50 protein-coding genes and 1 tRNA gene (2 of these 51 cut by a window edge) are annotated in these 57671 nt (G+C 41.9%); 30 read left to right on the top strand and 21 right to left on the bottom strand.

Annotated elements, in window-relative coordinates:
- Nucleotides 1-733 carry the start of an SNF2-related protein gene (locus ACQ96U_RS06440; protein ID WP_431720418.1) on the bottom strand. It extends 2591 nt beyond the left edge of the window, so only the first 733 of its 3324 coding nucleotides appear in the window; it begins with the start codon at nt 731-733; its stop codon lies beyond the left edge, outside the window.
- A 403-nt stretch (nt 734-1136) separates the two neighbouring features.
- Nucleotides 1137-1227, bottom strand: a tRNA-Ser gene (locus ACQ96U_RS06435).
- A gap of 300 nt (nt 1228-1527) precedes the next feature.
- On the opposite strand from ACQ96U_RS06435, the gene ACQ96U_RS06430 reads away from it, so the two are divergent.
- The 5 genes from ACQ96U_RS06430 to ACQ96U_RS06410 all read left to right on the top strand — a co-directional run bounded on the left by ACQ96U_RS06430 (nt 1528) and on the right by ACQ96U_RS06410 (nt 3745).
- Complete coding sequence (locus ACQ96U_RS06430) at nt 1528-2211, top strand: Bax inhibitor-1/YccA family protein (protein WP_431720417.1); 684 nt, start codon at nt 1528-1530, stop codon at nt 2209-2211.
- A gap of 90 nt (nt 2212-2301) precedes the next feature.
- Complete coding sequence (tusD, locus tag ACQ96U_RS06425) at nt 2302-2694, top strand: sulfurtransferase complex subunit TusD (protein ID WP_431720416.1); 393 nt, start codon at nt 2302-2304, stop codon at nt 2692-2694.
- An 11-nt stretch (nt 2695-2705) separates the two neighbouring features.
- On the top strand, nt 2706-3098 hold the full coding sequence (gene tusC / locus ACQ96U_RS06420; protein ID WP_431720415.1) for a sulfurtransferase complex subunit TusC: 393 nt from the start codon (nt 2706-2708) through the stop codon (nt 3096-3098).
- Between the two features lie 2 nt (nt 3099-3100).
- Nucleotides 3101-3406: a sulfurtransferase complex subunit TusB gene (tusB, locus tag ACQ96U_RS06415; protein WP_431720414.1), complete on the top strand. Its 306-nt coding sequence runs from the start codon at nt 3101-3103 to the stop codon at nt 3404-3406.
- A gap of 3 nt (nt 3407-3409) precedes the next feature.
- Nucleotides 3410-3745, top strand: a complete 336-nt coding sequence (locus tag ACQ96U_RS06410; protein WP_431720413.1) for a TusE/DsrC/DsvC family sulfur relay protein — start codon at nt 3410-3412, stop codon at nt 3743-3745.
- Nucleotides 3746-3824: 79 nt separating this feature from the next.
- Here ACQ96U_RS06410 and cysG read toward each other — a convergent pair whose 3' ends face one another.
- From cysG to ACQ96U_RS06380, 6 genes are all read right to left on the bottom strand, one after another.
- The gene (gene cysG, locus ACQ96U_RS06405; RefSeq protein WP_431720412.1) at nt 3825-5231 is read right to left on the bottom strand and encodes a siroheme synthase CysG; all 1407 of its coding nucleotides are present in this window, start codon (nt 5229-5231) and stop codon (nt 3825-3827) included.
- A 40-nt stretch (nt 5232-5271) separates the two neighbouring features.
- Nucleotides 5272-6558, bottom strand: a complete 1287-nt coding sequence (gene serS / locus ACQ96U_RS06400; RefSeq protein ID WP_431720411.1) for a serine--tRNA ligase — start codon at nt 6556-6558, stop codon at nt 5272-5274.
- A 61-nt stretch (nt 6559-6619) separates the two neighbouring features.
- On the bottom strand, nt 6620-7000 hold the full coding sequence (gene crcB, locus ACQ96U_RS06395; protein ID WP_094787404.1) for a fluoride efflux transporter CrcB: 381 nt from the start codon (nt 6998-7000) through the stop codon (nt 6620-6622).
- 3 nt (nt 7001-7003) lie between these two features.
- Nucleotides 7004-8335 (bottom strand): replication-associated recombination protein A, encoded by a 1332-nt coding sequence (locus ACQ96U_RS06390; RefSeq protein ID WP_431720410.1) that lies wholly within the window; start codon nt 8333-8335, stop codon nt 7004-7006.
- A complete protein-coding gene (lolA, locus tag ACQ96U_RS06385) occupies nt 8336-8959 on the bottom strand; it encodes an outer membrane lipoprotein chaperone LolA (protein WP_431720409.1) in 624 nt (207 codons plus the stop codon). It abuts the gene before it with no gap.
- A 27-nt stretch (nt 8960-8986) separates the two neighbouring features.
- On the bottom strand, nt 8987-11407 hold the full coding sequence (locus ACQ96U_RS06380; RefSeq protein ID WP_431720408.1) for a DNA translocase FtsK: 2421 nt from the start codon (nt 11405-11407) through the stop codon (nt 8987-8989).
- Between the two features lie 291 nt (nt 11408-11698).
- On the opposite strand from ACQ96U_RS06380, the gene aat reads away from it, so the two are divergent.
- From aat to infA, 3 genes are all read left to right on the top strand, one after another.
- Entirely contained in the window at nt 11699-12397 is a 699-nt protein-coding gene (aat, locus tag ACQ96U_RS06375) for a leucyl/phenylalanyl-tRNA--protein transferase (protein ID WP_431720407.1), read from the top strand.
- Nucleotides 12398-12426: 29 nt separating this feature from the next.
- Complete coding sequence (locus tag ACQ96U_RS06370) at nt 12427-13134, top strand: arginyltransferase (RefSeq protein WP_431720406.1); 708 nt, start codon at nt 12427-12429, stop codon at nt 13132-13134.
- A 348-nt stretch (nt 13135-13482) separates the two neighbouring features.
- Nucleotides 13483-13701 carry a translation initiation factor IF-1 gene (gene infA, locus ACQ96U_RS06365; RefSeq protein ID WP_027706826.1) on the top strand — a complete coding sequence of 73 codons (219 nt, stop codon included), beginning with the start codon at nt 13483-13485 and terminating at the stop codon, nt 13699-13701.
- 399 nt (nt 13702-14100) lie between these two features.
- On the opposite strand, the gene clpA is transcribed toward infA, so the two are convergent.
- Nucleotides 14101-16359, bottom strand: a complete 2259-nt coding sequence (clpA, locus tag ACQ96U_RS06360; RefSeq protein ID WP_431720405.1) for an ATP-dependent Clp protease ATP-binding subunit ClpA — start codon at nt 16357-16359, stop codon at nt 14101-14103.
- Between the two features lie 37 nt (nt 16360-16396).
- On the bottom strand, nt 16397-16795 hold the full coding sequence (clpS, locus tag ACQ96U_RS06355; RefSeq protein ID WP_373687354.1) for an ATP-dependent Clp protease adapter ClpS: 399 nt from the start codon (nt 16793-16795) through the stop codon (nt 16397-16399).
- Between the two features lie 210 nt (nt 16796-17005).
- On the opposite strand from clpS, the gene cspD reads away from it, so the two are divergent.
- Nucleotides 17006-17287 (top strand): cold shock domain-containing protein CspD, encoded by a 282-nt coding sequence (gene cspD / locus ACQ96U_RS06350; protein WP_431720404.1) that lies wholly within the window; start codon nt 17006-17008, stop codon nt 17285-17287.
- Nucleotides 17288-17405: 118 nt separating this feature from the next.
- Here the strand turns inward: cspD and icd are convergent, their stop codons facing one another.
- From icd to moaC, 3 genes are all read right to left on the bottom strand, one after another.
- Nucleotides 17406-18662, bottom strand: a complete 1257-nt coding sequence (icd, locus tag ACQ96U_RS06345; RefSeq protein WP_431720403.1) for an NADP-dependent isocitrate dehydrogenase — start codon at nt 18660-18662, stop codon at nt 17406-17408.
- 316 nt (nt 18663-18978) lie between these two features.
- A complete protein-coding gene (locus ACQ96U_RS06340) occupies nt 18979-19434 on the bottom strand; it encodes a molybdenum cofactor biosynthesis protein MoaE (protein ID WP_431720402.1) in 456 nt (151 codons plus the stop codon).
- Entirely contained in the window at nt 19431-19919 is a 489-nt protein-coding gene (gene moaC / locus ACQ96U_RS06335; protein ID WP_431720401.1) for a cyclic pyranopterin monophosphate synthase MoaC, read from the bottom strand. The genes ACQ96U_RS06340 and moaC overlap by 4 nt, the downstream gene beginning before the upstream one ends.
- A gap of 296 nt (nt 19920-20215) precedes the next feature.
- On the opposite strand from moaC, the gene ACQ96U_RS06330 reads away from it, so the two are divergent.
- The 9 genes from ACQ96U_RS06330 to ACQ96U_RS06290 all read left to right on the top strand — a co-directional run bounded on the left by ACQ96U_RS06330 (nt 20216) and on the right by ACQ96U_RS06290 (nt 29001).
- The gene (locus tag ACQ96U_RS06330; protein ID WP_431720400.1) at nt 20216-20680 is read left to right on the top strand and encodes an NUDIX hydrolase; all 465 of its coding nucleotides are present in this window, start codon (nt 20216-20218) and stop codon (nt 20678-20680) included.
- A gap of 45 nt (nt 20681-20725) precedes the next feature.
- On the top strand, nt 20726-21853 hold the full coding sequence (gene mnmA, locus ACQ96U_RS06325) for a tRNA 2-thiouridine(34) synthase MnmA (protein ID WP_431720399.1): 1128 nt from the start codon (nt 20726-20728) through the stop codon (nt 21851-21853).
- A 20-nt stretch (nt 21854-21873) separates the two neighbouring features.
- Nucleotides 21874-22497 carry a high frequency lysogenization protein HflD gene (gene hflD / locus ACQ96U_RS06320; RefSeq protein ID WP_431720398.1) on the top strand — a complete coding sequence of 208 codons (624 nt, stop codon included), beginning with the start codon at nt 21874-21876 and terminating at the stop codon, nt 22495-22497.
- 55 nt (nt 22498-22552) lie between these two features.
- Nucleotides 22553-23920 carry an adenylosuccinate lyase gene (purB, locus tag ACQ96U_RS06315; protein ID WP_431720397.1) on the top strand — a complete coding sequence of 456 codons (1368 nt, stop codon included), beginning with the start codon at nt 22553-22555 and terminating at the stop codon, nt 23918-23920.
- Nucleotides 23921-23993: 73 nt separating this feature from the next.
- Nucleotides 23994-25157 carry a JmjC domain-containing protein gene (locus ACQ96U_RS06310; RefSeq protein WP_431720396.1) on the top strand — a complete coding sequence of 388 codons (1164 nt, stop codon included), beginning with the start codon at nt 23994-23996 and terminating at the stop codon, nt 25155-25157.
- Nucleotides 25144-26196, top strand: coding sequence for a hypothetical protein (locus ACQ96U_RS06305; RefSeq protein ID WP_431720395.1), 1053 nt, complete (start codon nt 25144-25146; stop codon nt 26194-26196). The genes ACQ96U_RS06310 and ACQ96U_RS06305 overlap by 14 nt, the downstream gene beginning before the upstream one ends.
- Nucleotides 26193-27014: a secretin N-terminal domain-containing protein gene (locus ACQ96U_RS06300; protein ID WP_431720394.1), complete on the top strand. Its 822-nt coding sequence runs from the start codon at nt 26193-26195 to the stop codon at nt 27012-27014. Before ACQ96U_RS06305 ends, ACQ96U_RS06300 begins: the two co-directional genes overlap by 4 nt.
- Before the next feature lie 132 nt (nt 27015-27146).
- Entirely contained in the window at nt 27147-27752 is a 606-nt protein-coding gene (locus tag ACQ96U_RS06295; RefSeq protein ID WP_431720393.1) for a hypothetical protein, read from the top strand.
- 472 nt (nt 27753-28224) lie between these two features.
- Nucleotides 28225-29001 carry a PEP-CTERM sorting domain-containing protein gene (locus tag ACQ96U_RS06290; RefSeq protein ID WP_431720392.1) on the top strand — a complete coding sequence of 259 codons (777 nt, stop codon included), beginning with the start codon at nt 28225-28227 and terminating at the stop codon, nt 28999-29001.
- Between the two features lie 203 nt (nt 29002-29204).
- Here ACQ96U_RS06290 and ACQ96U_RS06285 read toward each other — a convergent pair whose 3' ends face one another.
- Nucleotides 29205-29975 carry a substrate-binding periplasmic protein gene (locus ACQ96U_RS06285; RefSeq protein ID WP_431720391.1) on the bottom strand — a complete coding sequence of 257 codons (771 nt, stop codon included), beginning with the start codon at nt 29973-29975 and terminating at the stop codon, nt 29205-29207.
- A gap of 418 nt (nt 29976-30393) precedes the next feature.
- Between ACQ96U_RS06285 and ACQ96U_RS06280 the strand changes: the two genes are divergently transcribed.
- The 6 genes from ACQ96U_RS06280 (at nt 30394) to aceB (ending at nt 40601) form a co-directional block, all read left to right on the top strand.
- Nucleotides 30394-31104 (top strand): GDSL-type esterase/lipase family protein, encoded by a 711-nt coding sequence (locus ACQ96U_RS06280; protein ID WP_431720390.1) that lies wholly within the window; start codon nt 30394-30396, stop codon nt 31102-31104.
- 149 nt (nt 31105-31253) lie between these two features.
- Nucleotides 31254-32273, top strand: a complete 1020-nt coding sequence (locus ACQ96U_RS06275) for an acyltransferase family protein (protein WP_431720389.1) — start codon at nt 31254-31256, stop codon at nt 32271-32273.
- Nucleotides 32274-32839: 566 nt separating this feature from the next.
- Nucleotides 32840-33295 carry a hypothetical protein gene (locus ACQ96U_RS06270; RefSeq protein WP_431720388.1) on the top strand — a complete coding sequence of 152 codons (456 nt, stop codon included), beginning with the start codon at nt 32840-32842 and terminating at the stop codon, nt 33293-33295.
- Between the two features lie 259 nt (nt 33296-33554).
- On the top strand, nt 33555-34397 hold the full coding sequence (locus ACQ96U_RS06265; RefSeq protein ID WP_431720387.1) for a putative Ig domain-containing protein: 843 nt from the start codon (nt 33555-33557) through the stop codon (nt 34395-34397).
- Between the two features lie 12 nt (nt 34398-34409).
- Nucleotides 34410-38642 carry a family 16 glycoside hydrolase gene (locus ACQ96U_RS06260; protein WP_431720386.1) on the top strand — a complete coding sequence of 1411 codons (4233 nt, stop codon included), beginning with the start codon at nt 34410-34412 and terminating at the stop codon, nt 38640-38642.
- A 354-nt stretch (nt 38643-38996) separates the two neighbouring features.
- Nucleotides 38997-40601, top strand: coding sequence for a malate synthase A (gene aceB / locus ACQ96U_RS06255; protein WP_431720385.1), 1605 nt, complete (start codon nt 38997-38999; stop codon nt 40599-40601).
- Nucleotides 40602-40708: 107 nt separating this feature from the next.
- Here aceB and ACQ96U_RS06250 read toward each other — a convergent pair whose 3' ends face one another.
- Nucleotides 40709-41638 carry a LysR family transcriptional regulator gene (locus ACQ96U_RS06250; RefSeq protein ID WP_431720384.1) on the bottom strand — a complete coding sequence of 310 codons (930 nt, stop codon included), beginning with the start codon at nt 41636-41638 and terminating at the stop codon, nt 40709-40711.
- Between the two features lie 115 nt (nt 41639-41753).
- Between ACQ96U_RS06250 and aceA the strand changes: the two genes are divergently transcribed.
- The 3 genes from aceA (at nt 41754) to ACQ96U_RS06235 (ending at nt 45913) form a co-directional block, all read left to right on the top strand.
- Nucleotides 41754-43061: an isocitrate lyase gene (gene aceA / locus ACQ96U_RS06245; protein WP_431720383.1), complete on the top strand. Its 1308-nt coding sequence runs from the start codon at nt 41754-41756 to the stop codon at nt 43059-43061.
- Nucleotides 43062-43525: 464 nt separating this feature from the next.
- Nucleotides 43526-44983, top strand: coding sequence for a S8 family peptidase (locus tag ACQ96U_RS06240; protein WP_431720382.1), 1458 nt, complete (start codon nt 43526-43528; stop codon nt 44981-44983).
- Nucleotides 44984-45226: 243 nt separating this feature from the next.
- Nucleotides 45227-45913: an outer membrane beta-barrel protein gene (locus ACQ96U_RS06235; RefSeq protein ID WP_431720381.1), complete on the top strand. Its 687-nt coding sequence runs from the start codon at nt 45227-45229 to the stop codon at nt 45911-45913.
- Nucleotides 45914-46000: 87 nt separating this feature from the next.
- On the opposite strand, the gene ACQ96U_RS06230 is transcribed toward ACQ96U_RS06235, so the two are convergent.
- From ACQ96U_RS06230 to ACQ96U_RS06220, 3 genes are all read right to left on the bottom strand, one after another.
- On the bottom strand, nt 46001-46501 hold the full coding sequence (locus tag ACQ96U_RS06230) for a GNAT family N-acetyltransferase (protein ID WP_431720380.1): 501 nt from the start codon (nt 46499-46501) through the stop codon (nt 46001-46003).
- A gap of 327 nt (nt 46502-46828) precedes the next feature.
- Entirely contained in the window at nt 46829-48211 is a 1383-nt protein-coding gene (gene pntB / locus ACQ96U_RS06225) for a Re/Si-specific NAD(P)(+) transhydrogenase subunit beta (protein WP_431720604.1), read from the bottom strand.
- Between the two features lie 8 nt (nt 48212-48219).
- Nucleotides 48220-49761, bottom strand: coding sequence for a Re/Si-specific NAD(P)(+) transhydrogenase subunit alpha (locus tag ACQ96U_RS06220; protein WP_431720379.1), 1542 nt, complete (start codon nt 49759-49761; stop codon nt 48220-48222).
- Nucleotides 49762-50504: 743 nt separating this feature from the next.
- Here ACQ96U_RS06220 and dctP point away from each other — a divergent pair.
- A complete protein-coding gene (gene dctP, locus ACQ96U_RS06215) occupies nt 50505-51524 on the top strand; it encodes a TRAP transporter substrate-binding protein DctP (RefSeq protein ID WP_431720378.1) in 1020 nt (339 codons plus the stop codon).
- Between the two features lie 28 nt (nt 51525-51552).
- Here dctP and ACQ96U_RS06210 read toward each other — a convergent pair whose 3' ends face one another.
- The gene (locus ACQ96U_RS06210) at nt 51553-52554 is read right to left on the bottom strand and encodes an MDR/zinc-dependent alcohol dehydrogenase-like family protein (RefSeq protein ID WP_431720377.1); all 1002 of its coding nucleotides are present in this window, start codon (nt 52552-52554) and stop codon (nt 51553-51555) included.
- Nucleotides 52555-53035: 481 nt separating this feature from the next.
- On the opposite strand from ACQ96U_RS06210, the gene ACQ96U_RS06205 reads away from it, so the two are divergent.
- Complete coding sequence (locus ACQ96U_RS06205; protein ID WP_431720376.1) at nt 53036-53548, top strand: O-acetyl-ADP-ribose deacetylase; 513 nt, start codon at nt 53036-53038, stop codon at nt 53546-53548.
- A 69-nt stretch (nt 53549-53617) separates the two neighbouring features.
- Here ACQ96U_RS06205 and rraA read toward each other — a convergent pair whose 3' ends face one another.
- Nucleotides 53618-54109 carry a ribonuclease E activity regulator RraA gene (rraA, locus tag ACQ96U_RS06200; RefSeq protein WP_431720375.1) on the bottom strand — a complete coding sequence of 164 codons (492 nt, stop codon included), beginning with the start codon at nt 54107-54109 and terminating at the stop codon, nt 53618-53620.
- 168 nt (nt 54110-54277) lie between these two features.
- Nucleotides 54278-56656, bottom strand: coding sequence for a phosphoenolpyruvate synthase (ppsA, locus tag ACQ96U_RS06195; protein ID WP_431720374.1), 2379 nt, complete (start codon nt 56654-56656; stop codon nt 54278-54280).
- A gap of 716 nt (nt 56657-57372) precedes the next feature.
- Here ppsA and ppsR point away from each other — a divergent pair.
- A protein-coding gene (ppsR, locus tag ACQ96U_RS06190) for a posphoenolpyruvate synthetase regulatory kinase/phosphorylase PpsR (protein ID WP_431720373.1) crosses the window boundary here: on the top strand, nt 57373-57671 show its start. 520 nt of this gene lie beyond the right edge of the window; only the first 299 of its 819 coding nucleotides appear in the window; the start codon lies at nt 57373-57375; its stop codon lies beyond the right edge, outside the window.

Below are 57671 nucleotides of genomic sequence, written 5' to 3'. Positions count from 1 at the left end.
TCGTGATCAAGCGCTTAAGTAGTTCACTATTAATGGTTGGTTGCAGGCGTTTATCAAACGCATACATATCGGAAATAGGTTTTAATGCACTAATGATGACCTGGTCTTCTCGTGTCAAAGCGGGATGTGCGGTTACATTGCCTGTCAGTGGCTTGATTAATTTCCAACCATTCACAGTTTGTTGATACAGACCAATAGAGAAAAAAAGTTCAGTACTGGCGGCACTGGTTAAAGGTTGTAGTAGATACAGTACTGTTGGCTGACGAGGAATATCTGAAGCGGAGGGTAGTTCAATTGTTTTATAGGCTTCAGGTGTTGTTGGTTTTCGTCGTTGATATTGTTGATACCACACAGCCCACTGATTTTCAGGGACAGATGGTTGTTTTTCTGCTGCAGTTTGATCCTGTTTGAGTTGTTGCAATAAAGGTTGCTGCTGATACTCAATAAAGTGCAATAAGGCGGCTACAACATGTTTGCAATTAAAGCCTGTCGCGCATGTACAGTCGCCATTGATAGATGAGTGTCCGGTTTCTCTACGGATTATAATGTGCTGTTCATGAGGTGAGGCTTCATGATTATCAATATGGCTAATCAGTGATACCGCATTTTGATGCACCTGATCAATTCGGACACTGAGCACCTGTCCTGCTTTAAAGCAGTGTTTACCCCGGCCAAGTGTGGCATTGGAAAAAGCATGATGGAAATCTTGTTGTTTGAGAAAAGTATGGATCATGAGCTAGCAACCTAAGCAGATCAATCCTGTAGTAACCCAGAATAAATAGTTATTGCAAGCATGCATCAGGTAATTCGAAATGTATGACGGAATGATTAATGTGTTGATTCATAGTGAACGGCGAAGACCTATACCTTTCAAGCATTTTGTAATAGCCACTTGTATTTCAATGGATATTTAAGCTTCTCTTTTAATTACTTGGCCACATGTTGTGCTAATTCATGTTGTGTGCTGTTCGTATGAGAGCGCTAAGTTAAACCTCTATGGTACTCTGAATACTAAGACGCTGACCAGTGTCAGACACAGCAGAATAACGCTTTTGATGGATTGACAGGTATTAACTTGTCTTGTTAGACAATAAAAAAAGCCGTCTACAAGTAGACGGCTTTTTTAGATCTTAATTTGGCGGAGAGGCAGGGATTCGAACCCTGGGAGGGGTATTAGCCCTCGCCGGTTTTCAAGACCGGTGCTTTCAACCGCTCAGCCACCTCTCCGGAATTGAATTTCGGGTTGGATTATAACGACTTGGCATAACATTGCAACTTTTAATATTTTGATGCGTTAACCTAAGTTTAATACATCAGATATTGAGCGTTGCTGCCTCTATCTTACGAGGCCTGTTACATCTCGTCGGTTGCCAAAATATTGTTTGGCTGCCCCCGAAACACGAGGCGTATCTTACTGAATTTTTTTGGAGAGTCAACAGTCTAATTTCTTGATTTATATGAAGTACCAGGTATGATCATTTAAAAGATTCTCAATTGCACAAAATATCATCAAGCGAGGGTTTAGACGTGTTCGAGAATAAAGTGACAGCAGCTACTGCAACTACGCATACTATTGAGCGTGAGCGCTCAGTACTTGAAACTAACAAAGTGTTAAAAAACACTTATATATTGCTCAGTCTATCACTGGGCTTTTCTGCAGTGATGGCTTATGTGTTCCGCTTTTCTGCACCGATTAACCCTTGGGTCTTTTTAGGTGGCTTTATAGGTTTATCCTTTTTAGCTCAGATGCTTTGCCGAAGTGTTTGGGGTATTGCAGCCGTCTTTGCATTCACTGGATTTGTTGGGTACGCAATTGGCCCAATTATTGGTATGTTTTTACAAACAGCGGCTGGTACATCCATTGTTGCGAATGCGCTAGGTGGCACTGCAGCTATCTTCTTAGGCCTTTCTGGTTATGCACTAATGACGAAAAAGGACTTCTCTTTTCTAAGAGGGTTTATCACCGCAGGTGCAATTGTATTAATGATCGCTGTTGTGATGTCTCTGATATTCGATATTGGTGGTTTTAGCCTGGCTATTTCATGTGGTTTTATGTTGTTTGCCAGCGCACTGATCCTATTTCAAACAGGTCAGATTATTAATGGCGGTGAAACTAACTATATTTTAGCGACTATTACACTGTACGCTTCAATATATAACTTGTTTATTTCTTTATTACATATCTTTATGGCGCTAAGTGGTGATGACTAATCACTTGTGACCAGTCATTAGTTAATATAAGCTCAATAAAACCCTGCATATGCAGGGTTTTTTTATTAAAGGGGCTTAAGGAAGTCTGCCATGATTTTTTCATTAACGATTCTTGGTGCGCCAAATCATTCAGCCTCACCAAGTACAGCGCTTCGCTTTGTTAAAGCATTACTGGCTGAGGGACACCAAATTTATCGTATTTTCTTTTATGGTGAAGGTGTTCATACGGCCAGCCGAATTACCGTACCACCGCAAGATGAACAACAGTTGTCTCATGCTTGGCAAACCTTAATAGCGGAATACCAACTTGATGTTGTGGTTTGTATTGCTGCAGCACTTCGTCGAGGTATTATTGATGAGCAGGAGCAGCAACGTTATCAATTAGATGCGAATAACATGATAAAACATGCTGAATTATCTGGCTTAGGACAGTGGGTCGATGCTTGTCTACAAAGTGATCGGATGATCACCTTTGGTGAATAAGGAGTAACCAAATGGTAGTGCAAGTTGAAAGCAAAGAATCTAAAAAAGAAAAAAAAATTGCAGTCATTATTACCCAACCCCCCTACCAGTCTATAGCAGGTAAAGAAGGCTTAGACTTAGCGCTGGTAGCAGCTACCTTTGAGCAATCGGTAAGCCTGTTTTTTATTGGGGATGGGGTTTGGCAACTGGTTAAAGATCAGCAACCTGAACTGATAAACCAAAAAAATATCAGTGCCAGCTTTGGTGCTTTAGAGCTATATGGGATTGAAGACATTTACACTGATGTATCAGCACTTAAAAACTATAATCTGATCGAACAGGATCTAGTGATAACAACCCAAGTGATGGCCTTGGATAAGCTGGGGACTGTAATAGCATCTCACGATATTATTATTAATTTTTAATTATGGCGATATTACATACAGTTAATAAATCAGCAGCTTCACACCCTGCTCTTGAACAATGCCTGGCTACCATGCAAGCAGATAGTGCATTGTTGCTTATTGAAAATGGTGTGCTTAATGCTATCAATGAAGGTTTGATAGCGAATCAACTGGCTTTGCTTGCAGAGCAAAAACGATTATATGTTCTGGAAGTTGATGCTGCGGCTAGAGGAATCTCTCAACGGTTATTGGCCAATAGTCAGCTCATCAACGATAGTGAATTTGTTCAGTTATGTACGGTGTTTGATACGGTTCAGAGTTGGTATTGAGGTATGCAGCAGTTAGTGATGGGTGAAAGAAAAATTAGTCTGGATAAAGAAGGTTATCTGGTGGATCTTAAAGACTGGAGCCCTGAAGTGGCAAAGGTACTCGCTGAAAAAGAAGGCCTTGAGTTAAACGATCAACACTGGCAACTGATTGAGTGTATACGTAACTTTTATGAGCAGTTTCAACTGTCGCCAGCTATGAGGCCTTTGGTCAAATATATTGGTCAGCAGCTGGGAAAAGAAAAAGGTAACTCAATTTATTTAATGAGGTTATTTCCTGAAAGCCCCGCAAAACTAATGGCAAAAATAGCCGGCTTGCCTCGTCCAGATAATTGCTTATAGACGTATGTTTTTTGGGGGGAGCGATTTTTGAGTTGCCCTTTATTCCACTCTGTAAGCAACAAGCTAAAACTGATGTATGTTATTGAGGTGTAATGGTGGGTTGAGGCTCATACCAACTCAGCTTTTTATGCAGTTTAACCACATTGCCGACAATGATCAGTGTGGGAGGCTTGATGGTATGCTGTGTCACTAGGTCAGGCATTGTGGCGAGTGTGCCAGTAAAGACCAGCTGTTTTTCTGTTGTACCTTGTTGGACAAGGGCAATGGGTGTTTGAGAAGAGCGACCATGCTGAATGAGCTGCTGACAGATTTCTGGAAGCCCCATTAATCCCATATAGAATACTAATGTTTCATTGGGGACACATAGGTTTTGCCAGTCCAAGTCCAACTTGTCATGCTTACGGTGGCCTGTAATAAAACGCACAGACTGTGCGTAATCTCTGTGTGTCAGAGGAATTCCAGCATAGCAGGCACAACCTGATGCAGCGGTAATACCTGGCACCACTTGAAAGGGAATACCTGCTTCCGCCAAACGATCAATTTCCTCCCCTCCCCGACCAAAAATAAACGGGTCACCACCCTTCAGTCGTAGTACTCGTTTACCTTCTTTTGCAAGAGAAACTAATAGTTCATTGATTTGTGTTTGAGGTAACGCATGATTGGATCGAGCTTTACCCACATAAATCCGCTCAGCATCACGCCGGGTTAACTCAAGAATCGCGGGTGCAACGAGTCTGTCATAAAGGACCACATCAGCTTGCTGCATGAGACGAAGCGCTCTAAATGTCAGTAAATCAGGGTCACCAGGACCACCACCGACTAAATAAACCTCCCCTTGCGTGAAATGACTTGGATTTATCGTTTGTAGTTGCTGTTGAAGTTGGTTTTCTGCTTCTTCAGACTTGCCTGTTAAAACCAATTCTGCCGTACTGCTTGAAAAGAACTGCTCCCAGAAAACACGACGCTGGCGTACAGTTGGTAATGCAGCCTTAACTTGAGGGCGAAAACGTCCCACAAGTGCTGCCAGCTTACCGTATGCGGCTGGAATTAAGGTTTCTAACTTTCCCCGTAATAGCCTGGCCAGTACGGGTGCTGTGCCACCACTGGTCAGTGCAATAACTAAAGGGGAGCGATCAATAATCGCAGGGAAAATAACCGTTGATAATGAAGGGGAATCAACGACATTAACGGGTATGTTTTTTTGCTGCGCTAATTGTGAAATTTGCTCATTCGTTGCTGTGTTATTGGTACATGCAATAATAAGGTGAAATACGCCAATATCATTAGGTAAAAAACAGCGCGCAAGATGCGTACTTTGATGTTGCTTTAGTAGATCTTGAAGCTCAATGGTGCAATTAGGCGCGATAACGGTGAGTTGAGCACCCGCTTGCAGTAACAAGCGGGCTTTTCGGGTGGCGACATCGCCACCACCAACAATCAGGCAAGGTTGATCCTGTAACTGATGAAAAAGTGGTAAGTACTGCATCACCTTGCCCTGTGGGTTGAATTAAAAAGAGTCTGTAGCGTTATTCAATCACCGTCAGTCCACCCATATAAGGTTGGAGTACTTCAGGGATATGAATACGTCCAGCTTCATCCTGGTAGTTTTCCATGACCGCAATCAGGGTACGGCCAACTGCTAGACCAGAACCATTCAGTGTATTCAGTAGCTCAGGTTTATTGGATTCAGGATTCCGCCAGCGAGCTTGCATACGACGCGCCTGATAGTCCCGGGTATTACTGCAAGATGAAATCTCACGGTAGCGTTGCTGACCTGGTAGCCACACTTCAATATCATAGGTTTTAGCAGCAGAGAAACTCATATCGCCACCACACAGCACCATGACCCGGTAAGGTAAATTGAGCAGTTGCAGGATTTTTTCTGCATGGCCAGTCAGTGCTTCCAAAGCATTATCAGACTCTTCAGCTTTGACGATTTGCAAAAGCTCAACTTTGTCAAACTGGTGTTGGCGGATCATGCCACGGGTATCACGTCCAGCACTACCCGCTTCACTGCGGAAACATGGGGTATGGCAGACAAACTTTAAAGGAAGCTGATCAGCTGCCACGATTTCATCCCGAACCATATTAGTGACAGGTACTTCAGAGGTGGGAATGAGGTAGTAAGGCTGCAGAGTGTCATCACCACGATCCACTTTAAACAAATCTTCTTCAAACTTAGGCAGCTGACCCGTACCAAGCAAACTTTCTGTATTAACCATGTAAGGTACATAGATTTCCTGATAGCCATGCTCCTGGGTATGGGTATCCAGCATAAACTGTGCTAATGCACGATGGAGTCTGGCGATAGGCCCTTTCATGGTAATAAAGCGTGAGCCGGTGATTTTGGCAGCACGTTCAAAGTCCATACGCTGATGTTGTGCACCAAGATCAACGTGATCTTTGGCGGTAAACGCATAAGTCTTTGGTTCACCCCAGCGACGTATTTCCTGGTTATCGTCTTCAGTCTCACCGACAGGCACAGATTCATCAGGAATATTGGGGATTTGAAGTAACAGCTTATTAAACTCTTCCTGGACTTCAGCAAGCTCAGTTTCAGCAGCTTTAACCTCTTGGCTCAATTGATCCATTTTAGCCTTTAACGGAGCAACGTCTTCGCCACGTTTCTTTAGCTCGCCAAACTTTTTCGATTCAACTTTACGCTCATTTTGTAATTGTTGAGTACGGACCTGAATCGATTTACGACGACTTTCCAGTGACTGGATACTGGACACATCAAGCTCAAAGCCACGATTTTTGAGTTTTTCTGCTAGTTCTTCAGGGTTGGTTCGTACTAGTTTTGGGTCTAACATGAGCGTTTATAACCTTATTGAAAAAGCTCGCGCAATTTATTGTATTTACTAAAGTTCAATCTTACACAAGGAAGCGTTCAACAATCCAGAAACCAAGCCAGGTTGCGATTAAACACAATACAACACTGAGCAACAGGTAACCTAGTGCGATTGATAGCTCACCATTTTGCAGAATACGTAATGCATCCAGCGAGTAAGTTGAAAAAGTCGTGAACGCACCTAAAAAGCCTACAATTAATCCGTTACGCCAAACAGCCTGCAACTGCAAGCGTTCGACAATAGCGTAATAAGCAATGCCAATTAGGAATGAACCCACAACATTGACCACAAGTGTGGGTAAAGGAAATAGCTTACCGCCAGTTGTCGCATAAATAAAGTAAACTGAATATCGAGCCATAGCGCCAAGTGCGCCACCAAGGCCAATAATTAATAATTGTTGCATGGATTAATCCTGATAGCGCTTGTGGTCACTGTTTGCATTGAGCACGGCTAGGTGTGCCAGCTTATCACTGATCTTGTGTTCTAAACCACGAGGTACGGGATGGTAGTAATGACGTTGCTTGATCTCCTCAGGAAAGTAGCATTCGCCTGCCGCAAAAGCATCAGGCTCATCGTGTGCGTATCGGTAGCTATCCCCGTAACCGAGTGATTTCATAAGCTGGGTTGGTGCATTACGTAAGTGCTGTGGCACTTCATAGGAGGGGCTTTGCTTCACATCGGCCATGGCTGCTTTAAAGGCCTTGTACACCGCATTACTTTTTGCAGCACAGGCACAGTAAACAATGGCTTGAGCAATGGCCAGCTCCCCTTCTGGACTGCCCAGGCGCTCCTGTACTTGCCAAGCATTCAAGCTAACCTCTAACGCTCTGGGGTCAGCATTACCAATATCCTCACTGGCCATACGCACAACCCGGCGCGCAATATACAGAGGATCACAACCGCCGTCTAGCATTCGGGCAAACCAGTAAAGTGCCGCATCAGGATCTGAGCCTCGTACTGATTTGTGAAGGGCTGAGATTTGATCATAAAAAGCCTCACCACCTTTATCAAAACGTCGCAGGCTTTGACTAAGCACAGGCTTGATGATATCAGCAGTAAGCGTTTCCTGTGGTGAAATCAGGTCGGCCGCTATTTCTAATAAATTCAGTAGTCGGCGCGCATCACCATCAGCCGCTTGGCGTAACAGTTGATTAGCTTCATCGGTAATCTGGAGCTGTTGTTGCCCGAGTCCATGTTCTTTATCGGTCAATACACGATCGATTAGTTTACATAAACTATCATCACTAAGTGACTGTAATACATAGACTCTTGCCCTAGATAGCAAGGCATTATTCAGTTCAAAAGAAGGGTTCTCTGTGGTAGCACCAATAAAAATCAGCGTGCCGTCTTCTACATAAGGCAAAAAAGCATCTTGTTGGGCTTTGTTAAACCGATGTACTTCATCAACAAAGAGAATGGTTTTGCGCTGCTGCTGGCGAAGCATAAGAGCTTTATCAATGGCTGCACGAATCTCTTTTACGCCTGAGAGAACAGCAGACAGTGTCAGGAACTCGGCCTGAGCATGATGGGCTATCAGTTTGGCAAGAGTCGTTTTTCCAACACCAGGAGGCCCCCAGAAGATCATGGAGTGGATAACACCTTGGCTTATGGCATCGTATAATGGTTTGCCTGGTGTCAGCAGGTGTTCTTGTCCGAGGTAGTCGTTGAGCTGCTGGGGGCGCATGCGCGCCGCCAGTGGTTGATAAGGTGTTTCTTCTGAAAATAATGATAAAGTCATCTAACGCTCAATAACATCAACCCCTTCAGGGATATCCAGTTTGAATTGGCCTGACTCAATCTCAACATTGTTTTTAACATTGGAAAAGGTAATATCCGTCACTGAGCCTAGGGTGTCTTTAAGCATCATGCCAGTAATCTGCTCCCTCTTAAAGCTGATTTGTAAAGACTCAAATGCACTGTCTTCAGCTTTAGGTTTGAGTAAAAAGCTAGGCGTGTCACCTGATTTACTGGTTTGCGAAATATCAAAGTTATCTTTGAGTTTTTTGACATCACCACTTAACAGTAATGCAGGCGTGGAACTGAGCTGCTTATCCAGTTTCTGGATAGTCACCTGTTCCAGATCAGGATCATAAACCCATACCTTTTTACCATTGGAAATGACCAACTGTGGAAAGGGTCCTGTTACTTCCCAGCGAAACAAGTTTGGCCGTTGAACAGATAGTGTACCATTGGACTCTCTAGAGCGTGACTCTGCATCGTTTTGTGTTTTTTGCTGAAACTTAGCGGTGACTGTATTGGCTTTAGCCAATAAGCCATTTAACGCTTTGGCTGCTTCGGCATCTGCAAATAATGCCATGGGTAAACCCGTTAACACCAAAGCAAGAGAAAGTTTACGCAACATGTTTAACCCTTTTAATGTCAATGCAAATTATGGTTGAGGTGGTGCCGCGACCAACACTTCACGCGCGCCATTGCTACTCATGGGGCTAACCACACCTGCTGTTTCCATCGATTCAATAATTCGAGCTGCTCGGTTATAACCGATTTTAAGTTTCCGTTGTACAGCTGAAATTGAAGCACGGCGTGATTCTGTGACAAACGCCACTGCTTCGTCATAGAGCGGATCTTGTTCTGAATCGCCATCCAGACCTGCGCTAAAAGCACTACCTGCTCCGGCATCATCCACTGCCCCCGTTAGAATGTCATCCAGATAATCAGGTTCTGCACGCTGCTGCCAGTCATTAACGACTTGGTGCACTTCATTGTCAGCAACAAAGGCACCATGCACTCGAATGGGAACTGCAGTACCTGGTGGAAGGTACAACATATCACCTTGCCCTAATAACTGTTCTGCACCACCTTGATCAAGAATGGTGCGTGAGTCGACTTTAGACGACACTTGGAAGCTGATACGGGTTGGTATATTGGCTTTAATCAAACCGGTTATAACATCGACTGAGGGGCGCTGAGTTGCCAAAATCATGTGAATACCCGCCGCACGTGCTTTCTGAGCAAGGCGGGCAATCAGCTCTTCCACTTTTTTGCCCACAATCATCATCATGTCGGCAAATTCGTCAATCACGATGACAATGAAGGGTAATGTTTCCAAGATCAGAGGTTCTTCCCCTTCTATGTTCTCATGGAAGGGATCAAGTAAGGGTTCCCCTTTCGCCTTTGCCTCTCTTATCTTGCGGTTGAACCCGGCAATGTTACGGACACCCATCGCGGCCATAAGTTTGTAGCGACGTTCCATCTCAGCAACACACCAACGCAAGGCATTAGCAGCTTCTTTCATGTCCGTCACAACCGGAGCCAGCAAGTGTGGGATACCTTCATAAATAGATAATTCCAACATTTTGGGGTCAACCATGATCAGGCGAACTTCTTCTGGACTGGCTTTAAACAGCATACTGAGTATCATACTGTTAACCCCGACTGATTTACCTGAGCCAGTTGTTCCGGCTACCAACAGGTGAGGCATTTTAGCCAGGTCAACCACAACCGGCAGACCTGCGATATCATGACCAAGAGCCAGACTAAGTGGTGACTTGGCATCGGCATAGGCTTCAGAGTTAATCACTTCGCTAAAATGCACTACTTCCCGGTCTTCATTAGGAATTTCAATACCCACTACAGATTTGCCAGGAATAACCTCAACAACACGCACGCTGATAACGGCTAGTGAACGCGCCAGGTCTTTTGCCAGGTTGGAAATCTTGCTGACTTTAACACCGGGTGCAGGTTGAATTTCAAACCGTGTAATCACTGGACCTGGGTGTACGGCAACAACCTCAGCAATAACCCCAAAGTCTTTTAGCCGTTCTTCTAGCAAGCGAGATAATTGCTCTAGTGTTTCCGGTGAAAACCCTCGATCTGTTGACTTGTCTGGTTCGTTTAGTAGGGAAACTTCAGGTAATGAACCATCACTTTTTCCTTGATAACGCACTTGTCGACGCTGTTTGGGTTGAGATATTTTGGGTGGGCTTGAGGCTGGTACCTCATCTACTACAGGATCCTCTCCTACCATGTTTTGGGTTGAGGCTTCATAGACTAAATCAGCTTCAGGTGCTGAAAGTAATAATGGGTCTTGACGCTTTTGACTGGCTTTCTTGCGACGAGTGGGAGGACTAGAGGCCGTCTGCCTTTGTGCCCTCCCCTCCCAGTATCGTTGCCATTGGTTGACCATTAGTCGACCAACATGGGCTAGCGCACCAAAAAAATCCAATGTAATTTTTCCTAGCAAATCCATGAAAAGAAACCAGGAAAGATCCGTGACTATTGTGAAGCCAAATAAGAAAAGGGATAGCAGTAAAAGGGTCGAACCAATGGTATTCAACACCGGCATAGTTTCAGCAATCAACAGGTTGCCAAGAATACCCCCTGCTGTGGCAGGCATTTCAGCGGCATATTCGGTAAAGTGCAAGGTCGCTAAACCGGCACCACAGATAATGCTGATACCCAAACCCGTTAGCCTTAATGCCCAGATGGGTAGCCTGAATTGCAATGGATCATGACGCTTGCGTAATAGCTGTATCGCCATAAACCCAATAAAAAATGGAAATAGAAAAGCAAAATAACCAATAAACCAAAGTAATAGGTCTGCCACCCAAGCGCCACTCCGTCCAACCAGGTTGTGGATAGCACCATGAGTTTGCCCTGTATGAGACCAGCCTGGGTCTGCTGGACTATAAGAAAAGAGCGCCAGTATTAAGTAAATACAGCTGGCAATAAGGGCTATGAGCAAACCTTCACGAAGACGCATGCCAATATGGTGACGCGCCCGTGGTGGCGTACTTGGAGTAGATGGAGTTTTTCTGTTCCGCTTCGTAACTGTTTTTGAGCCTTTCAAATCAATGACCTTAACGCGATCTTACACTTACAGAGTATGACCAAGTTGACACACCTTAGAATTAAAAGTTCTTACATTGTACGGGTTTAGCACTTGGAAGCTAGCCGTGCAATCCCTTATGTTGTCGATTTTTTGACATCATGTTTTCATTAAACCGCAAATAACATACCAAGCTCAGTGTTAGCTGGGCTTGCAATGAGTATTGGTTTATCTGATTTTGTTAACCATAGTAATGACATTACGAATATGGTTTCATTCAAGAATAACGCCCATTAATAATACACGACACTCATGATTCGATTACCACTGTTGTTGCCTGGCAATGTTTGTTTTCCACCTGTGTCACAGGCCTTGAAAGAACCAAATGGACTGCTTGCCATGGGGGGGGATTTAGAGGTAAGTAGCTTGGTTAAAGCTTACCAGCAAGGTATTTTTCCCTGGTTTAATGAGGGAGAACCTATTCTGTGGTGGAGTCCAGACCCAAGACTTGTCTTATTTCCTAGTACTGTCCATATTAGTCGTAGCTTACAGAAGACATTTAACCGCAAAAATTTCAGCTTTACTTTTGATCAGTCATTTAATGACGTTATAACGGCTTGTGCTGCACCTCGAAGTAAACAGGCAGGCACCTGGATAACGCCAGCAATGTTATCCGCGTATCGTGCTTTGCATAAACAAGGTATCGCTCACTCCATTGAATGTTGGCAAGGTGATCAACTGGTGGGAGGGCTTTATGGGGTAGCTATTGGTCGAGTTTTTTTTGGTGAATCCATGTTTAGTAATGTGTCTGATGCTTCTAAGTGTGCTCTGATTGCCTTGGCCAAGCAGCTGCATGCATGGCAGTTTGGACTAATTGATTGTCAGGTAGAAAGTGACCATTTAATAAGCATGGGTGCTGAAACCCTTTCCCGAGAATCTTTTCTAAACTACTTAGAAAGATATTGTTCTTTACCAGGTCCTGAGCAATGGTCAATTACTGTAGATATCTGATTTAAACGCCTGTTGACTGTGAAAAGACTATGTCAGAGTTAAAGGAATTAAAGTTTTTTGCGACTCATCCTCATACCTGTAGCTATTTACCTGATCAGGAAGCAACCACATTGTTTCTTGACCCAAGTAAAGAGTTAAGTACTGCATTGTACAGCCAGTTGACCGACTTTGGCTTTCGACGCAGTGGTCAACACTTATACCGCCCACATTGTCGTTATTGTCAGGCGTGTATTCCGGCCAGAATTCCAGTGACTCGCTTTCAACGTAAACGGCGCTTTCAGCGCATCTGGAATAGAAATAAAGACTTGGTGGTTGAAGTGGTTAACCCTTATAGTGAGGATGAGATTTATCACCTTTATGAAAAGTATATCTTTCTTCGTCATCAGGATGGTGACATGTTTCCACCCAGTAAAGAGCAGTTTGAGTCTTTTTTGGTGGGGGGCTGGGACTTTGCCCAGTTTTACCTATTCTGGGAGCAGTCACGATTGATTGCTGTTGCAGTGACAGACCAGCTGGATAATGGCCTGTCAGCAATTTATACCTTTTATGATCCAGAGTATAGTCAGCGCAGCCTGGGTACTTTTGCTGTCTTATGGCAAGTAGAAGCATGCCAGTTACTGGGGCTGGATTATGTCTATTTGGGATACTGGATTAAATCTTGCCAGAAAATGCAGTATAAAGGCGAGTATCGTCCGCTGGAGGTTTTTGTAAATAACAAGTGGATCGAGTTGCAGTAATAGCCTTTACGCCTACAATTAAGATCTGATGACACTTAGGGAAGAGTTACTAATTTTAGCTAATCTTCTGTCGATATCACTTCAGTAATGCTGCCTTGCTTTGCCTTTTCGTTGTTGAGGCATAGCATGCTTAGTGGCTTTTCCTCCTGTGCCTTTCAATGTAAAGCGTTGTTATCTGAAATCATTTTTCTCGGCTCTGCTAAGAAAAATGTGGTCATAAAATACGATATTGTTATAGCAACCTTTACTTTTCTAGTTGTTTTCAGGCAGAATTCACCCCTATTTTGGGCTGGTCATGGCTAGGCCTGATACAGACTTGGTAAGTAACATGAAGAGGTAAAGCGCCGAATGGCAAAAGAAGATTCAATTGAAATGGAAGGTACGGTCATTGATACCCTTCCAAATACGATGTTTCGAGTTGAGTTGGAAAATGGGCATGTTGTTACAGCACATATTTCTGGCAAGATGCGTAAAAACTACATCCGTATTTTAACGGGTGATAAAGTGCGGGTTGAGTTAACTCCTTATGATTTAAGTAAAGGCCGTATTACTTATCGTGCTCGTTGATAAGTTTTAGACGACAGTATGCTGTTATAAGACTACTTATGTACGTTTGTTAAGTGATTAATAGGCTTAATTCTCGTCGTTTTAACGCTAACGCCTGATCGTATCATTCAACGGTAGGAATTAATTTTAACGCGATATGATGAAGTCGTGTTCATGGTGCTAGTATAAGTGCTGGAGGCTGCTAACGGCTAAGTATTATCGGAGACTTGGTAATATATCCGCCAGAGTTATGGGTGGCAGTGTGCGTTGAGCTTGTTCAGTCAAAAGTTTTAAACAGTTTATTGTATTGAAAGCATCCGAATAGCAGTTGGTTCTGTTATTCGGATGTTTTTGTTTGGGTATGTTTTACTGTTGAAACAAATATTACCTCAGCTAAGCGTTAACTGAGGTACATTTATGTTAGTGGTCTTCTAACTCAAAATTTAACTCATCTTCTTTGACAAAGACTTTGACAGTTCCGCCATTCCCTGCGAGTTTGCCGAATAGAATTTGCTCGGCTAAAGGTTTTTTCAAAACATCTTGAATGACCCGTACCATGGGTCGAGCACCCATTTGCTTGTCGTAACCTTTATCAGCCAACCACGCACGCGCTTCTTCATCCACTTCCAGCAGCACTTTTTTATCATCCAACTGGCTCTGCAGTTCGGTGAGAAATTTATCCACCACATGCTTGATGGTTTCTTCTGTAAGGGGTTGAAATTGAATGATGCCATCCAAACGGTTACGAAACTCGGGGGTGAAGGTTTTCTTGATGATCTCCATAGCATCTGTTGAGTGATCTTGTTCAGTAAAACCAATTGAGGCTCGACTGGTCTGCTCAGCTCCAGCATTGGTTGTCATCACTAAAATAATATTGCGAAAATCAGCTTTACGACCATTGTTGTCTGTGAGTGTGCCATGGTCCATGACCTGAAGGAGCAAATTAAATACTTCAGGATGCGCCTTTTCGATTTCATCCATAAGCAACACACAATGAGGTGATTTGTTAATAGCTTCCGTAAGTAAACCACCCTGATCGTAGCCGACATAACCCGGAGGTGCACCAATTAAACGAGAAACAGTATGGCGCTCCATATACTCAGACATATCAAAGCGAACCAGCTCAATACCAAGAATTTCAGCAAGCTGACGACTGACTTCGGTTTTACCCACTCCTGTGGGGCCTGCAAACAGAAATGAACCTACAGGCTTTTCTGGGGCTTTTAATCCTGCGCGTGACAATTTGATTGCAGTTGTCAGTGAGTCTATGGCTTCGCTTTGGCCAAAGACCACCATTTTTAAATTACGCTCTAAATTCTTAAGTACTTCTTTATCTGAAGCAGAAACACTTTTCGGTGGAATTCTCGCGATTTTAGCGACAATGGTTTCGATATCGGCAACACCAATCGTTTTTTTGCGTTTATTTTCAGGTTGTAAACGCTGAAATGCCCCTGCTTCATCAATGACGTCGATGGCTTTGTCAGGCATATGGCGATCATTAATGTAGCGATCGGCTAACTCAGAAGCCGCTTTTAAGGCAGTATCCGTATATTTAATGGCATGATGCTCTTCAAAACGAGATTTTAGCCCTTTGAGAATTTGGAATGTATCCTCCACAGAGGGTTCATTCACATCGACTTTTTGAAAGCGTCTAGCTAATGCACGATCTTTTTCAAAAATACCGCGGAATTCTTGAAAGGTAGTGGAACCGATACAGCGTAACTCTCCAGAGGTTAACATAGGCTTCAGTAAATTAGAGGCGTCCATTACGCCACCGGATGCTGCGCCTGCACCAATAATGGTATGAATTTCATCAATAAATAGAATGGCGTGACGCTTTTTGCGTAACTCAGCCAGTAAATGTTTAAAACGTTTTTCAAAGTCACCACGATATTTGGTTCCTGCTAGCAGGGCACCCATATCTAATGAATAAATAGTGGCATCTTGTAAAATATCAGGCACTTCACCGTCAACCACACGTTTTGCTAACCCTTCAGCGATGGCTGTTTTACCTACCCCCGCTTCCCCGACAAGTAGCGGGTTATTTTTACGCCGACGCGTCAGTATTTGCGAAACACGTTCTAATTCGCTGTCACGGCCCACGAGCGGGTCAATACGTCCCAGTCTGGCCTGTTCATTAAGGTTGGTTGCGTAGTTCTCTAGTGGGTTGCTAGACGTTGTTCCTTCAGCGACGCCCTCTTCCTCTTGCTCATGGCCCACATCATCCTGGTCAGAAGTGCCAGGCACTTTGGAAATACCATGAGCGATATAGTTGACGACATCGATACGTGCAATTGTTTGCTGTTTGAGAAAATAAACAGCCTGGCTTTCTTGTTCACTAAAAATAGCGACCAAAACATTTGCGCCAGTGACTTCTTTTTTGCCTGAGCTTTGAACATGAAATACAGCACGCTGTAATACCCGTTGAAAGCCCAGCGTAGGCTGTGTTTCGCGTTCTTGCTCGTTACTGGGAATCAGCGGCGTTGTTGAATCAACAAACTCGGTGAGATCTCTACGCAAACGATCCATATCTGCGCCACAAGCTCTCAACACCTTTAACGCGGCCTCATTGTCCAATAGTGCTAGTAGTAGGTGCTCCACGGTCATAAATTCATGCCGTTTTGCCCGAGCGTCCTTGAAAGCAAGGTTCAGGGTCACTTCGAGGTCTTTATTCAGCATACTGGTACCTTAAGCATTCGCCATTAACTTTTGCTATTTAATTAGCTTTTTCTATTGTGCAGAGCAGTGGATGTTGGTTCTCTCTAGAATATTGATTAACCTGCTCGGCTTTAGTTTCGGCAATGTCGCGGGTAAAGACCCCACAAATCCCTTTCCCTTCTGTGTGCACTTTCAACATCACCTGAGTTGCTTTCTCTCGGTTCATGTTAAAAAACACCTCTAAGACTTCGACCACAAAATCCATCGGGGTGTAGTCGTCATTGAGCAGGACCACCTTATACATTGACGGTGGCTTAAGTTTCGGCTTGGCTGGCGCAACAAGAAGTTGTCCGTCCTCATCGAAACTTTCTTGTCCGTCCTCATTTTCTAATGTTAGACGAAGTTCCTTTAGTTTACCCATTGCATACCAATCTGTTTTTTCGCGACCAAGATTCATAAAGTTAGTATAATACCTTGCTTATGCTACAAATGCAGTTGTTAAAAACTTGACAGAAACCTCTGCATGTTAAACACTAGTTTAAAAACCACGCGTTGGTTTAAGTGTCTTATGTGTGACAATGTGACGTGGAATATTGTGACGAGGGACAGTGTCGCATATTTGTTGTAGGAACTACTCCGCAAGGAGTTTTTGCAGAGGGAATAAAGCATGCCAACAGGTAAAGTTAAATGGTTTAATAACGCAAAAGGTTACGGATTTATTTTGCCTGAAGATAGTAATGAAGACCTGTTTGTGCACTATTCATCAATTGAGATGGATGGCTACAAAACATTAAAAGCGGGACAACAAGTGAACTTTGATATTTTACAGGGACCAAAAGGGTTACATGCCATCAATATTGTGCCCGTAGAAGATAAAAGTGAACATGATCAAAGGGACGCTGAATCCAACCATATTCACTCGGCAGATGATGTACATCTTCCAGCGTAAATAATGGGTGTCTGTTTGAGTGAAGAACCATAACAGGTTTTTTAAAGGGGCTAGCCAGCCCCTTTTCTTATATGTGTATTCACATGTGAATGTGAGTAAGCCGCATTAGGTCTTGGGCTTACATATTAGCAATAATGGCATCAGCGAATTCAGAGCATTTTAGCAATGTAGCTCCTTCCATCAGCCGCTCAAAATCATAAGTTACAGTCTTGGCAGCTATCGCTCCTTCCGTACCTTTAATAATAAGATCTGCAGCTTCTGTCCATCCTATATGACGTAGCATCATTTCAGCAGAAAGAATCAATGAGCCTGGGTTTACTTTGTCCTGACCAGCATACTTAGGTGCAGTACCATGAGTCGCCTCAAAAATAGCTACGTTATCGCTTAGGTTGGCACCTGGAGCGATACCAATTCCACCAACTTCAGCCGCAAGAGCATCAGATAGATAGTCTCCATTCAGGTTCAAGGTAGCGATAACATCATACTCTGCAGGACGCAGCAGAATTTGTTGCAGCATGGCATCAGCAATGACGTCTTTAATAATGATTTCACGTCCAGTGTTTGGGTTGTTGAGTGTGCACCAAGGACCTCCGTCCAATAATTTCGCGCCAAACTCTTGCTGAGCTAACTCATAGCCCCACTCTTTAAAAGCACCTTCAGTGTATTTCATGATATTACCCTTGTGGACGAGGGTAACGGATGATTTGTCATTATCGATGGCATATTGAATGGCACGACGAACAAGGCGTTTAGTGCCTTCTTCAGAAACAGGTTTAATACCGATACCACAGTTTTCGTCAAAGCGAATTTTAGTAACACCCATTTCTTCTTTTAAAAACTTGATGATTTTATCAGCCTCAGGAGAGCCGGCTTTCCACTCAACACCCGCATAAATATCTTCGGAGTTTTCGCGGAAAATACACATATCAACATCTTGAGGTTTCTTGACCGGACTTGGAACACCAGTGAACCAACGTACGGGACGTTGACAAACATACAAATCAAGCTCTTGACGAAGGGCTACGTTTAATGAGCGAATACCGCCACCGACAGGTGTCGTTAGTGGTCCTTTAATACCTACTGCAAACTCTTTGAAAGCTTCAAGTGTTTCTTCTGGTAACCACGTATTTTCATCATAAACCTGTGTTGCTTTTTCACCTGAGTAAACTTCCATCCAGGAAATTTTTTTGCTGCCGTTATAGGCTTTTTTTACTGCGTTATCGACAACGTTTATCATGGCTGGAGTGACATCAACACCTATACCATCCCCTTCAATGTAGGGAACGATTGGGTTGTTAGGAACGTCGAGGGACAAGTCAGCATTAACTGTAATTTTTTCACCATGAGCAGGTACGTTGATGTGTTGATATCCCATTACTTACTCCATTTCTCGTGTATGAATTTTTTGGTTGAAAAACTGTATGACAACCTTTTTGGTGGCATTATTGTTGTAGGTTTTGCCTTAAAAGTCACGTACTTTTTCCTTGTAAATACAACATGATAGGTAGGATTTTTCTGGTGAATAATGAATATAAACCTCAGTTTATTGCATTATTTTATATGATGTTTTATACAGTTATTTTACGTGACTTTTTAGTGACGTGGTCACGTCACTAAAATAAAAATAGATGATCATTTGTTTTAAAGAATTTTGTCTGTTTACGTATTAAAAAGCTGTTAAGTGGGTATATTTATTTTATCCATTTTTTTCGTGCCTGTTGATCTGAAGCTTTTGCGGTTACCCAGTGAGCGCCATTTGGATAAACCTCTTTTTTCCAGAATGGTGCTTCAGTTTTGAGATAGTCCATCACAAATGAAGCAGAATCAAATGCTGCCTGCCGGTGAGGTGCTGCGCAGCCAACAAACACTATCTGCTCATGTGCGTGTAATATTCCTGTTCGATGAATCACCGTACATGCCAAAATATTCCATCGACTTGAAGCTTTTGTCATAATGTTTTGCAATGTTGTTTTAGCCATTGCAGGATAACATTCAAGCTCCATGTGTTGTATATCACCTTGCTCACAGATTTCTCGTACTAAACCTGTGAATGTCACTATAGCTCCTGCATCTGGTGCTGCTTGCCGAAGTTGTTGATAAGCTTGATGATGATTAAAGTCGTCTTCTTGTATCTGAATAGTGATCATGATGAGGCCCGTTGCCAGTGGCCAGATTTGCCCCCTGTTTTTTCCAGTAAGCAGGTATGCTCAATAATAATCCCCTTATCAAAGGCTTTGCACATATCGTAGAGTGTTAATGCTGCAATAGACGCGGCAGTCAGTGCTTCCATTTCGACGCCTGTTTTCCCGGCGAGTTTACAACAGGCTAATACCTGGACTTGGTGAGTGTCAGGTAACAGGTTAAAGTCAATGGTGACATTACTCAGTGCTAAGCTGTGACATAGAGGTATCAACTCAGCACATCGCTTTGCAGCTTGTATGCCTGCGATCCTCGCTACGGCAAAAACATCGCCTTTAGGATTATTTTCAGTGAGTTTGGTAAAACTGTCTGCTGAAAAGCTGACTAGACTTTGGGCTGTTGCTGTGCGTGATGTTATTTGTTTTTCTGTGATATCCACCATGTGGGCTTGGCCCTTACTATCCAGGTGGGTAAATGGAGAACTATTTTCCATCTTAAACTCACTTAGGTGTTAATTGGTAAAGTGGGTGAATGACAATTTATACTGAGTTGTGATGCATATATTGCTTATTTGTGTATTTTGTGTAGATGGAGACCATACTGTAAATTAAAGCAGGTTGCGAATAAGCCGCGTGGTTAATTATCGAAAACAAGTGTCGTACTCACTGTTTTTATCACCAAGTTCTTAAAAACTTAATGGAAAAAACGAGTTGATACCTTTTAGTTTATCGATTGCCTAAGCTTTAAATACTAACAGGCGGTCTCTTCCCTTCTCAATTGGACCTAAGTATGACGGATAACTTTCAACCCTGGTGTCCCCGAGCGGCAGTTGCCACGATTGTCGAGTCTGAAAATCGATTTTTGTTGGTAGAAGAGATGATTTTAGGGGCGAGAGTGATTAATCAGCCTGCAGGTCATCTTGAGTATGGTGAGTCTCTAGTGTCTGCTGCTCAGCGAGAAACACTTGAGGAAACAGGATGGGAGATTCGTGTGACCGGCCTAGTGGGTATTTATCGGTTTAACCCTCCGCAATCACCAGGTGTGACTTATCATCGTTTTTGCTTTGTCGGCGAACCTGTTAATCATATGGGGCATCAAGCTCTGGATGATGAAATAGAACAAGTACTCTGGCTGACGTATCCCGATATTATACAGCGTAAGTCGTCATTGCGCAGTCCTCTGGTACTTCGTTGCATAGAGGATTATCAAAAGGGATATCGATATCCATTGGAACTTATTGTAGAGCCTGCGTAGAATAGCAGCTACTTAATTAAGTGTGAGTAACATGTTCGGTAGTTTATGAGTAACCAAGAATATCCAGAACCACAGAATACTAGAGTCATTGTGGGCATGTCTGGTGGCGTTGATTCTTCTGTCGCTGCCCTTTGCTTAAAGCAACAAGGCTATCAGGTAGAAGGCCTGTTCATGAAGAATTGGGACGAGGATGATGGCACTGAGTATTGTACAGCTCGTGAGGACTTAGCCGACGCCCAGGCCGTTTGCGACAAGCTGGGAATTCACTTACATACGGCTAACTTTGCCGCAGAATATTGGGATAATGTCTTTGAGCACTTTTTACACGAGTATCGTGCAGGGCGAACACCTAATCCTGATATTCTGTGTAATAAAGAAATCAAGTTTAAAGCATTTCTGGATTATGCGCAGTTACTTGGTGCTGACTATATTGCAACGGGACACTATGCGCGTCGAGGTTCACACAATGGCAAGGCATGTTTACTGAAAGGTAAAGATCCCGATAAAGACCAAACCTATTTTTTACATGCTGTGGGTTATCAGCAGCTAGCTAAGACATTATTTCCTGTGGGGGAAATGCATAAACCTGATGTACGAAAACTGGCGGCTGAGCACCAACTGATTACTCATAATAAAAAAGACAGTACTGGTATATGCTTTATCGGTGAGCGACGGTTCAGTGACTTTTTAAAACGTTATTTACCCGCACAGCCTGGCCCTATTAAAACAGCAGATGGTGAGCTTATTGGTGAACATCAAGGGTTAATGTATCACACACTAGGTCAGCGGCAAGGATTGGGTATTGGTGGTGTGAAAGGTGCGAATGAAGCACCATGGTATGTGGTTGAAAAAGATGTTGCGAATAATGTGCTGGTAGTAGCACAAGGCAATCAGCATCCTTTGTTATTCTCAGAAGCATTAATAGTGGGTCATGTTGATTGGATATCAGGAGAAAGCCCTGCTTTGCCTATCAGATTGCATGCTAAGGTGCGTTATCGTCAGACTGAGCAACCCTGTGAGGTTAAATCGTTACAGTCTGGTGGTTATTTGGTGATATTTGATCAGCCACAGCGCGCAGTAACACCAGGACAATCTGTGGTGTTTTATCAGGATGACCTGTGCTTGGGGGGCGGCGTCATAGAGTCCCGCTTACATACTAAACCCGTAGAATAAAATATAGCTTTCCTCTATTCATGAGTACGTATTCATATAAAGACCAGGCGTTGGCGTTAGCAGGTGTGTTCCAGGCTGCGAATCTTGTTGAAAAGGTTGCGAAGACGGGGCAAGCGCCAGAAGATGCACTAGCCTCTTCCCTTACCAGTATTTTAAACACATCACCCACTTCAGTGGCTGATGTGTTTGAGGGATCGAGTGGGGTAATGATGGGACTACGAGTATTACGTAGTGTTTTACAAAAAGAAGCGTCTTCCATGCAGACTGACACTATTCGCTATGCGCTGACCTTATTACATTTAGAGCGCAAACTCAGCAAAAACCCAGCCATGCTTACTGAAGTTGCCAACCGCCTTGAAAAAATAAAAGACCAGGTTAATCACTTTGCGGTTACCCATGAAAATATCATTGCTGCATTTGCCAGCCTTTATCAGGATACGATCAGTACCTTCCGTACCCGTATTCAAGTTACAGGAGAAATGAGACATCTTCAGCAGCAAGTGAATGCAGATAAAATTCGTGCGTGTCTATTAGCGGGCATTCGAGCCGCGATGCTTTGGCATCAGACCGGCGGTAGCCGTTGGCAGTTATTACTTTCACGCAGTAAGTTACTGGGTGGCGTCGAGTCTTGTATTCACGCTTAATTCAGGTTTTGGGTTATACACGTTTGAACAACTGTGAGTTATAAGTGGTTTCATAATGCAACTATCTTCTTTAACAGCGTTATCCCCTGTTGATGGTCGTTATAGTAATAAGACAACTGATTTACGACCTTTTTTTAGTGAGTATGGTCTACTTCGCTACCGGGTAGAGGTTGAAGTCTGCTGGTTACAGCAATTGGCTGCAACACCCGAAATTACTGAAGTCCCTCCCCTTTCTTCTTCCGCAAATGCTTTTCTAGAACAAGTACTGGAAGAGTTTGATGAGCAAGAAGCTGCCCGAATTAAAACCATTGAGCAAACGACAAACCATGATGTTAAAGCGGTTGAGTACTATTTAAAGGAACAGCTCGATCGACATCCTGAGTTGGTAACCGTTAAAGAGTTTGTACATTTTGCTTGTACTTCTGAGGATATTAACAATCTGGCTCACGGTTTAATGCTGAAAAATGGCTTAGATCAGGTACTGATACCGTCAATGGAACAAGTGGTTGAGGCCATACGCGCTCTAGCCCATCAGTATGCCACTATGCCGATGCTTTCTCGTACTCATGGCCAAACAGCGACGCCATCCACGTTGGGTAAAGAAATGGCCAATGTGGTGGCCCGATTAGAGCGCCAAATTACCCAGCTCAAGAAGGTTAAACTGCTGGGTAAAATCAATGGGGCTGTTGGTAATTTTAATGCACACTTAGTGACCTATCCTGAGGTAGACTGGTCTTCTTTGGCAGAGTCGTTTGTCCAGCAACTTGGTCTGTCATGGAATGCCTATACTACACAAATAGAGCCACATGATTATATGGCGGAGGTGTTTGACGCTGTTGCTCGTTTTAATACGATTGTTTTAGATTTCGATCGTGATGTTTGGGGCTATATTTCACTGGGCTATTTTAAGCAAAAAACCGTAGCAGGTGAAGTTGGGTCCTCAACCATGCCGCATAAGGTAAACCCCATTGATTTTGAGAACTCTGAAGGCAATTTAGGGTTAGCCAATGCGATTCTCCAGCATTTAACCGCTAAACTGCCCGTTTCACGTTGGCAGCGTGACTTGAGTGATTCAACAGTGTTACGAAATTTAGGCGTTGGCTTAGCACATAGTTTATTAGCGTATCAGTCAACGCTTAAAGGCATCAGCAAACTGGAAGTCAATGAACAACGTATACAAGAAGATTTAATGAGTGCCTGGGAGGTTTTGGCTGAGCCCATTCAAACGGTTATGCGTCGTTACGGCATTCCTGAACCATATGAAAAGCTAAAAGCATTAACGCGGGGTAAAGCAATTACCGCAGAAACACTTCAGCAGTTTATTAATGCTCTAGAGCTGCCTGATAGTGTGAAACAGCAGCTTTTGGCGTTAACACCAGCAACTTATATAGGTAACGCAACAAGTCAGGCACAGCAAGTATAATACGTTACTCATAAATTACTGTTCATTATCTTTGTGGGTATTAATTTACATTTAACGGGTAATCATTGCCAATATGAATACGTTACTAGGTAATATAAGCGCCGCAGAATTTCTACGTGAATACTGGCAACAGCGTCCCCTGTTAATACGGCAGGCTTTGCCTGCTTTTCAATCGCCCGTATCTCCTGAGGAGCTGGCTGGCCTGGCAATGGAAGATACAGTTGAAGCTCGACTCGTGGTCAATGACGATGAAGCAGAACCCTGGCAAGTTTGGCATGGCCCTTTTTCTGAAGAAGCTTTTTTGAACTTACCCATTGATAACTGGACTTTATTGGTTCAAGCCGTTGACCATTGGTTGCCTGAAATTGCGCAATTGCTGAGTCATTTTGATTTTATACCTGGTTGGCGACTAGACGATATTATGGTCAGCTATGCTCGACCAGGAGGTGGTGTAGGACCGCACTATGACCAATATGATGTATTTTTGCTGCAAGCCCGTGGGCGGAGGAAGTGGCAGGTAGGTCAACGTTGTACCGCTCAAACACCGCTGATGGCACATAATGACTTGAAAATATTGGCAGAGTTTCATGTCAGTGATGAGTGGGTTTTAGAGCCAGGAGATATGCTCTATTTACCTCCTGGTCTGGCTCATAACGGTATTGGTATGGATGACTGTATGACATTCTCTGTGGGTTTTCGAGCACCTTCAGCCGCAGAGGTGATTACGCATTTTAGTGATTATATTGCGGATAACTTATCTGAAGACATGCGTTATGCCGATCCTGCCTTGGTACTATCAGAGCATCCCGGAGAAATTACACTGAGTGCGGTTGGACGTTTAAAAACGTTGCTTAATCAGCTAGATGATGAACAAAAGCTGGTTGAGTGGTTTGGCCGTTTTATGACTGAATCCAAATATAACATGACGCCAGAATTACCCACGATTAAGCCAACCGACTGTGATGAATTGGCGGGTCGATTAAAACAAGGCTATTCGCTGGCCGTCGTGCCAGGTGCTCGCCTTGCTTACAGTGCGTTGAATAATTGTTGGCAGGTATATGCTGATGGTCAGGTTTTGCAAGCGAGTGAACAGGTTTCTCCTATTTTAACTCGGCTGGAGCGTAGACAGCCGATTTATCAGACCGATGTCGCTGAAGGTGGCGTTGATACGTTGTTATTACTCACCCAGCTAGTGGCATTAGGTACACTGGCCTGGAAGTGGAATGATGAAGGCTGATATTACCAGGGCCTCTGAAACGCAGCTGTTGTCTTTTCTAACTCACGCTATACAAGCTGAGGACAAGGAGGGTCAGCAGGAATTGCTTCTTTGCCCTCTTCAGTCAACACAGCGTGCTGATTATAGTTGGTTTTTGATGGGGGATGCTACATCACCTCAAGGCTTAGGGTGGTTTCACCCTGAGCAAGCTACTATTGGAATTTATCTGCATTCCACTAACAATAGTACTACGACATTTAACGACTTACTTGATTATCTTATTGCTTACACGCGGGCTGCAGGTGTTACTTTACTTAAGGCATGTACTTTACCGCACTGGCTAAGTTACTTCGAAGCTCAAGGGTTTAGTCAAGTGGCTTCTGAGATGTCGGTAAAGGATGCCGCTGATTCTACAAATATTTTCCTGGTGTTAGATTTAGCCGCGCCTATTCCGTTTACAGCCATTCCTGAAAAACAAGGTGTTGAGGTTATTCACGCCAGGTCTCGGCAGGATTATGAGCCTCGTGCTAGTAAGCCAGCTGCTGAAGCGGTGTCCACTTGCCGACTTATTCTAGGTGAAAGCAGTAAACTGCAAGTTTGGCATAAGCAGGCTGATATCTTGTCGGCGTTGCTTAGCATGGTGGCACAGGCTGATGAAATAGTGTTGATCTATTCTCCTCTGCTACAGAATGAGCTTTTTGGGGATGAGCGTTTTGTTCGAGAATTCTCTACGTTTGCCAGGCGAAACCCCATAAGCCATGCACGTATTTTAATTGATGATTGTCGGACGCTCGTCAAGTATTCTCATCCCCTACTTACCCTCCAAAAACGGATTCCCAGCCTGATAGAGATTCAGCAATCAAATCCACAATATCCTGTGGAGAGTTATGGCTATGTTTTGGTTGATCGTGTGGGTTGGTTAGAGTTATCAGAGGCTGACTTACTGATCGCTAAAGGATCATTTGCCGACCCTGGCAATGTGAAGATGCGTCAGGAGGGTTTTCAGCGTGCTTGGGATAAAGGTATGCAACCAGCAGACTTAAGGAATATCGCATTATGATTAGCTTAAGATCCGTTAGCTATTGTTTGGTCTTACTGCTGTTAAGCAGCAGTTTATCGTTAGCGGCTGCGTTGCAAACGTATACTATCGATATGAGACACCGACTGGCAGATGAGTTAGTTCCCATATTGCAACCTCTGGTTGCACCTGGTGGTGCCGTCACGGCATACAATAATGTCTTGATTATTAAAACTACTGCAAAAAATTTCCAACAGTTACAGCAAACGGTAAAAAAGCTAGATACCCCAATACGCCAACTTTTAATCAGTGTTAGCACTGACTCAAGTGTGATATACGCTGAGCGTGGCATAGATGCTGATATTGATGTGCGAGTCGGTGATGTGACTATTCGAACAGGTGATCGACACTCTCCTCACGATCAAGTGGTTATTCATCATGGTACTCAGCGTAGAAAGGATCAGGGGGTGCAACAGGTCAGTGCTATTGAAGGTCAGGCCGCGTTTATCCAGGTTGGCCAAGAGGTACCTGTTCATGAACGCACACAGTGGCCTGGTCATATTGAACAACGCTCATCCTATAAAAAAGTGAATCAAGGCTTTTATGCGACGGTGAGATTATCTGGTACTGATTTGGCCACAATTCAGTTAGAGGCGCAGAATAATCGTTTGGCTCGTAATAACTCAGGCAATATTGACATCAATTCAACCAGTACTGTTGTTCAAGCACCCATTGGACAATGGGTTGCTGTTGGGGGCGTTAATACTCAGGCCAGCCAACAAAACTCTGATATAAATAAACGAGTGTATCGTACGCGTAATCAACAAGCTCAGTTTTATATTAAGGTTGATTTGCAATAATGCTTTCTTAAGAAAACCTCTTGATAACCTTTGATGTGTGATTTAACCCTGTTGGTGCCCTTCCTTGTAAGTTAAGACAAATGAACTAGCCTTGTATTGCCATTTACCATTCGGCAAGGAAGGACATCTATTATGGGATTTTACACACTCATTGATGCGCATGAGGTAAACGCTACCTTTGTGAGCACTAGCGATCAGCAAAAAGAAGGTCAGTTGATTTTACATGCTAGTGGTGTTGTTCAAGAATATGCCACTACACCTGAGTTTTCTCGTGATGAGCAGTGGACAGGTGGACTCAAGTTTTGTTTGGGGGCGTGGATTGGCCCATTGGGCGCGGGAAAACAAAACTACCGAACGGAACGTTCTTTTTCCAATCTGGCTCCACCAAAGGAAGTGGTAATTGCAATGGCATCTGGAGACAAAACCATTCCTGTAGAATATATTCCAGAAAAGAAAAGTCATGCATTTTTGGCGGCGCTGCAAACAGCCAGCCCTCGTAAATCAAATGAGCATGCTGCACATATGACGGCTTCGGGCAGTTCATTACACTTGGATTTTAATGAGGCTTATCAAACAGCATTAAATACCCTTATTGCTAAATTACCGGAGGCGAGTTTATTGACCCGTTATGAGTTAACCATTGATAAGCAAGTTATGTCCTATGTTGGCTTAGTCAAAGGTGCTCCAACGTATGAGTTAGTTGTTACCCTTTCCCTTTCCTATCTAAATAAGCGCTAATTAAGTAGTAATGGGCAGTACGACATTATTGCCCATTGCTTTTGCATTAAAAGCGCTGCCTGCTGATTAAGTGTGAGCAATAAAAACAATTATTTCCTACAAAGTAATTGTCATCTCTTTTTTACACTTCATATCTGGTTTGCTTGTAGATAACTATTTGCAATTTGATTGTGTTTTTATATATCTAATTTTACAAATAAAAAAAGCTATAAAAATCATTGTATTACGATGAATGGTTTATTCGTCTATGTATCATGTCTCTAAGGTGGTGAGATTCACTTCAAATTGATATTTTTTACAGTCTGATTAAATTAATAGGTTATTTTTGGGTAACTTATTGTTATAAATATAAAAAATATTTTTGGCATCAATGTTGCTGAATAGTGGCTGCGTTTTTACATGCGTTTATTCAATAAGCATGAAGTTTGGATTAGTAGTATGCACGACGGCGTGCATTTTATGGAGAGTTATAATGAATAAATTAGCCGCATTATTTGGAACTGCAGTTGTTGCTCTTTCTTCTCAAGTAATGGCTTCGCCACTCGACGCAACGAATATCACTGTTTTTGATGGACAAGGTTCTGGAACTGGCTGGTACGGTTCACAAGAAGATAACGAAGTTGAACGTTATAACGACAAAGGTCAAAAGTGGGACTTGGAAGGCTTTTTCCAAAAAGGTAACAATGTAAGCCTTGTGAGTGGTTTTAACCTGAAAAATGGTGAAAAACAAGGTAGTCATCGCTGGACTTCTGGTGATATTTTTATTGATATCAATAATGATGTAACCCGTGGAAGCAACTCTTGGTCAAATGGTAATAAAACCGTTAAGAACACTTACGGTTTTGACTACGTATTAGATGTTAACTGGTCTAACTTAACTTATGATATCGTTAAATTAGACGCGGACTCTTATACTAAAACTGCCTACTTTAGAAACAATCAAAAAGCTAGCCCATGGGCATATGATCATGGTGGTGATGTCATCGGTAGTGGTGCATTTTCTCTAAGTTCATTGACAGATGCTGAGTCAGGCTTCAGCGGTGGAACTCACTACTATGCTGATGGTTTTGATCTGAGCTTTTTGGGTGAAAATGCAGACTTTAACTTACACTTCACTATGCAGTGTGGTAACGACGACCTTCGTGGTAAAGGTAAAACCCCTTCTACTCCAGTTCCAGTTCCTTCTGTAGCGGCTTTAATGGGCATTGGCTTATTGGCTTTAGGACGTGCTCGTCGTCGTAAAAAGTAAATAATGTGTAGTAGCCTATTAATTATGTAGGTTATACGATAAAAAGCCTTGCAATGATGCAAGGCTTTTTTTTAGAGATCAGTCATTGATATCGTTTTCAAATCACTTTACTGAATATGTTTCATTTTAATGGTAAAAAATTTATTAGGCGCGTATTTAACTTTATACTTTTCACTAAATTTTAATGAGTAAACTTGTCCTTTTTACAAGTACTCGCTTAAGATGTCATTGTATAAAGTATCAGTAACCTGCCCTTTTGCTTTCTTTACTTCATCAATTCCTTTTTGCAGTTGGTTAATAAGCTCATCAGACGTCTTTTTACTAAAGGCATAATATAGCTCTGCTTCTTTAAGTGTGTAAACAACACTGAAATCACCACTTTGTAAGCCATTTTTTTTGATAAACCAACGTGCGACATTTTCTTCGTAAGCCCATAAATTTACCCGGCCAGTGTTGAGTTTTTTTACTAACGAATCGGCATTGGACGATGGTTTGATGGCAGAGTCTGGCACGCCAAGCGCTTTTACTAATTGCTCACCTACATCATCACGAATAGTGCCTACGGTATACTTAGCAATTTCTTCAGGTGTATTGATTTTAATGCCACTATCGTTTTTAGCGAGTAATACTATTTTGGTTTTGGCGATAGGACCTGCCCACTTGAAGAGGGGGTCTCTTTCTTTAGTGCGTGTTGTTGAGAATAAGACATGATTTGGCTCTTCAAGGGTTGCTCGATAGCCTCTAGCCCAAGGATACACCTTTATTTGGTTCCGTTTTAATGGTGAGCCTGCTTTGTTTGACGCGGCAACAAGTAAGTCTACAGCGATGCCTTTTAATAAGCCTGAAGCTTCAAAATTATAAGGTGGGTATGATTCAGTAATAAACATTAGTTTATTCAGTTCATTAGCATAAGAGAGTGAGCTTAAGAATAGAGAGAATGCTAAAGCAGTAATGGTACCTTTAAGATAGAACATAACGTGTTTCTCCAGGGCTGTATTTGTATATACCTTGGGTGATTTAGCAAAAACATCAAAATGGCAGGAGTTGCTACCCGTTCCCTCTTATATCCCCTGTCACTGAAGGTTCTTTATGAGAAGTGTAGTTTAGTTTGAGCTTTTGCTTGGGCAAAATAATGATGAAAAGTCAAATTAAATATAAAATCCAGTCGGCGAACGTATATAAATTTGAGTGCTAATTTTTTAAACTGTTAAGTACGTCTTCTCCAAGGATGTATAAAAACAGTAATTTATACCCACAGCGAAGAGTATGTATCTACGCGTAGAGATAAATAACAGGTCATTAGGATAAACGTGGTTGCTTGTGGGGCTGTCAGGTGGATAGTCGTGAGCAAACCTTTCTAGAGCGTTTTTTTATACAGTATTGAGTGTTGAAATGATAAGAAATATTTTACTGGTGCTGGTTTTGCTATTAGTTGGGTTTGGGTATGGCATTACTACCATGAAGTATCATTTTTTCCCCTATGACCTATTAAAAAAAGTACAGCATTGGATTGATGTTGATAACAGTGTTTCATTCAATGACAGTCAACATATATATCATAAACGCAGAGTGTCTTTTTTTAAGTGGCATGGGGGATCTGCAAAAAATATTATGTTGGGTGATTCCATAACAGATGATGCTGAGTGGCAAGAGCTTTTTCCTGACTACTCCATTAACAACAGAGGAATTGCAGGTGATACAACGGCGGATACGGTGAGCCGACTTTCTTTACTTTCTAACGATGCTGAAGTTGTTTTTGTTCTGCTGGGTACTAACGATATTATGCAGGGTTTAAAGCTAGATAGTATATTAAAGAATTACCATCAAATAATCGATGAACTATTAAATAAAAAAGTTACTCCTATTATACAATCCACCCTGCTTTTGGGTGAACAGTTTAAACATTTGAATAACCAGGTAGAAATGTTAAATCACTCCTTACAGAGAATAGCGAACGAAAAAAACATTACATATATTGACCTTAATAGCGTGCTAACTGCAGATGGTGTTCTTCAGGCTCAATATTCGATAGATGGGATCCATCTAAATGGTGAAGGGTATGCTTTATGGAAAAAACAAATCATTGAATTTATGCAGCAGTAACATTTTACTTGAAATTTATTCTTCACAAGTCTTTTTAGTGGGAGTTTCTCTTAGAGGTTATCCTTGTTGGATCAATAGTGGTAACCCTCCTGCTACAAACTACTGAATAGTGGATATATTACATTATTGGTAAATACTGAGGTACTCTCTTGTCTAGCCGTCTTGACGAACTTGATGTATTTAGAGGATTAGCGGCATTTTTTGTTGTGCTGTTTCATTTGACGACCCGATTTGATGAGCTTTATGGACACTCATTAGCCTTTAGTTTCGAAATTGGTAAATATGGTGTGCAATGGTTTTTCTTGATTAGTGGATTTGTCATTTTTTTAACATTGAATAGAACTAAAAGTGCCTTAGGCTTTATAACTGCACGTTTTTCTCGATTATTTCCAGTCTATTGGCTGGCTGTTATACTGACAACAAGTGTTGTTAATTTAGTAGGTTTACCTGGAAAGGACTTCTCACTGACAACCGCAAGCCTAAATCTGACAATGGTGCCAGCTTTTTTCGAGGTGTCTGCAGTTGACGGTGTTTATTGGACACTAGAGTATGAGTTGATATTTTATTGTTTAATGCTTGTTGTGTGGCTAATGAGAGGTTTGCAAAAAATTGAATTTATTTGTATGGGTTGGTTAACACTTCAAGCAAGCTGGTTGTTGAGTGAATATTATACAGGCTATTTCCCTTGGAAAATAAGACTGATTTTTATGTTAGATTATGCCCATTTGTTTATGGCGGGTATCTTGTTTTATCGACTTAAAGCAAGCGTTAAGGGTGACCGCTATAATTTAATACGGCATAGCTTAATCATGCTTTGTTTTGGAATGCAGTGCTGGATTGATAATGAGTTAGTATCTTGGGGTGTTGTACTAGGTTTATTTTTGTCATTTTACTTATTTGTTTATCATAAATTAAGCGTGATTTGCTTAAAGCCTTTAATATATTTGGGAACTATTTCTTATTCTCTTTATTTATTTCACCATAATATTGGCTTTAGTTTATTACATAAACTTTACTTAGCTGGTATGCCTTCTTATGAGGCTATACCTCTAGTGATGTTGTGTTGTTTATTTATTGCATCATTGGCAACACGTTATGTAGAAAAGCCCGCTTTGCGGTTTCTTAGAAGTCAGTTTACCCCACATAATCACCCCGCGAAGGCTGTTTAAGCCTTCGTTCTAATACAATTTACATTGAAGCCTACCATTGATTGTATTAGAGTTGCACGTTAACCAAGCCTATACTGAAAGTATTGTATAAGTTCAAACCAAGGAAGGTTTAACGAAAAATATGTGTCTAAAATAAATATATACTGAGAAGACACTTATACTCCTAAATGATAAGTTTAAGTGGTGTATATTAATACTTGCAGTTATACCCTTCACGAATCATTTTTAGGCTTTGTTGTCAGCGCTCTTCACCCCAGTCACTTATTAATATAAGCTCCTGGGGATTCATCGCTTGACGGCCGCACCTAAAAAACCCTTCGTATTGGGTATTATATTCCAGGGACGTCAATGGATTTAAGAATAAAAGATGCTTGGCATGGAGACTTAATAGTGTCTACATTAAGAGCATTTTCACTCTACATGTTGTTACGTTAGGGTAAGCGTTATGTATTGTGCGTACAATAATGGTTTATGAAGGATATATTACTATAAGGTAACATAAAACCATTTCCCTTTCATATTATGCCCATGGATAATGGGTATAGAGTATCACTAGGATACTGACAATGCATTGGTTAAAAGACTGGCTTAGTTCAAAAGAACAACCCGAGCATGAACGTAATGAACAGCAGCATTATAAGGATTTACGAGAACAAAATAATAAAACACTGGTAAATTATTTGTATCATAAGGTAATCATTCCTCAACTATATGACTTCAAAAATAAGCTAGTGTTACGTGCAGAAATAAAAGTGGTTGATATTCGTTGTTATCAACATTGCTGTGAGTTACATATTATCCAAAAACTGGACCAAACTAGACATTTTGTACTTTCTTTGACGACTGATATGGTAGATAACCTAATTATTGTTAACGCTACAGTGAATGAATTGCCTTTACCTGATTGGAATAACAGGCAACTTTTCATGATGTCTGTCCAGTCGAGTGATATTGAGCTGTTATTAACTGAGTTTTCTAATAGTTTAAATTACGAAAATGATTTTCAAAAAAATGATGATTAATCATCTAGTGTCTAATTAATATTTTTGTCATTTTTTGCTGTTTTAGCTTTAATAAATCTGTAATTGTTGTCGTGTTGTTTTACATTCGTAACGGGATAAAACGTATTCAATGTTGATATAAGTTTGCTAGTCCTTGATTACACATAAGTTAATTATTCTGTTTAGTTAAAAGGCATTATGTTTGCTTACCTTCTTGTAAGAAAATCTACGTCAAAAAAAATTAAGACGTAAGTTATTACTCTTCAGGATTGAAACAATAATGCCATTAGCATTAAAAAACACGCTTACGTACTGTAAAAGAGTGATGAGCAATCAGTTTTATTTTGTGTATATGGGCAAAATATGTTTATTGCTTTACAGCAGTTGCTTTATACAAGGACTCATAGCTTCAACCCATTGGCAGAAGATTGTTGATGCTTCACAAATAACGTCTACAGCATTTGAATCTGTATCACTTCCCTTAGCCTACCAGCAAAAAAGTCTTATCAGCTTGAAAAAAGGTGCTACTTACACGTTTGCAATTTATTTACCTCAAACAGGACGATATGTTGTATTTGGTTGGTGGCCTCGAGTTGATCAAATCACCCAGGCGGCAACGTATCGTATTGTCGATGATCTTCAAGGCGTAGAGTTTGTTACGCGTTCTCAACAGCATTTATCAGGTCAATGGGTCAAACTTGGAGAGTATTATTGGAATGCTGGAACCCACTCCATTGTATTGAGTAATCACGGACAAGGTGTCCTGGCTGTAGATGCTGTGCGTGTAGTTTTACTGCCTGAGAAAAAAGTCAGACTTGCGTGGCGAACGGATAAATTACCCCTGGCAAAAGCTAATGCCCCCTACCAATTTCAATTTGCTGTTGATGATTCGTATGGGGAAGTCAGTTATCAGCTGTTGTCTCAACTACCGCAAGGACTATCCCTAAGTTTTTCGGGCTTACTGTCAGGAACACCAGTGCAAGCAGGTCACTGGTCTATCACTATCAGAGTTCTAGATAGTACGGGTCAGCAGTTGGAGAAAACGTGGTCGCTGTATGTTTTTTCCGATACGCATGCTTTTTACTTTCCGTCCACTTTTTATTCCTATAAAGACGAACATTAAATGGCCATGTTGATGATGGACGTTATGATTTTGGCAGCAAAAAAGTTGGCTAAAGGTCTATTTTTTTGTGTATTAATTTTATGCAATAGCAATGCTGCAGTAAGTGATGAAACACCGCCAGATTTATCTAACCTTTTAGCGGAGATATCGATTATGCCTGAAGGCAGTTGGCTTCAGGTGAGCCGTAACCGCTTTGATGATGTGTGGGCTCCTGCTGGTTTACGCCCACTCGTTGGACCATCAAACCCTCAGCCCGATCGTATTATTGCTGCCTGGAGTTCATTTGCTTGGGATAGTCGACGTGGTGATTTAGTGCTCTATGGAGGGGGACATGCTAATTACAGTGGAAATGAAGTATATCGCTGGCGAGGTACAACGCAAAAGTGGGAAAGAGCTTCGTTACCCAGTGAAATTATCCAAGATGACTTTGGCAACTGGCGAGCTATTGATGGTGTTAATGCGGCGCCAAGCTCAGCTCATACCTATGATAATACCCTTTACTTACCCTTTCATGATCGTGTACTGACGTTTGGTGGTGCTGCTTACAACAATGGCGGTATGTTTATTCGTCAGGTTGATAGCACAACAACACGCCCTACAGGCCCTTATCTTTGGGATCCTAACAAAGCAGATAAGGATAAGGTGGGTGGGTCGACAGGTTCACATGTACAGCGTACTGGCGCTCATCCAGAAATTGTGGGTGGGAGCATGTGGCAAAATCGTGATATCCATACTCACCTTATGGGGTTGGCACCGCTTCCCAAAAGCCATGTAGAAGGTACGACAGCACTGCGAAGTAGTGAAGGCAAAGATGTGGTGTTGGTGAATGCACGGCCTGGTGGAACACATGAATATCTGTATCAATATACGGTTAATGATATTAGTGACCCTGCTGAAGACACCTGGGAGCTTGTGGGAAAGTTTTGGAATGGAGTAAATAATCAGGGGGCTGGTTTGTTTGATCCTGTGTTGAACCTTTATGTGCGCAGTGGTCGGAAGGTCATCGGGTTCTGGAATTTATCCACACCAGGCTCTGATAATAAAGATCAGCTATTTTACCCTCAGTCCATTGGTGATGAGTTTAAAGTTTCCCGAGATATGGGGATGGATTATGATGCAAACCGCCACCAGTACTTACTGTGGAGTGGCTTTAATGAGGTCTGGGCTATTATTCCACCTACGACTGCGAGTACCGAAGGTTGGCGCGCTATTAAGCAACCACTCTGGGGTGGAGATGCGCCTAACCTTGGGCCTGGCACAGGCATTTTAGGCCGTTGGAAGTACATCAAACAATTGGATGTGTTTATTGGTTTACAGGATATCTATAGAGGTCAGATTTGGGTCTATAAGCCCATAGGCTGGGAGTCGCCAACATTAACCGAGCGGACATTAGCGCCACAGATAGCACCAGTTGCGGGCACTTATACCACTCCTCAAACGGTTACACTGACTGCAACTGAAACAGGTTCAGCGTTACTTTATACCTTGGATGGCGGTGATCCAACACAGAATGGTATACCGTATGAAGGGCCTATTTCATTAACCTCATCTGCCACAGTAAAAGCAGCCGCTGTCGTTGCTGATAAACGACCCAGTCGTGTCATGGCTGCTGAATATCACTTCAATGTATCCCCGGTTATCTCATCACTAACGGTTTCATCAACGCATATCACGGATGGATCATTTGCGCAGTTAAATGTTATTGCCAGTGACCCTGATAATCAGCCGCAGCCTCTTCAATATCAGTGGGATATTATTGTTGGTCAGGGCACTATCGAGCAGGTGTCTACAACCGAGATTCGTTATTACCCTGCTGATACAAATACGACAGAACTACATTTACTTCAGGTTTCTGTGACAGATGGTGAGCAGTCAGCTGTTGAGACCGTTTATCTTACGGTAGCTGATGCGGGAGAACATCCATTATTATTTTATACCGCATTCACTGAAGGTGAAGATGGTTTACCACCACCTGATTGGCTGGTAGTGGATGAAGGTGATATTCAGGCACCTTCATCCTGGGTCAAAATGGGGCAGCAGTTGATTCAACAAAGTAATATTTATGCTAACCCCATTGTTGCCAGTGACTTGGCTAAACGGGGTACCGTGCTTTATTACCCAGACAGCATCAACTGGCAAGACTATCAGCTAACAACGACGTTTTATTCAGAGGATGATGATGCCGTTGGTGTGGTTTTTCGTTTGCAAGATATCACCCATTACTACCGGTTTACCTGGAATAAAGCACTAGGCTATCGACGATTAGAGCGCCGTGATGGGGAAGTATTTTCTGTGCTTGCAGAAGATACAGTGCCCTACGAGAAGAATCGGTTATATCAACTGATGATAAAAGCTCAGGGTAATAGTATCGAGGTATTCATAGACCAAAATTTGGTGTTTAACGTTAATGATAGTGTTTTTCCTCAGGGAGGCTTTGGTTTTTATAGCTGGGCAAATGAAGGTTATCACATTCACTCGCTAGAAGTACTGGACATCAATAGCAGTGAAGAACCTGTTGTAGCACCTGTTATTGATAGTTTAACGGCTACACCAACATCTGTTTTTGCAACTGAGCCTGCATTATTAAAGGTCGTGGCTAGTGACAGTGATACACCCGAAACAAGTTTGGTTTATTCGTGGCAAGTGTTGTCTGGCAACGGCATCTTGTCTACCGCAAATCAGCATACGACTAATTACACACCCAGTGCTGTCGATGATACTGAAGTCCATACATTACAAGTTACTGTCAGTGATGGTCTTCAATCGACTACCGAAACCCTAACGATTACGGTATTACCTACACGCTTAACGATTGATCTTGATGAGTCATTTAGTTCTGGGTTAAGTCAAGACTGGTTTATAGCCACAACAGGAACTTTACAAGGGCCTGCAGACTGGGCTGTGGTTGATGGGGTATTACGTCAGTCCAGTAATGTATATGCTCTGCCCTCCTCTGCTGCAGCAACCATTAAGCCCGGAACGATATTGTTTTACCAGTCAGGTTATAGTTGGCAGGACTATTTATTAAGGCTCAAAGTCAAGTCTGATGATGATGATGTCATGGGGGTGCTATTTCGTGTTCAAGATGAACATCACTATTATCGGTTTAGTTGGTCAAAAGTGTTTGCTTTTCGTCGACTTGAAAAGATTGTAGGTAACGATGTTATCGTGTTAGCCGAAGATCACGTGCCTTTTAGTCTTGGCCAGTGGTACTCACTTGATATTGATTTACAAGGGAATACCATTGAAGTTTTTGTTGATGATAATTTAATACTTTCAGCCAGTGATGATACATATGCTCAAGGTTCTATTGGGTTATATGCTTGGGCTAATCAAGGCACATGGTTTGATGATATTAAAATACAACGAAAGTCCCCGTTAGATAAACCTCCAGTAATATCTTCAATAGAAAATTTACCAGCCTATCTGCCATCAGGTAGTACTTTACCGTTATCAATAGTGGCGAGTGACCCTGAAAACAAACCTCTCTCCTGGCATTGGTCCGTCACTGGGCCTGCAACCTTGATGGGTGAGTTTACTTCAACCCCCATCTTATCTGCTCAGACTGTTATTGAGCCAACAACATTGACCATCACCACCATCGTGTCTGATGGTAAGTGGTGGAGCAAAGATATACAACAGATAACGTTAATGCCTTCGCTAGAACCCACTTTATTAATACCCGCTAACTATGAGACGCAACGTTTAACCAGCGATTGGTGGTCTGTGAGTGAAGGAACCCTATTAGCACCCGCAAAATGGCAATCGAGTGCAGGTATTTTATACGACAACTCAAATATTTATAGTTTACCGATTGATTTTGCGGATTTACGTAAAGCTGGTAGCGTTATTTATTATCCTGCAGGAAAACGCTGGGATAACTATGAAATACATCTGCAGCTAAGGTCTGTAGATGATGATGCACTGGGTGTTGTATTTCGAATGCAAGACCCGCAGCACTACTATCGTTTTGAATGGAATAAAGCTGGAAACTATCGGCGATTGGTTCGTCGCATGGGTGAGACCTATACACTGCTTGCGGAGACCCATGAACCTTATATTCTAGGGCGTTGGTATAACGTAACGGTTAAAGCAAATAATCACCAGATTGAAATTTTATTGGATGATACCTTAGCTTTTCAGGTCACAGACTCGGTTTTAAGTCATGGGACTATCGGTTTTTATACTTGGGCTAATTATGGTAGCCAGTTTAAAAATGTGACTGTCTATCCGGTTATTGAGTAAAGCTTTATATTGTTTGTATTACGTATACAGCGTTCAACGAGTCTATTTGTTTAAAATAACTGTATAAAAGATCACGTCTATTCGTTATTTATCTTATTTATAATCACTATTCTAAAAAGAGTGATTCATGTGAATTGACATTCTCTCGGGAGAACAACAGTATTATACCGATGATAGTACTTTGATTATTCTCCTATTTAACCTGTTGAGCAGGAATAAACTGATGGAAAATAATTATTTAAGTAAGGATCGTTTTAGATAAGACACTAAGCATTTAAATAAAATAAATGAACTGGTAGTCAGTTGTCTTACAGAATAAATGTAAAAGTAATTACACAAATAATGAGGTTTAAAATGACTGAGCCAACCCAAATTGGAGAAATGACATTCCTGGGTAAACTATCTCCTGCCTATCAGGAAATACTGACCCCTGAGGCAGTCACCTTTCTTACTGAGTTGGTCAGAGAGTTTCAGCCTCGATTAGAGCAGCTACTGGCTGAACGGGTAAAGCGTCAAGCCGCGTTTGATGAGGGACAGTTACCAGGTTTTTTGCCTGAAACCAAAGAGATACGTGAAAATGACTGGAAGGTGTCTCCAGTTCCCCAAGATTTACAGGATCGTCGTATTGAGATAACGGGGCCTGTTGATCGAAAAATGATAATTAATGCGTTAAATGCCAACGTAAAAGTATTTATGGCAGACTTTGAGGATTCTCAATCACCCACATGGAAAGGTGTTATTGAAGGGCAAATAAACTTACGTGATGCGAATTTGCGGACAATAGAATACGCTCATCCAACCTCGGGAAAAAAATATACCCTAAAGGATGATCCAGCTTTATTGATTGCCAGAGTACGAGGCTTGCACTTATTAGAAAAACATGTGCAACATCAGCAGCAAAGTATTCCTGCCAGCCTCTTTGATTTTGCACTGTATTTTTTCCATAACTGGCAAGTAAGAAAACAGCAAGAAACCGGTGTTTACTACTACATTCCCAAGTTACAAAGTCATCATGAAGCAGCATGGTGGTCTGATGTATTTAAGTACACAGAAAGCCGTTTTCAGCTTCCAGAAGGTACCATTCGAGTTACAGCCTTGATTGAAACCTTACCTGCCGTATTTGAAATGAATGAAATTTTATTTGCATTACGTGAGCATATTGTTGGCCTGAACTGTGGACGTTGGGATTATATTTTCAGTTATATTAAAACATTGCGTAATCATGCTGATCGCGTTTTGCCTGATCGACAAAAAGTGACGATGGATCAACCTTTTTTAAGTGCTTACTCTCGGTTGCTTATTAAGACATGTCATCGTCGTGGTGCACTTGCTATGGGTGGAATGGCGGCATTAATCCCAGCGAAAAATGAAATGGCCAATGCGCGGGTGTTACAAAAAGTGCGAGAGGATAAAGAGCTTGAAGCGCGTAATGGTCATGATGGTACATGGATTGCCCATCCTGGTTTAGCGGATACGGCATTGGATGTATTTAACCAATTTATACCAGAAGATAAACCAAACCAGCTCCATGTGCTGCGCGATGACGACCCTGAAATAACTGAGAGTGATTTGCTTGCTCCTTGTCCTGGCGAGTGTTCTGAAAGAGGTATGCGAAATAATATCCGTGTAGCTATCCAGTATATTGAGGCCTGGATTAATGGCAATGGGTGTGTGCCAATTTATGGTTTAATGGAAGATGCAGCCACCGCAGAAATTGCTAGAACTTCAATCTGGCAATGGATTCGGCATGGTCGGAAATTGGATTCAGGAAAGGCCGTGACTGTGGCACTATTTCGTGAAATGTTACAAGAAGAGTCATTAGTTGTACGACAAGAGGTGGGTGAAGTTCGCTGGGAAACCGGAAAATTTGAACTGGCGATGAATATCCTTGATGAAATTACAACGTCTGAAACATTGGTTGATTTTCTGACATTACCTGCTTATAACCACTTAAATTAAAATACCTAACAGAGGTTTGACGGAGCAAGCCTCTGTTTGTAATTGCTTTTTTTATCTTAGCTGATATAGATAGGTTTATTGTGCAGTTAATGGGTAAAAGACTTATTTTATTTAGCCACTTCGCCGACCAGTCGTCTTAACCACTGATGGCCAGGGTTATGTTGTAATAACGGACTCCAAGCCATTTTTAATTCAAAGTCTGCAATCGCAAAGGGTGGCTTGCGAATAACAAGATGAGGGTTATTTTGGGCTAGCAGTGCCGCACGTGTTGGTAATGTTGCAATAAGGTCTGGCTGTTGAGCAAGCAGCATTGCTACTTGGTAATGGCGAGTAAAAACACTAATACGACGCTTTTTTTCTAATTTGGCTAATGCTTCATCAACCCACCCTAAACGTTGTACATCTTGTGGGGTCATGCCAACGCCAACGCCCATACCTGTTTTACTTACCCAAATATGTTGGGCCTGCAGGTAAGTATCCAAGTTAAAGTCTTCTAAAATAGGGTTATTTGCGCTGATCAAACATGAAAAACTATCTTGCCAGATGGTGGTTTGATGAAAAGACTGAGGCATCTCGTCAAAGCGGTTTATGGCCATATCCACACGGCCTTGCTCTACATCTAAAAAACTGACGTCACTTGGCGTTAATATGTCTAAGGTGACATGAGGAGCGAGCTGTCTTAACTGTGTTAATAAAGGAGGAATCAGGGTTGATTCAGCATAGTCACTGGCCATGATACGGAATACACGGTCACTGCTATAGGCATCAAAATCTTTTTGGGGTTGTAGCGCTTTTTCTATGTTAGACAAAACATCTCTAATCATAGGCTGTAATGATAATGCTCTTTCTGTTGCCGTCATTCCCTCACTGGTTCTGACTAAGATTGGATCATCAAAAAGTTCTCGTAAACGGCGTAAGCCATTGCTCATGGCGGGTTGTGTAATCCCTAAGTGGCTTGCGGCTTTAGTGACATTTTTTTCACGTAATAAGACATCTAAATACACCAATAAATTAAGATCTACCCGTGAAATATTCATTTTGTTGATACCGAGAATAAAAACTATAAATTTCCTAAATCATGGCATAATTTCTAGACTTTGTCGTGCCTTGTTCGTAATTCATAATAAATACAGCTAACCACAGGAGCCAACGATGGCTATTTATAACCGTAATGAAGAAATCGCTCGTATTGAAAAGGATTGGGCAGAAAATCCTCGCTGGAAGCATGTCAAACGTACTTATACGGCAAGTGATGTTGTTCGTTTACGTGGCTCAATTCATGTTGCTAATACACTGGCAGAACAGGGTGCCACCAAACTTTGGTCATTGATTAATGGTGGAGTAAGTAAAGGATATGTTAACTGCTTGGGTGCCTTAACAGGAGGTCAAGCTGTTCAGCAGGTGAAGGCGGGTATAAAAGCTATTTATTTATCTGGATGGCAAGTTGCAGCTGATAACAATAGCTCTATGAGCATGTATCCTGATCAATCGTTATATCCAGTCAATTCTGTACCTGCTGTGGTTAAGCGGATTAATAATTCATTTCGTCGCGCTGATCAAATTCAATGGCAACGCGGTGTCAAACCTTCTGATGAGCACTATATTGATTATTTTGCACCGATCGTGGCTGACGCAGAAGCGGGTTTTGGTGGCGTATTGAATGCCTATGAACTCATGATTGCAATGATCGAAGCTGGGGCGGCAGGTGTACACTTTGAAGATCAACTTGCATCAGTAAAAAAATGCGGTCATATGGGCGGTAAAGTACTCGTACCAACCCAAGAAGCTGTTCAGAAGTTAATTTCTGCTCGTTTAGCAGCAGATGTCATGGGGACCAGTACTATTGTGTTGGCACGAACAGATGCCAATGCGGCTGATTTAATAACCTCGGATATTGATGAATACGACGCCCCCTTTATTACAGGTGAGCGTACTGCTGAAGGTTTTTACCAAACACGAGCAGGTATTGAACAGGCTATCGCACGTGGTTTAGCTTATGCTCCTTATGCTGACTTATTATGGTGTGAAACCGCAAAACCTGATCTTGATGAAGCCAGAAAATTTGCTGAAGCTATTCATCGTGAATACCCAGGTCAACTTTTGGCATATAACTGCTCTCCTAGTTTTAATTGGAAGAAAAATCTTGATGATGCCACTATTGCCAAGTTTCAGCGTGAATTGAGCGCAATGGGTTATAAATTTCAATTTATCACCCTGGCGGGTATTCATGCTATGTGGAATAGCATGTTTGATTTAGCCTATGATTATGCACGTAATGACATGTCAGCGTACGTTAAGTTACAGGAAAAAGAGTTTCAAGATGCCGAGCGTGGTTATACCTTTGTGGCACACCAACAAGAAGTCGGTACAGGTTATTTTGATGATGTCACTAATGTGATCCAAGGAGGTTCATCTTCTGTTACTGCATTAAAGGGCTCTACAGAAGAAGATCAGTTTTGATGGTTCAGCTAGTAGCGATTGTAGTAATTACTTTATCTACAATGTATGATATTTAATAAGCAAAGTTCGTGTTACCATTATCCGTATATTTTAAGGATCACACCTGTGGTCCTTTTTTTATTTATTAGGTATTGTGGGAAATATATAAAATGAATATTTTTCATTATTAAAGTTAAATATTACTTTGTTAAATGTACACTTCGTTATGGGTATACACGGCGAATAAAGACTGTTAACGTTGCACGCCAGACTTAAAAGTCTGGTGTTTTATGAATTAATATTGCTCTAAGACAAGTTTCATTTTTTTTAGTCATCTAAGATTAACCCATGTTTATGTTTTTAGATTAAAAATACACTTATCTAGCGTACAAAGAGTGTGTTGTGAGTTATCTATTTTTTATAGTTTATCATATCGGCAGACGGATCCTGTCGTATAAGTAGACTTCCAAACCGGAGGGATTTCAATGAACGTTAAGCAATATATGGTCTCAACCGTAGTAGTGTCTGCCCTCACCTTTACCCAAGGTACATTGCTTTATGCTGGCAATACAACAGAAGCTACTCCTCTGCCTGCGAATAGCACAGCACCCGTTGAGATCGCACAAACAACTAACCGGTTAATCATGCGTTTTAACAAAGCGCACATATCGCTCCCTGTAAAAGAGGTTTTAGCACAATTAAGCAGCAGAATTTCAGTACAGATGACGTATGTTCGTACCATGGGAACTGGAGATATTGTTTTTAAACTGCCATCTTTTCAAAATACACAACAAATTCAACAATTAGTTGAACAGTTAGAGCAGCAGCCAGAGGTTGAATATGTAGAACCTGACTGGATGATGCAACCTAAAGTACCTATGTCAATTACACCTGCAGACCCACTCTTTAATCAACAATGGAGTCTACTGTCAGATCAATATTTTGGTAGTATCAATGTGCAACAAGCTTGGCAACAGAATCAAGGACAAGGTGTAGTCGTTGCAGTTTTAGACAGTGGTTATCTTCCTCATCAAGATTTAAAAGAAAACCTATTATCAGGATATGACATGGTCAGTGATCCTGTTATGGCAAATGATGGTGACGGTCGTGACAATAATCCACTTGACCCTGGTGATGCACATTTAGCCGGTGAGTGTAGCCAATTTGCTACTCAACCCATCGAACAAGACAGTTTAAGTAGTTGGCATGGAACACAAATTGCCGGAGTGATTGCTGCCGCTGCGAATAATATTGGGATCAGTGGCATTGCTCATCAGTCAAAAATTTTACCAGTACGAACAGTAGGCAAATGTGGTGGTTATACCTCAGATTTAGTTGATGGCATTCGCTGGGCTGCAGGGCTAACAGTAGTTAATGTCCCTTTGAATAAGCATCCTGCTCAGATTATCACCATCTCCAGCAGTGAACCTGGAAAGTGTAAAGCTTCACTTCAGCAGGCAGTTGATGAAGCCAATCAGAAAGGTACTACCATCATTGTTGCCGCAGGTAATAATGGTGATCAAGCTAATCTCTATAGTCCTGGGAACTGCCAAAATGTCATTGCAGTGACCGCCAGTGACTTGGATGGCAAGCTCACCGCCTACAGTAATCGTGGAGATGGCGTAACCGTTGCGGCGCCAGGTGGTGTTAAAGAGCCTTTGCATGCAGGTATTTTATCAACCTCAAATACTGGGTATCGAACAGCGGCGAGTGATAGCTACCAATATGCGGCAGGAACAGGACTTGCTGCAGCGCATGTTGCAGGTGTTGCAGCTATTCTCTATAGCTTACAACCTGCAATTACACCTGCAGAAATAAAACAGTTAATTACCAGTACGGCTCAAAAGCAACAAAAATGCAGTGAGTGTGGACATGGTGTTATTGATGCAGGTGCAGCTGTCAATAAAGCTATGAAATATAAATACCGCTTTTTTTCTTATTGATATATTTTGCTAAAGCTATTAATAGTTTTTAAATAAATAATACTAATTTTAACTACTATGTAATCTTTTTTATTAATATATCGAATAACTTTGTTGCACCTTTGTTTATAGTTAAAACAAAGGTGCTTTATATTTGTGGTTAATACGTATTCAACCGTTTATCTGTTCTCAATGAAAATGGATTGCAGATCATAAAAAACCTGTTCTGTAGTACTAATTTAAGTTGTAATAAAAGGTTGAATAATGAAAAAAACTGCTTTGGTTATCGCCATTTCTTCAGTGGTTTCCACGCCACTTTTTGCACAAGATAGCATTAACCCGTATGCCGATGAGAAGACTGGTTTTTATCTAGGGTTAGGTGCTGGTGCGGCTAGTTATGATAATGCATATGAAGCTGAAAAAGATTACTATGATGGTTTTGGTTTGATTAGTGGTAGCTATAAGTCGTTAAGTACAACAAAAAGAGATGGTGTAGTTAAATTATTTTCAGGTTATAGATTAAATAAGTATTTAGCATTGGAAGCTAGCTATACGAAATTTGCTGATACAGAATCAGAGTTTAACACTACACACTCTCCTTCGGGATTAAGACTGTCTCGAGAAGTAGAAAATGAGATTAGTGGTTATGGGATGAAAGCTATTGGTATTTATCCTATTACCAATGATGTTGAGCTAAATGCAAGTTTTGGCTTAATGAAATGGAAAATCAAAGAAGATCGTAAAGTCAGTGGTATATATGCTCATCAGTCAAGTGAAACAGCTAAAGGCACCAGTAAAGTGTTTGGCTTAGGTGCAAGTTATAACCTGACTAATAATGTGGCTTTTGGTATCGATTGGGAACGTATTAACGATTTAGGTGATAAGGATAAATTACAATTCGGCGAAACTGACGTAGATACCTTTACACTGTCTGCTAAGTATACTTTCTAAACTGCTTCAATTTTATATATGCTTTGCTGCCAAAGGATGGTGGCAGCAACTGACTACTAAAAATATTCTTGAGAGCATTAACACTCTTTATAAAAAAAGCACCATATGTTTTGCGTCATATGACTTATTTCCTAAGCGGAGTGCATCTCGCTCAAAAGCAAATGTCTCAAAGCCATATTTTTTATAGAGTTTAATGGCTGGGCTGTTTTCTGAAATGACAACAAGCTGCAGCTGAGTTAAATCTCTAAACAGTTTTGCTTCGTCGATAATCTTTTCAAGTAGATGCTTGCCGAGACCATTTTTTTGAAAGGATTTATCAATATAAAATCCCCAAATCATACCTTTATGTGATCGTTTTAAATGGTCTTGCCGGCTAACACCAGCAGTACCTACTAGCTGGCTTTTATTAAATATGCCGACAACAAAAGAGTGGTCACTTTGAGTAATTTTGTCTGCAAAATAGCTAAGGGGTTGAGTTTGTTCAAAGTCAAAGCTTTGAGCAAATGATTCTGGGCACGACTGCAAGGCAACAAGTCGAATTTTTTTATACTGCACAGCATCACTGCTATTCAAGACCCTAATATCCATATTACTTCTCCACGGGGGTTGCCCTTCTCTATTGGCATACCTAGATTGTTTGTTTGATGGTGGTGGTTTTAAGTTTACTTGATAAAATAAAATACGCTACTTGTTGTATTAGAAAAGTCCGGTATTTTAGACTAAAGGCGGGTGTATTAACACTGAACTGTTTACCGCAAGGATGTGGCAACCAAGCTTCCAAGGATAGATTTACAGTGTGTTCAGTGTTAATACACCTGCCTTTTCTTTGTATCTTTTATTTTCAAATATAAAAAAAGCCGAAGTCTTAGACTTCGGCTTTTTCTGAAGAATACCCTATTAATTAAGGGTAACTTTTTAAAGTGCTTTCAAAATGGCCTCAACACTCTCTTTCGCATCGCCAAATAACATTCGTGTATTCTGCTTGAAGAAGAGAGGGTTCTGCACACCCGCATAACCAGTAGCCATGGAGCGCTTAAACACGATTACCTGATGTGCATTCCACACCTCTAACACAGGCATGCCCGCGATTGGGCTTGCAGGGTCTTCAGCGGCTGATGGGTTAACCGTATCATTTGCACCAATGACCAATACGGTATCTGTTTCTGGAAAGTCTTCATTAATTTCGTCCATTTCCAAAACGATATCGTAAGGCACTTTAGCTTCGGCTAACAAGACATTCATATGGCCTGGTAACCGTCCTGCAACAGGGTGAATACCAAACCGGACATTAACACCTCGTTCACGCAGCTTTTGAGTGATTTCATACACAGGATATTGTGCTTGAGCAACAGCCATACCATAACCAGGGGTGATAATGACAGAAGTAGAATCTTTGAGCATTTCAGCCACTTCTTCGGCTGATGTTGCAACATACTCCCCCTGCTCTTCACCCTCACCTAATACGGTGCCACTTTCAGTGCCAAAGCCACCAGCAATTACACTGATAAATGAGCGGTTCATCCCCTTACACATGATATAAGAAAGGATGGCACCTGAAGAGCCAACCAAAGCACCTGTGACAATAAGCAAGTCATTAGCCAGCATGAAGCCTGCTGCAGCAGCAGCCCATCCTGAATAAGAGTTCAGCATGGATACGACGACTGGCATATCTGCACCACCAATAGAGGCCACTAAATGCCAGCCAAAAGCCAGTGCAATAATGGTCATAAGTACTAGTGGGAAGGTAGCACTATCATTGTTGATGAAGTTAAGCATGAGCAAGAAGGATACAACGACGGCAGCAAGATTAAGCTTGTGCTTATGAGGTAATGACAAAGGACGTCCACTCATTATGCCGCGTAACTTAGCAAACGCTACGATTGATCCAGTAAAGGTCACTGCACCAATAAAGACTCCAAGGAAAATTTCACTTAAGTGAATGGTTAACATGGCACCTTCCATAGGAGGGTGATCCAAGTAACTGTTGTAACCAACCAGTACCGCCGCCAAACCAACAAAGCTGTGCAGCATGGCGACCAACTCAGGCATTTCAGTCATTTGTACTTTTTTGGCCAAGTTTAAGCCAATCACCGCACCAATGACCATAGTGACGATAATAGTCCCCATGCCAGATACTTCAGGGTTACCAATGGTGGCCAGTAAGGCAATGGCCATACCAACCATACCATAGATGTTTCCTTGCTTGGCTGTTTCCTGCTTACTCAGGCCCGCTAAGCTGAAGATAAATAAAATGGCAGCAACAATATACGCTGCACTGATAAAACCTTGTGACATGATTGGGCCCCTTACTTACGAAACATTTTCAGCATGCGCTGTGTGACAAAAAATCCACCCGATATATTAATGGTGGCTATGAGCACGGCAATGGCAGAGAAAAACCAAACCAGCCCACTATCACTGGAGACTTGAAGTAATGCCCCGACAATGATGATGCCACTAATGGCATTCGTTACGCTCATAAGGGGAGTGTGTAATGCATGAGTAACATTCCAGATCACGTGATAGCCAACAATACAGGCCAACACAAACACCGTGAAATGGGATAAGAAGGCAGCAGGCGCTGCACTGGCTATCCAACCAAATACCAAAGCGCCAATGGCAAGCGCAATATGTTTACGCTTTGAAGACTTGGGTTCTGACGCTTTTTCTACTGGTGTAACAGGTGCCTGTACTTTGGCTTGAGGCTGAGCACTGACTTTAACTGGAGGTGGTGGCCAAGAGATATTGCCCTCTTTAATAACGGTGACAGAGCGAATAACCTGATCATCAAAGTTAATCGAAATATTGCCATCCTGATGGGGACAAAGCAGCTTAGTCAGGTTTACCAGGTTGGTGCTGTAAAGCTGTGAAGACTGATTAGGTAAACGGCCTGGTAGGTCTGTATAGCCAATAATGCGTACATCATTGTCGGTAGTGACCAGTTGATCAGCCTGAGTTAACTCACAGTTACCCCCTGTTGCGGCAGCCAAGTCAACAATCACACTGCCTGGCTTCATTAATTTAACCATGTCGGCGGTAATCAGTTTTGGGGCTGGTCTACCAGGAATCAGTGCTGTGGTAATAATAATGTCCACTTCTGCCGCTTGCTGGCTAAAGAGTTCCATTTCCGCCTTAATAAAGGCTTCACTCATTTCTTTCGCGTAGCCATCAGTTGAAGAGCCATCTTCCTCAACATGAAGCTCAAGGAACTCGCCCCCCATACTTTCAACTTGCTCTTTAACCTCTGGACGCGTATCAAATGCGCGAACAATGGCCCCTAGGCTGCTTGCGGTACCCACGGCCGCCAGCCCAGCAACACCCGCACCAATGACTAACACTTTGGCGGCGGGTACTTTACCTGCGGCAGTAATCTGGCCAGTAAAAAAGCGGCCAAATTGGTGAGATGCTTCGATGACTGCACGATAGCCGGCAATATTAGCCATTGAACTCAAAGCATCGAGTGCTTGTGCTCTGGAAATACGAGGGACTGCATCCATTGCTAATACGTTAATGCCCTTCGCAGATAATTTTTCCAACAGTGCTTCGTTTTGTGCAGGCCAAATAAAACTGACCAGGGTTTGCCCTTCTTTAAGATAACTAATTTCATCTTCAGGGGTTTCTTGAGGCGCATTGACTTTGAAAATAATATCAGCCTGCCAAGCTTCTTTTTGGCTGACAATGTTTGCGCCAGCGTCTTCATAAGCGCTGTCCGTAAAGCTGGCCAACTTACCTGCACCTTCAGCCACGCAGACTGTAAAGCCAAGTTTAATTAACTGCTGAACGGTTTTGGGGGTAGCGGCTACCCGTGTTTCGTTGGCAAATATTTCTTTGGGAATTCCGATAAGCATGGTCTATTCAATTATCTCATTAACCGGTTAATTTACCTCTGTCCGCCAACGCATTGCGATAGCGACACGCATTAGGTCAAAAAATCAACCACTATCAACGGCTGATGTGACTGTCGTTCGATACGTACGGCATGTTAGCCTATGGCATTATTTGTCTTGGGTATACATACACTGCTTATTGTACCTGTCTCGCTTAGTTATTACTCAGTATTAGATAAATACTGAGTTGTGCACATTCCCGATAAGCAATGGCATTTAGGCGACACAGTTTGTCAATTTACAGCACGGTAGACTTGAATAGTAAAATAACGGCTCATGTCGTTAGTATGACAATGATGCCAAAAAACAAAATTTATGACTATTATAAACTGCCAGTTGGTTACACCTATTTACAAATTTAGTTACTGCTGCCGTGGTAGTGTGCCGAATAACCTTGTTGAAACACAGTATTTATTTTGACCTCTACTGATATAGCATGAAATGTTTGGTAGATTTTGATGTAAATCATCATTGGTAACAATTAAAGGCTATTTCGGCATATGGGGATAGCCATAGTAAGGTTGTTTTAAGTGATTTTGGCAATGACGAGCATAAGTCAGATCACGCACATCTGAATATCAAACCTCCTCTGACTTTCCCTGTCATTTCTTACATGGTTTATCTGTACTTAAGCCTGTTCTGTTATTCCCGATACATCGCATACTTAGTGGCTGAACAAGGATGATTCGTCAGGAAGAGCGTTGATGGTTAAAATCATAAGACATAAGCAACGTAAGGATTTATTTTACCTACTCTGTTTAGGGTTACTTTGTAGTGTATTACTCTGCTGGGGAGGACAAGGTTGGGCTAAATCATGGCAATTAGTTTCTGTCTACTTGGGGGATGCACGTCACCAAAACCTGCTCACTGAATTTGCCCATGGGGTTGAGTCGTTACCCAAAGCTAACCTCAAAGTGGATATTTATAACAAGTGCAGCCTGATTCCCGATAAAAATTTATTAACCAGTGTTGTTAAAAATGATATTCAACTAGCGGAACTACTCATGGCTGAGTTAGAACATGAGGATCCTCTGTTTGGTTTAGATAATATTCCTTTTATCGCGACCGATTTAGCAGAAGCACAGCAGCTATGGGAAATTTCGCGAGAACAAGTACAGCAGCGGCTAGATAACCTTGGTCTGCATTTATTACTGGTTGCTCCCTGGCCACCTCAAGGTATTTTTACAGTTCAGCCGCTAGCTTCTCTTGTTGATCTGCGGGGGGGCAAGTTAAGAACATATTCAACAGAAACCGCATTATTGGCACGCTACTTGGGGGCTGAAGCTATTCATGTGCCTCATGAACATTTACGCGAGTTCTGGTTAACGGGTCAGCTAGATGCAATGATTACATCTCCTGTAACCGCAGTAACACAACAGGCCTGGCAATATATAAAATACTATTATGATATCCAGGCGTGGGTACCCAAAAATATGTTAGTGATTAATCGTACAACATGGCAAAGTTTGAGTATTCAGGAACGTCAGATATTAACTGCGTTGGCCAGTAAATTAGAAGCACAAGCCTGGCAAAACACACGACAGCATGTTCAGCAAGCCCTGCTCACCATGAAAAAACATGGCATTCAGGTGGTAACACCCAACCCCAAACTGGTTGCTCAACTGAGGCATATTGGTCATTTGATGACAGCTCGCTGGGCAAGGAATGCTGGGCAGGTTGGACGAGAGATACTAGGCTCCTTTCGGAAATACCATAAGCACTAGCAGTCAGTCATTTAGCAATGTCTAGTCATCATTGTGTAGGGTTTGCACCACTTGGAAAGTCAATAAGCACCTTTTTACTGCCTCTCTGCATTGCATGTTGAAAGGCGCGTTGAAATTGTTGAAATGGGTATCGAGCCTCAATAAGTAGCTCGGTATCCAAGGTATGGTTTTCCAGAAATTGAAGCGCTTCGTTCATTTGGCCACAGCGAGAGCCAATGAGCTTAATTTCATTAACGACGAGCTGGGATAAGTTAACTTCACTTAACTGGTGACTGGTTGTTTTAAGTACAATTGTGCCACGAGGTGCAACCAGCGCCAGTGCCATATCTAGCCCATTAGGTCGACCTGTGGCTTCTACAATCACGGAAAAGTGCTGCTGATATTGTTGGAGGAGCTGGCTCGTGTTTTTGAACTCAAGTAATTCAGTTGTTATTCCGTGACGGGCGGCAATAGCCAGTTTATTGGGATGTTTGCCAATCAGTACCAAGTTTGGAAATTTTTCTTTAAGGGCAAGACTAATGAGTAAGCCAAGCTTACCATCACCCAGCACAGCTACAGTGGCATTATCAGGTACGTGTAACTGTGTTTGAATGGCTAAAGCGGCAGCCAGTGGCTCGGTGAAGACAGCAACATGATCAGGGATAGTGTCAGGAACCAAGTAAAGATTGGTTAACGGTGCGGTAAACATTTCTGCAAAAACACCATCTTTATGTTTGATGCCTAAAACTTGCCGATGGTGACAGTGGTGAGGATCATTGTGCTGACAAGTGGGGCAATCTCCGCAGCCAATATTGATATCAACTACAACTCGTTTTCCTACATAGTCGGGCTTTGCTGGGCAACTAATTACTTCTGCCACACATTCATGGCCTGGAATACCTTGAAAGTTATAATACCCATTGAATAGTTCGATGTCTGTTTGGCAAATACCTGCCACCAGTGGTCGTAATAATGCTTCATTTGGGGCAGGCTCAGGGTCAGAGGGAGTAACCAGCATAATTTGTTGATCATTAAATAAGACCGCCTTCATTCACGACACCCTCATAGTTGGCTTCAGTGGTTGATACTGAGCTGTTTTCTTCATAGCTTAACGATTATAGATGAAATTTTAGAAAGTAAATGGTTCCAAGAAATTGAAAAATGCAAGTTGCTCTGATGAATAACATCATTAGGGAAGGACTCGTGAGTTTTTTAGTATTCAGAAAATTTATCACCATTTTATTGCACATCCATGTTTAGCCTTTAGGTATTTATATTACATTATATGTCATAAAACTGTCAGTTATTATGCGGCAAGTTAAGTATACTTTGCTACTCATTGACTCAATAAAAAAGGTATAAATAAATACTTTTGTTGAAAAGTGTATATTTTTTGACAGTAAATAATAGCGTTTTCCTGTTAAGTGTATCATCACGATATATTCAGTTCGCTATAATTGGATACAGGGCACTTCTAAAAAAGTGCATTTTTAACGTGCCCTACAACCTTGAAAGTTTAAAGGAGAAGGTCATTGACTGTACAGCTAAGCGTACGACAAGATGATATAACTCAGCTTGCTGTTGATGCCATTGTTAATGCTGCCAACAGTAGTTTGTTAGGAGGCGGTGGTGTTGATGGGGCTATCCATCGTGCCGCAGGGCCTGAATTGGTGGCAGCATGCAGATTGCTTAATGGTTGTAAAACGGGGCAGGCTAAAATAACCCCGGGCTTTCACCTGCCTGCCCACTATGTTATTCATACGGTAGGTCCAGTATGGAATGGGGGGCAATCAAACGAGCAGGAGTTACTCGCCAGTTGCTACAGAGAAAGTTTGCAGCGTGCGTGTGAACATGACCTTCAATCAATTGCGTTTCCAGCAATAAGTACAGGAATCTATGGTTTTCCAAAACAGCCTGCAGCTGAAATTGCAGTACAAACAGTACAGCAGTACTGTGAAGAAAAACCATGTTCATTAGAAAAAGTGATTTTTTGTTGTTTTAGCGGTGAGGATTTGGCCATTTATAAAGCACTATTATCGATATAAGAATTTCAGTGAGCTATTGTGCTCACTGATTGAGCTGATGAGGAGTGATACAGCGTTAGTATTTTTGATTTAAGTCGTTGTGAGAGGTAGAGATTCAGAGGAAATAATTACACCATTCTCATCAGCATACAAATAATTACCTGATTGAAGCGTGACTCCAGCAAGATTTATTTCAAGTTGCTTTTGCCCTTCACCTCGTCTGATAGATTTTCGAGGGTGTGCCGCTAAAGCCATAATGCCAATCGGTAATGTTTTTAAGATAGTGACATCACGAACACAGCCATTGATCACAATGCCTGCCCACTGATTTTCAACCGCTCGCGTTGCGATCTGATCACCCAGCAAAGCACAGCGCATGGAACTACCACCATCAACCACTAATACTTTGCCTTTCCCTGGTTCAGCAAGCATTGATTTGACAACGCTATTATCTTCGAAACATTTAGCGGTCACCACTTCACCAAAGAACATAGACTGACCACCAAAATGTTTAAATACCGGGGACATTACTTGAAGTAAAGAGTCGTATTGATCACACAGATCCGGTGTTGAAAAAAACACGATAATTTCCTTTTAAAACCAACGTTGTACTGCTCTCCTGAAAAGAGGTGATTTTCTTTAGAGAGGATATATTATCGCTGATCTTTATTTGAGATTAAGGGTAAATCGTCTGCTGTTATTCCCTTACTTTTTATAGAAAAAAGTAGAGGGAATAACGTACAGTATCTATTAAGCTGGCGTTGCTACTTTCTCTGCCAGATAAAACCACGTGTTCAGAACGGAGTCAGGATTGAGTGAAATCGTTTCAATTTGCTGATCCATAAGCCACTTAGCTAAATCCGGGTGATCAGAAGGTCCTTGTCCACAAATACCAATATATTTATTTTGACGGCGACAAGCTTCAATAGCCAGCTGTAGTAAATGTTTAACCGCAGGATTACGCTCATCGAATAAATGGGCAATCAATCCTGAGTCTCGATCCAGTCCTAAGGTCAGCTGGGTCATATCATTAGAGCCAATAGAAAAGCCATCAAAGTACTGTAAGAAATCATTAGCCTGCAATGCATTACTGGGTAACTCACACATCATAATCACTTTTAATTGATGCTCTCCCCTACGTAGTCCATTTACCGCCAGTAATTCGGTTACACGCCGTGCTTCACCCACTGTCCGCACAAAGGGCACCATAACCGCTACATTAGTTAATCCCCGCTGTTCTCGAACACGTTTTAAGGCGGCACATTCAAGTTCAAAACAGTCACGGAAACTATCGGCGATATAGCGTGAAGCGCCACGAAAACCTAACATAGGATTTTCTTCTTTAGGTTCAAATAGCTCCCCGCCAATCAAATTTGCATATTCATTGGATTTAAAGTCGGATAAACGCACAATGACAGGTTTTGGGTAAAAGGCCGCAGCAATTGTAGCAATACCTTCTGTTAATTTTTCAATGTAAAAACCAACAGGGCTATCATAGCCAGCAATACGTTCGTGAATGGCTTCGCGGATATCACCTGGGAGGTCTTGCATATTTAACAGGGCTTTAGGGTGAATACCAATCATGCGATTAATAATAAATTCAAGCCGTGCAAGACCAACCCCGGCATTAGGAATTGCCTGAAAATCAAATGCACGATCAGGATTACCCACGTTCATCATTAATTTAAACGGCAATTGTGGCATGGCATCAACGGTGCTTTGTTGTACTTCATAAGCTAATTTACCCTGGTAAACGAAGCCTGTATCCCCTTCTGCACAGGAAACAGTAACATCTTGCCCAGATTTCAATAGCTCTGTGGCATTCCCACAGCCCACCACGGCAGGAATGCCGAGTTCTCTAGCAATAATCGCGGCATGACAGGTTCGCCCTCCTCGGTCTGTGACAATAGCTGCAGCCCGTTTCATGATGGGTTCCCAATCAGGATCTGTCATGTCGGCAACCAGCACATCACCCGGTTTTACTTCATGCATTTGATCAAGGCTTTTAATCACACTGACGGAACCTGAGCCAATACGTTGGCCAATACTGCGTCCTTCCATGAGTACATGGCCTTGTTCTTTTAAAAGATAACGCTCAATAACAGCTGCTTCAGATTGGCTTTTGACCGTTTCTGGACGTGCTTGGACAATAAACAGTTGCCCTGTAATACCATCTTTTGCCCACTCAATATCCATAGGACATCCATAGTGCGACTCAATAATGAGTGCTTGTTGAGCTAGTTCTAAAACATCTTCGTCAGTGATGCAAAACCGGTGACGGCGCGGGTCATCGACGGGTTGAGTAATGAGTGAGTCGTGGACAGCTCCATTGCCGTTGTACACCATTTCAATGGCTTTTTGACCTAAATTGCGGCGCAAAATAGCATGATGTCCGGTACGAAGCGTTGGTTTGTGAATATAAAACTCATCTGGGTTGACCGCTCCTTGGACAATGGTTTCACCTAAGCCATAGCTGGCCGTTAAGAAAATCACATCACGAAATCCAGACTCAGTATCTAATGTAAACATGACACCTGAAGCCGCAGTTTCACTATGCACCATTTGTTGTATGCCAACAGACAGTGCAACTTGACTATGATCAAATCCTTTATGCACGCGATAAGCGATAGCTCGGTCGTTGTAAAGTGATGCAAAAACTTCTTTTACTGCCAGTAGGATATTACGGGTGCCTCGAATATTTAAAAAAGTTTCTTGCTGGCCTGCAAATGAGGCATCAGGTAAGTCTTCAGCAGTTGCTGAAGAGCGGACGGCAACAGATAAATCTTCGTGATGTTGCTGAAGTGTGGTGATGGCTTCTTCCAAAGTGGCTTGAAACTCTGGAGGAAATGGCGTATCGATTATCCACTGCCTGATGTTTCGCCCGGCTTTTGCCAGTGCTTGAACATCATCCACGTCAAGTTGATCAAGCACCGCGTTAATACGCTGGTCCAGCCCTTGTTGGCTTAGGAAGTCCCGATAAGCATCTGCTGTGGTTGCAAAACCATCAGGCACTTTTACCCCAGCATTGCTTAAAGCGGAGATCATCTCACCAAGAGAGGCATTTTTGCCACCTACCAGTGGTATATCATTGACACCCAGTTGGGTAAAGGGAATAACGTATTTATTCACTCAGTCAGTCTCCAGTGTCGATACCTTATGGTTTATTTGTACTTGAAACGCTAGGGTTATTTTAGGATATTGATGTGTATTGTTCGTTTTAGCTATGTATTAAACACGAGAGGTATATCCTTCACGTTAAAATGTTTTTTCGAACAATACCTATACATGGCTGTTTTCTGAGTTATTGGTATAACCTGCTTGTTTTATCGCTTTAGTCATATAATTGCCATAAAAGAAATCAGGTTTTTTATCGATAAAACCAGTAGCTCATCCACATTGACTAAACACTACCATGAAAGTTAGTGTTTTTAAAACAAAGAAAAGTACTGAAATTGTTAGTGAAAAATGTTTATTTTCGAATTGAGACTAATGACATAATAACGTTTAATAAAGCAGGAGTTAGTAAACTACGCTCTATAAGTCTACCCCATTAAGAGAAGAAAATTCATGATTTTGCTTGTTCTACAAAAAATAATTATTGCAAAATATTAGTGAACAATTTTACTTAAGGGTTCTAAAGTGGAACGAATTGATTTCATGAAAATAATATAAGGCATGACTTGTCATTTTTAAGGATCGTCACGTATACTCGTTGCGTCTCATCCCCTTGGCTTGCTCTGCCTGGTCATGAAATCAAGTAAGGTGATGGGAGTCTGCATAGACAAACAAGCAAAAACGTAGCTTAGATAAAGTAGCTTAGATAAAAAAGTTGGGAGAACACCAACATGGTAAAGCGCTGTGTGTTTTTTATTTCAGACGGTACAGGAATAACAGCAGAAACTTTGGGTCATAGTTTGTTGACTCAATTTAATCGGGATCAGTTTAGTTATAAAACATTCCCTTATATTGATACCGTTGAGAAAGCTCAGCAGACCGTTAAGCAAATAAAACAATATGCCTTTCAGGCAGAACAGCGACCCTTAATTTTTTCTACCATTGTCAATGAAGCAGTAACACAAGAATTAAGCTCATTAGATGCTTTTGTCATTGATTGTTTTTCAGCATTTTTAACGCCGCTTGAGCA

The organism is Zooshikella sp. RANM57 (genome assembly GCF_050749885.1).
GTDB lineage: Bacteria > Pseudomonadota > Gammaproteobacteria > Pseudomonadales > Zooshikellaceae > Zooshikella.
This window is presented reverse-complemented; position numbering and strand designations above follow the sequence as displayed.

Excerpts from the sequence above, each read along its gene's own strand:
- ACQ96U_RS06210 (WP_431720377.1), bottom strand. The coding sequence starts at position 52,554 with ATGAAGGCGGTCTTATTTAATGATCAACAAATTATGCTGGTTACTCCC.
- ACQ96U_RS06230 (WP_431720380.1), bottom strand. The coding sequence starts at position 46,501 with ATGGATATTAGGGTCTTGAATAGCAGTGATGCTGTGCAGTATAAAAAA.
- clpA (WP_431720405.1), bottom strand. The coding sequence starts at position 16,359 with ATGCTGAATAAAGACCTCGAAGTGACCCTGAACCTTGCTTTCAAGGAC.
- ACQ96U_RS06390 (WP_431720410.1), bottom strand. The coding sequence starts at position 8,335 with ATGACTTTATCATTATTTTCAGAAGAAACACCTTATCAACCACTGGCG.
- clpS (WP_373687354.1), bottom strand. The coding sequence starts at position 16,795 with ATGAATCTTGGTCGCGAAAAAACAGATTGGTATGCAATGGGTAAACTA.
- aat (WP_431720407.1), top strand. The coding sequence starts at position 11,699 with ATGATTCGATTACCACTGTTGTTGCCTGGCAATGTTTGTTTTCCACCT.
- cspD (WP_431720404.1), top strand. The coding sequence starts at position 17,006 with ATGCCAACAGGTAAAGTTAAATGGTTTAATAACGCAAAAGGTTACGGA.
- ACQ96U_RS06330 (WP_431720400.1), top strand. The coding sequence starts at position 20,216 with ATGACGGATAACTTTCAACCCTGGTGTCCCCGAGCGGCAGTTGCCACG.
- tusD (WP_431720416.1), top strand. The coding sequence starts at position 2,302 with ATGATTTTTTCATTAACGATTCTTGGTGCGCCAAATCATTCAGCCTCA.
- ACQ96U_RS06410 (WP_431720413.1), top strand. The coding sequence starts at position 3,410 with ATGCAGCAGTTAGTGATGGGTGAAAGAAAAATTAGTCTGGATAAAGAA.
- cysG (WP_431720412.1), bottom strand. The coding sequence starts at position 5,231 with ATGCAGTACTTACCACTTTTTCATCAGTTACAGGATCAACCTTGCCTG.
- hflD (WP_431720398.1), top strand. The coding sequence starts at position 21,874 with ATGAGTACGTATTCATATAAAGACCAGGCGTTGGCGTTAGCAGGTGTG.
- aceB (WP_431720385.1), top strand. The coding sequence starts at position 38,997 with ATGACTGAGCCAACCCAAATTGGAGAAATGACATTCCTGGGTAAACTA.
- ACQ96U_RS06340 (WP_431720402.1), bottom strand. The coding sequence starts at position 19,434 with ATGATCACTATTCAGATACAAGAAGACGACTTTAATCATCATCAAGCT.
- ACQ96U_RS06260 (WP_431720386.1), top strand. The coding sequence starts at position 34,410 with ATGATGGACGTTATGATTTTGGCAGCAAAAAAGTTGGCTAAAGGTCTA.
- ACQ96U_RS06240 (WP_431720382.1), top strand. The coding sequence starts at position 43,526 with ATGAACGTTAAGCAATATATGGTCTCAACCGTAGTAGTGTCTGCCCTC.
- serS (WP_431720411.1), bottom strand. The coding sequence starts at position 6,558 with ATGTTAGACCCAAAACTAGTACGAACCAACCCTGAAGAACTAGCAGAA.
- infA (WP_027706826.1), top strand. The coding sequence starts at position 13,483 with ATGGCAAAAGAAGATTCAATTGAAATGGAAGGTACGGTCATTGATACC.
- ACQ96U_RS06220 (WP_431720379.1), bottom strand. The coding sequence starts at position 49,761 with ATGCTTATCGGAATTCCCAAAGAAATATTTGCCAACGAAACACGGGTA.
- ACQ96U_RS06285 (WP_431720391.1), bottom strand. The coding sequence starts at position 29,975 with ATGTTCTATCTTAAAGGTACCATTACTGCTTTAGCATTCTCTCTATTC.
- ACQ96U_RS06265 (WP_431720387.1), top strand. The coding sequence starts at position 33,555 with ATGCCATTAGCATTAAAAAACACGCTTACGTACTGTAAAAGAGTGATG.
- lolA (WP_431720409.1), bottom strand. The coding sequence starts at position 8,959 with ATGTTGCGTAAACTTTCTCTTGCTTTGGTGTTAACGGGTTTACCCATG.
- ACQ96U_RS06235 (WP_431720381.1), top strand. The coding sequence starts at position 45,227 with ATGAAAAAAACTGCTTTGGTTATCGCCATTTCTTCAGTGGTTTCCACG.
- ACQ96U_RS06280 (WP_431720390.1), top strand. The coding sequence starts at position 30,394 with ATGATAAGAAATATTTTACTGGTGCTGGTTTTGCTATTAGTTGGGTTT.
- purB (WP_431720397.1), top strand. The coding sequence starts at position 22,553 with ATGCAACTATCTTCTTTAACAGCGTTATCCCCTGTTGATGGTCGTTAT.
- mnmA (WP_431720399.1), top strand. The coding sequence starts at position 20,726 with ATGAGTAACCAAGAATATCCAGAACCACAGAATACTAGAGTCATTGTG.
- ACQ96U_RS06300 (WP_431720394.1), top strand. The coding sequence starts at position 26,193 with ATGATTAGCTTAAGATCCGTTAGCTATTGTTTGGTCTTACTGCTGTTA.
- ACQ96U_RS06270 (WP_431720388.1), top strand. The coding sequence starts at position 32,840 with ATGCATTGGTTAAAAGACTGGCTTAGTTCAAAAGAACAACCCGAGCAT.
- tusC (WP_431720415.1), top strand. The coding sequence starts at position 2,706 with ATGGTAGTGCAAGTTGAAAGCAAAGAATCTAAAAAAGAAAAAAAAATT.
- ACQ96U_RS06305 (WP_431720395.1), top strand. The coding sequence starts at position 25,144 with ATGATGAAGGCTGATATTACCAGGGCCTCTGAAACGCAGCTGTTGTCT.
- ACQ96U_RS06310 (WP_431720396.1), top strand. The coding sequence starts at position 23,994 with ATGAATACGTTACTAGGTAATATAAGCGCCGCAGAATTTCTACGTGAA.
- aceA (WP_431720383.1), top strand. The coding sequence starts at position 41,754 with ATGGCTATTTATAACCGTAATGAAGAAATCGCTCGTATTGAAAAGGAT.
- ACQ96U_RS06250 (WP_431720384.1), bottom strand. The coding sequence starts at position 41,638 with ATGAATATTTCACGGGTAGATCTTAATTTATTGGTGTATTTAGATGTC.
- dctP (WP_431720378.1), top strand. The coding sequence starts at position 50,505 with ATGGTTAAAATCATAAGACATAAGCAACGTAAGGATTTATTTTACCTA.
- ACQ96U_RS06370 (WP_431720406.1), top strand. The coding sequence starts at position 12,427 with ATGTCAGAGTTAAAGGAATTAAAGTTTTTTGCGACTCATCCTCATACC.
- tusB (WP_431720414.1), top strand. The coding sequence starts at position 3,101 with ATGGCGATATTACATACAGTTAATAAATCAGCAGCTTCACACCCTGCT.
- icd (WP_431720403.1), bottom strand. The coding sequence starts at position 18,662 with ATGGGATATCAACACATCAACGTACCTGCTCATGGTGAAAAAATTACA.
- moaC (WP_431720401.1), bottom strand. The coding sequence starts at position 19,919 with ATGGAAAATAGTTCTCCATTTACCCACCTGGATAGTAAGGGCCAAGCC.
- ACQ96U_RS06290 (WP_431720392.1), top strand. The coding sequence starts at position 28,225 with ATGAATAAATTAGCCGCATTATTTGGAACTGCAGTTGTTGCTCTTTCT.
- crcB (WP_094787404.1), bottom strand. The coding sequence starts at position 7,000 with ATGCAACAATTATTAATTATTGGCCTTGGTGGCGCACTTGGCGCTATG.
- ACQ96U_RS06295 (WP_431720393.1), top strand. The coding sequence starts at position 27,147 with ATGGGATTTTACACACTCATTGATGCGCATGAGGTAAACGCTACCTTT.